Origin of the sequence: Alteraquisediminimonas sediminicola (genome assembly GCF_019740335.1) — a bacterium.
Classification (GTDB): domain Bacteria; phylum Pseudomonadota; class Alphaproteobacteria; order Sphingomonadales; family Sphingomonadaceae; genus Alteraquisediminimonas; species Alteraquisediminimonas sediminicola.
The window spans coordinates 113,953-169,129 of sequence record NZ_JAHXZS010000006.1 but is presented as its reverse complement, the minus strand read 5'-3'; the positions used below and the strand labels follow the sequence as shown (position 1 = coordinate 169,129).

The 55,177-nt window shown below is 58.0% G+C and carries 62 protein-coding genes and 2 tRNA genes (2 of these 64 running past the window's edge); 34 read left to right on the top strand and 30 right to left on the bottom strand.

The window, feature by feature from the left end:
- A protein-coding gene (gene nudC, locus K6117_RS12290; RefSeq protein ID WP_221795484.1) for an NAD(+) diphosphatase crosses the window boundary here: on the bottom strand, positions 1–364 show its start. The gene continues 509 nt to the left of window position 1, outside the view; the window shows 364 of its 873 coding nt (coding positions 1–364); the start codon lies at positions 362–364; its stop codon lies off the left edge, out of view.
- Positions 361–1,395: an A/G-specific adenine glycosylase gene (locus K6117_RS12285; protein WP_221795481.1), complete on the bottom strand. Its 1,035-nt coding sequence runs from the start codon at positions 1,393–1,395 to the stop codon at positions 361–363. Before K6117_RS12285 ends, nudC begins: the two co-directional genes overlap by 4 nt.
- A 26-nt stretch (positions 1,396–1,421) precedes the next feature.
- Between K6117_RS12285 and K6117_RS12280 the strand changes: the two genes are divergently transcribed.
- Genes K6117_RS12280 through smc form a run of 3 tightly spaced genes read left to right on the top strand, consistent with a single transcriptional unit; the run spans position 1,422 to position 6,263 of the window.
- On the top strand, positions 1,422–2,000 hold the full coding sequence (locus K6117_RS12280) for a DUF721 domain-containing protein (RefSeq protein WP_246605073.1): 579 nt from the start codon (positions 1,422–1,424) through the stop codon (positions 1,998–2,000).
- A 42-nt stretch (positions 2,001–2,042) separates the two neighbouring features.
- On the top strand, positions 2,043–2,783 hold the full coding sequence (locus tag K6117_RS12275; RefSeq protein WP_221795475.1) for a thioredoxin domain-containing protein: 741 nt from the start codon (positions 2,043–2,045) through the stop codon (positions 2,781–2,783).
- A gap of 33 nt (positions 2,784–2,816) precedes the next feature.
- Positions 2,817–6,263, top strand: a complete 3,447-nt coding sequence (smc, locus tag K6117_RS12270; RefSeq protein WP_221795471.1) for a chromosome segregation protein SMC — start codon at positions 2,817–2,819, stop codon at positions 6,261–6,263.
- A gap of 2 nt (positions 6,264–6,265) precedes the next feature.
- On the opposite strand, the gene K6117_RS12265 is transcribed toward smc, so the two are convergent.
- Genes K6117_RS12265 through K6117_RS12255 form a run of 3 tightly spaced genes read right to left on the bottom strand, consistent with a single transcriptional unit; the run spans position 6,266 to position 10,435 of the window.
- A complete protein-coding gene (locus K6117_RS12265; RefSeq protein ID WP_246605072.1) occupies positions 6,266–7,114 on the bottom strand; it encodes a 4-(cytidine 5'-diphospho)-2-C-methyl-D-erythritol kinase in 849 nt (282 codons plus the stop codon).
- Entirely contained in the window at positions 7,114–8,754 is a 1,641-nt protein-coding gene (locus K6117_RS12260) for a tetratricopeptide repeat protein (protein WP_221795467.1), read from the bottom strand. The genes K6117_RS12265 and K6117_RS12260 overlap by 1 nt, the downstream gene beginning before the upstream one ends.
- 34 nt (positions 8,755–8,788) lie before the next feature.
- Positions 8,789–10,435, bottom strand: coding sequence for an electron transfer flavoprotein-ubiquinone oxidoreductase (locus K6117_RS12255; RefSeq protein WP_221795464.1), 1,647 nt, complete (start codon positions 10,433–10,435; stop codon positions 8,789–8,791).
- Between the two features lie 207 nt (positions 10,436–10,642).
- Here K6117_RS12255 and K6117_RS12250 point away from each other — a divergent pair, with 207 nt between their 5' ends.
- From K6117_RS12250 to moaB, 3 genes are read left to right on the top strand one after another with little or no spacing between them, the layout of a single operon-like run.
- On the top strand, positions 10,643–11,440 hold the full coding sequence (locus K6117_RS12250) for a uracil-DNA glycosylase family protein (protein WP_221795462.1): 798 nt from the start codon (positions 10,643–10,645) through the stop codon (positions 11,438–11,440).
- A gap of 2 nt (positions 11,441–11,442) precedes the next feature.
- Entirely contained in the window at positions 11,443–13,257 is a 1,815-nt protein-coding gene (locus tag K6117_RS12245) for a lytic transglycosylase domain-containing protein (RefSeq protein ID WP_221795459.1), read from the top strand.
- Positions 13,247–13,774, top strand: coding sequence for a molybdenum cofactor biosynthesis protein B (gene moaB, locus K6117_RS12240; RefSeq protein WP_221795456.1), 528 nt, complete (start codon positions 13,247–13,249; stop codon positions 13,772–13,774). Before K6117_RS12245 ends, moaB begins: the two co-directional genes overlap by 11 nt.
- Positions 13,775–13,788: 14 nt before the next feature.
- Here the strand turns inward: moaB and K6117_RS12235 are convergent, their stop codons facing one another.
- The 5 genes from K6117_RS12235 to bufA2 form a co-directional block, all read right to left on the bottom strand.
- Positions 13,789–14,688, bottom strand: a complete 900-nt coding sequence (locus K6117_RS12235) for a LysR substrate-binding domain-containing protein (RefSeq protein ID WP_221795453.1) — start codon at positions 14,686–14,688, stop codon at positions 13,789–13,791.
- A 636-nt stretch (positions 14,689–15,324) separates the two neighbouring features.
- Positions 15,325–15,759: a helix-turn-helix domain-containing protein gene (locus K6117_RS12230; RefSeq protein ID WP_221795449.1), complete on the bottom strand. Its 435-nt coding sequence runs from the start codon at positions 15,757–15,759 to the stop codon at positions 15,325–15,327.
- Between the two features lie 215 nt (positions 15,760–15,974).
- A complete protein-coding gene (locus K6117_RS12225; protein WP_221795446.1) occupies positions 15,975–16,739 on the bottom strand; it encodes an HvfC/BufC N-terminal domain-containing protein in 765 nt (254 codons plus the stop codon).
- Positions 16,736–17,569: an MNIO family bufferin maturase gene (bufB, locus tag K6117_RS12220; protein ID WP_221795444.1), complete on the bottom strand. Its 834-nt coding sequence runs from the start codon at positions 17,567–17,569 to the stop codon at positions 16,736–16,738. Before bufB ends, K6117_RS12225 begins: the two co-directional genes overlap by 4 nt.
- A gap of 85 nt (positions 17,570–17,654) precedes the next feature.
- Positions 17,655–17,945 carry a BufA2 family periplasmic bufferin-type metallophore gene (gene bufA2, locus K6117_RS12215; RefSeq protein ID WP_221795441.1) on the bottom strand — a complete coding sequence of 97 codons (291 nt, stop codon included), beginning with the start codon at positions 17,943–17,945 and terminating at the stop codon, positions 17,655–17,657.
- A 226-nt stretch (positions 17,946–18,171) separates the two neighbouring features.
- Between bufA2 and K6117_RS12210 the strand changes: the two genes are divergently transcribed.
- The 4 genes from K6117_RS12210 to K6117_RS12195 are packed head-to-tail and all read left to right on the top strand — an operon-like array spanning position 18,172 to position 20,098.
- Positions 18,172–18,459 (top strand): BufA1 family periplasmic bufferin-type metallophore, encoded by a 288-nt coding sequence (locus K6117_RS12210; protein ID WP_221795438.1) that lies wholly within the window; start codon positions 18,172–18,174, stop codon positions 18,457–18,459.
- A 3-nt stretch (positions 18,460–18,462) separates the two neighbouring features.
- A complete protein-coding gene (locus K6117_RS12205; RefSeq protein ID WP_343211786.1) occupies positions 18,463–18,921 on the top strand; it encodes a DoxX family protein in 459 nt (152 codons plus the stop codon).
- Positions 18,918–19,451, top strand: a complete 534-nt coding sequence (locus K6117_RS12200; protein ID WP_221795435.1) for a sigma-70 family RNA polymerase sigma factor — start codon at positions 18,918–18,920, stop codon at positions 19,449–19,451. The genes K6117_RS12205 and K6117_RS12200 overlap by 4 nt, the downstream gene beginning before the upstream one ends.
- Before the next feature lie 2 nt (positions 19,452–19,453).
- Positions 19,454–20,098 (top strand): NrsF family protein, encoded by a 645-nt coding sequence (locus K6117_RS12195; protein WP_221795431.1) that lies wholly within the window; start codon positions 19,454–19,456, stop codon positions 20,096–20,098.
- Between the two features lie 96 nt (positions 20,099–20,194).
- On the opposite strand, the gene K6117_RS12190 is transcribed toward K6117_RS12195, so the two are convergent.
- A tRNA-Ala gene (locus K6117_RS12190) sits at positions 20,195–20,270 on the bottom strand.
- An 80-nt stretch (positions 20,271–20,350) separates the two neighbouring features.
- A complete protein-coding gene (locus K6117_RS12185; protein ID WP_221795428.1) occupies positions 20,351–20,671 on the bottom strand; it encodes a TIGR02300 family protein in 321 nt (106 codons plus the stop codon).
- 137 nt (positions 20,672–20,808) lie between these two features.
- Between K6117_RS12185 and aroA the strand changes: the two genes are divergently transcribed.
- Genes aroA through rpsA form a run of 4 tightly spaced genes read left to right on the top strand, consistent with a single transcriptional unit; the run spans position 20,809 to position 24,700 of the window.
- The gene (gene aroA, locus K6117_RS12180) at positions 20,809–22,170 is read left to right on the top strand and encodes a 3-phosphoshikimate 1-carboxyvinyltransferase (RefSeq protein WP_221795425.1); all 1,362 of its coding nucleotides are present in this window, start codon (positions 20,809–20,811) and stop codon (positions 22,168–22,170) included.
- A complete protein-coding gene (locus K6117_RS12175; protein ID WP_221795422.1) occupies positions 22,167–22,784 on the top strand; it encodes a (d)CMP kinase in 618 nt (205 codons plus the stop codon). Before aroA ends, K6117_RS12175 begins: the two co-directional genes overlap by 4 nt.
- Before the next feature lie 47 nt (positions 22,785–22,831).
- Positions 22,832–22,963: a hypothetical protein gene (locus K6117_RS14565; RefSeq protein WP_281422142.1), complete on the top strand. Its 132-nt coding sequence runs from the start codon at positions 22,832–22,834 to the stop codon at positions 22,961–22,963.
- A 21-nt stretch (positions 22,964–22,984) separates the two neighbouring features.
- Positions 22,985–24,700: a 30S ribosomal protein S1 gene (gene rpsA / locus K6117_RS12170; protein ID WP_221795419.1), complete on the top strand. Its 1,716-nt coding sequence runs from the start codon at positions 22,985–22,987 to the stop codon at positions 24,698–24,700.
- 119 nt (positions 24,701–24,819) lie between these two features.
- Here the strand turns inward: rpsA and K6117_RS12165 are convergent, their stop codons facing one another.
- The gene (locus K6117_RS12165; RefSeq protein ID WP_221795416.1) at positions 24,820–25,191 is read right to left on the bottom strand and encodes a c-type cytochrome; all 372 of its coding nucleotides are present in this window, start codon (positions 25,189–25,191) and stop codon (positions 24,820–24,822) included.
- 315 nt (positions 25,192–25,506) lie between these two features.
- Here K6117_RS12165 and K6117_RS12160 point away from each other — a divergent pair, with 315 nt between their 5' ends.
- The 4 genes from K6117_RS12160 to K6117_RS12145 all read left to right on the top strand — a co-directional run bounded on the left by K6117_RS12160 (position 25,507) and on the right by K6117_RS12145 (position 30,344).
- On the top strand, positions 25,507–25,785 hold the full coding sequence (locus K6117_RS12160) for an integration host factor subunit beta (RefSeq protein ID WP_221795412.1): 279 nt from the start codon (positions 25,507–25,509) through the stop codon (positions 25,783–25,785).
- Positions 25,786–26,119: 334 nt separating this feature from the next.
- Positions 26,120–26,620 carry a DUF4402 domain-containing protein gene (locus K6117_RS12155; protein WP_221795409.1) on the top strand — a complete coding sequence of 167 codons (501 nt, stop codon included), beginning with the start codon at positions 26,120–26,122 and terminating at the stop codon, positions 26,618–26,620.
- A 172-nt stretch (positions 26,621–26,792) separates the two neighbouring features.
- Complete coding sequence (locus K6117_RS12150) at positions 26,793–27,626, top strand: fimbrial biogenesis chaperone (RefSeq protein WP_246605070.1); 834 nt, start codon at positions 26,793–26,795, stop codon at positions 27,624–27,626.
- Between the two features lie 27 nt (positions 27,627–27,653).
- Entirely contained in the window at positions 27,654–30,344 is a 2,691-nt protein-coding gene (locus tag K6117_RS12145) for an MSCRAMM family protein (protein WP_221795405.1), read from the top strand.
- Positions 30,345–30,394: 50 nt separating this feature from the next.
- On the opposite strand, the gene K6117_RS12140 is transcribed toward K6117_RS12145, so the two are convergent.
- The 6 genes from K6117_RS12140 to K6117_RS12115 form a co-directional block, all read right to left on the bottom strand.
- Positions 30,395–31,312 (bottom strand): ParB/RepB/Spo0J family partition protein, encoded by a 918-nt coding sequence (locus K6117_RS12140; protein ID WP_221795401.1) that lies wholly within the window; start codon positions 31,310–31,312, stop codon positions 30,395–30,397.
- On the bottom strand, positions 31,309–32,088 hold the full coding sequence (locus K6117_RS12135) for a ParA family protein (protein ID WP_221795398.1): 780 nt from the start codon (positions 32,086–32,088) through the stop codon (positions 31,309–31,311). Before K6117_RS12135 ends, K6117_RS12140 begins: the two co-directional genes overlap by 4 nt.
- Positions 32,085–32,756: a 16S rRNA (guanine(527)-N(7))-methyltransferase RsmG gene (gene rsmG / locus K6117_RS12130; RefSeq protein ID WP_246605069.1), complete on the bottom strand. Its 672-nt coding sequence runs from the start codon at positions 32,754–32,756 to the stop codon at positions 32,085–32,087. Before rsmG ends, K6117_RS12135 begins: the two co-directional genes overlap by 4 nt.
- Positions 32,753–34,636, bottom strand: coding sequence for a tRNA uridine-5-carboxymethylaminomethyl(34) synthesis enzyme MnmG (gene mnmG / locus K6117_RS12125; RefSeq protein WP_221795395.1), 1,884 nt, complete (start codon positions 34,634–34,636; stop codon positions 32,753–32,755). Before mnmG ends, rsmG begins: the two co-directional genes overlap by 4 nt.
- 66 nt (positions 34,637–34,702) lie before the next feature.
- The gene (mnmE, locus tag K6117_RS12120) at positions 34,703–36,010 is read right to left on the bottom strand and encodes a tRNA uridine-5-carboxymethylaminomethyl(34) synthesis GTPase MnmE (protein ID WP_221795392.1); all 1,308 of its coding nucleotides are present in this window, start codon (positions 36,008–36,010) and stop codon (positions 34,703–34,705) included.
- Between the two features lie 2 nt (positions 36,011–36,012).
- Positions 36,013–36,246 (bottom strand): DUF6489 family protein, encoded by a 234-nt coding sequence (locus K6117_RS12115; protein ID WP_221795388.1) that lies wholly within the window; start codon positions 36,244–36,246, stop codon positions 36,013–36,015.
- A gap of 63 nt (positions 36,247–36,309) precedes the next feature.
- Here K6117_RS12115 and K6117_RS12110 point away from each other — a divergent pair, with 63 nt between their 5' ends.
- Together K6117_RS12110 and K6117_RS12105 are read left to right on the top strand one after the other, a co-directional pair.
- The gene (locus tag K6117_RS12110) at positions 36,310–36,816 is read left to right on the top strand and encodes a methylated-DNA--[protein]-cysteine S-methyltransferase (RefSeq protein WP_221795385.1); all 507 of its coding nucleotides are present in this window, start codon (positions 36,310–36,312) and stop codon (positions 36,814–36,816) included.
- The gene (locus K6117_RS12105; protein ID WP_221795382.1) at positions 36,813–37,514 is read left to right on the top strand and encodes a dienelactone hydrolase family protein; all 702 of its coding nucleotides are present in this window, start codon (positions 36,813–36,815) and stop codon (positions 37,512–37,514) included. Before K6117_RS12110 ends, K6117_RS12105 begins: the two co-directional genes overlap by 4 nt.
- An 84-nt stretch (positions 37,515–37,598) precedes the next feature.
- Here K6117_RS12105 and K6117_RS12100 read toward each other — a convergent pair whose 3' ends face one another.
- The 4 genes from K6117_RS12100 to hemE all read right to left on the bottom strand — a co-directional run bounded on the left by K6117_RS12100 (position 37,599) and on the right by hemE (position 41,284).
- Entirely contained in the window at positions 37,599–38,321 is a 723-nt protein-coding gene (locus K6117_RS12100; protein WP_221795378.1) for a YjbE family putative metal transport protein, read from the bottom strand.
- A gap of 9 nt (positions 38,322–38,330) precedes the next feature.
- Positions 38,331–39,587, bottom strand: a complete 1,257-nt coding sequence (rho, locus tag K6117_RS12095) for a transcription termination factor Rho (protein ID WP_221795374.1) — start codon at positions 39,585–39,587, stop codon at positions 38,331–38,333.
- 219 nt (positions 39,588–39,806) lie between these two features.
- Positions 39,807–40,256 (bottom strand): CopD family protein, encoded by a 450-nt coding sequence (locus K6117_RS12090; protein ID WP_221795369.1) that lies wholly within the window; start codon positions 40,254–40,256, stop codon positions 39,807–39,809.
- Positions 40,256–41,284, bottom strand: a complete 1,029-nt coding sequence (gene hemE, locus K6117_RS12085) for a uroporphyrinogen decarboxylase (protein WP_221795365.1) — start codon at positions 41,282–41,284, stop codon at positions 40,256–40,258. The genes K6117_RS12090 and hemE overlap by 1 nt, the downstream gene beginning before the upstream one ends.
- A gap of 290 nt (positions 41,285–41,574) precedes the next feature.
- On the opposite strand from hemE, the gene K6117_RS12080 reads away from it, so the two are divergent.
- The 9 genes from K6117_RS12080 (at position 41,575) to K6117_RS12040 (ending at position 47,611) form a co-directional block, all read left to right on the top strand.
- The gene (locus tag K6117_RS12080; RefSeq protein ID WP_221795361.1) at positions 41,575–42,399 is read left to right on the top strand and encodes a pyruvate, water dikinase regulatory protein; all 825 of its coding nucleotides are present in this window, start codon (positions 41,575–41,577) and stop codon (positions 42,397–42,399) included.
- On the top strand, positions 42,396–42,992 hold the full coding sequence (locus K6117_RS12075) for a Maf family protein (protein ID WP_221795357.1): 597 nt from the start codon (positions 42,396–42,398) through the stop codon (positions 42,990–42,992). Before K6117_RS12080 ends, K6117_RS12075 begins: the two co-directional genes overlap by 4 nt.
- Positions 42,989–43,828 (top strand): shikimate dehydrogenase, encoded by an 840-nt coding sequence (aroE, locus tag K6117_RS12070; RefSeq protein ID WP_221795355.1) that lies wholly within the window; start codon positions 42,989–42,991, stop codon positions 43,826–43,828. The genes K6117_RS12075 and aroE overlap by 4 nt, the downstream gene beginning before the upstream one ends.
- Positions 43,825–44,421 (top strand): dephospho-CoA kinase, encoded by a 597-nt coding sequence (coaE, locus tag K6117_RS12065; protein ID WP_221795352.1) that lies wholly within the window; start codon positions 43,825–43,827, stop codon positions 44,419–44,421. Before aroE ends, coaE begins: the two co-directional genes overlap by 4 nt.
- A 10-nt stretch (positions 44,422–44,431) precedes the next feature.
- Positions 44,432–45,193 (top strand): DNA polymerase III subunit epsilon, encoded by a 762-nt coding sequence (gene dnaQ / locus K6117_RS12060; protein WP_221795349.1) that lies wholly within the window; start codon positions 44,432–44,434, stop codon positions 45,191–45,193.
- 40 nt (positions 45,194–45,233) lie between these two features.
- Positions 45,234–45,824: a ribosome hibernation-promoting factor, HPF/YfiA family gene (hpf, locus tag K6117_RS12055; protein WP_221795346.1), complete on the top strand. Its 591-nt coding sequence runs from the start codon at positions 45,234–45,236 to the stop codon at positions 45,822–45,824.
- A 121-nt stretch (positions 45,825–45,945) separates the two neighbouring features.
- Positions 45,946–46,413, top strand: a complete 468-nt coding sequence (locus K6117_RS12050; protein WP_221795344.1) for a PTS sugar transporter subunit IIA — start codon at positions 45,946–45,948, stop codon at positions 46,411–46,413.
- Positions 46,414–46,449: 36 nt separating this feature from the next.
- Entirely contained in the window at positions 46,450–46,791 is a 342-nt protein-coding gene (locus K6117_RS12045; protein ID WP_221795342.1) for a DUF1491 family protein, read from the top strand.
- Positions 46,792–46,978: 187 nt separating this feature from the next.
- Entirely contained in the window at positions 46,979–47,611 is a 633-nt protein-coding gene (locus K6117_RS12040; RefSeq protein ID WP_343211784.1) for a cell wall hydrolase, read from the top strand.
- An 87-nt stretch (positions 47,612–47,698) separates the two neighbouring features.
- On the opposite strand, the gene K6117_RS12035 is transcribed toward K6117_RS12040, so the two are convergent.
- Positions 47,699–48,850, bottom strand: a complete 1,152-nt coding sequence (locus K6117_RS12035; protein ID WP_221795340.1) for an N-acetyltransferase — start codon at positions 48,848–48,850, stop codon at positions 47,699–47,701.
- 6 nt (positions 48,851–48,856) lie between these two features.
- Positions 48,857–49,618, bottom strand: a complete 762-nt coding sequence (locus K6117_RS12030) for a sterol desaturase family protein (RefSeq protein WP_221795338.1) — start codon at positions 49,616–49,618, stop codon at positions 48,857–48,859.
- Positions 49,619–49,793: 175 nt separating this feature from the next.
- On the opposite strand from K6117_RS12030, the gene folK reads away from it, so the two are divergent.
- The 4 genes from folK (at position 49,794) to K6117_RS12010 (ending at position 51,637) form a co-directional block, all read left to right on the top strand.
- Positions 49,794–50,336, top strand: coding sequence for a 2-amino-4-hydroxy-6-hydroxymethyldihydropteridine diphosphokinase (gene folK, locus K6117_RS12025; RefSeq protein WP_246605066.1), 543 nt, complete (start codon positions 49,794–49,796; stop codon positions 50,334–50,336).
- 67 nt (positions 50,337–50,403) lie between these two features.
- Positions 50,404–50,479 (top strand) — tRNA-Lys (locus K6117_RS12020).
- 149 nt (positions 50,480–50,628) lie between these two features.
- Positions 50,629–50,811 carry a hypothetical protein gene (locus K6117_RS12015; protein WP_246605065.1) on the top strand — a complete coding sequence of 61 codons (183 nt, stop codon included), beginning with the start codon at positions 50,629–50,631 and terminating at the stop codon, positions 50,809–50,811.
- A 148-nt stretch (positions 50,812–50,959) separates the two neighbouring features.
- On the top strand, positions 50,960–51,637 hold the full coding sequence (locus K6117_RS12010) for a MarR family winged helix-turn-helix transcriptional regulator (RefSeq protein ID WP_221795333.1): 678 nt from the start codon (positions 50,960–50,962) through the stop codon (positions 51,635–51,637).
- Between the two features lie 32 nt (positions 51,638–51,669).
- Here K6117_RS12010 and K6117_RS12005 read toward each other — a convergent pair whose 3' ends face one another.
- A complete protein-coding gene (locus K6117_RS12005; protein ID WP_221795329.1) occupies positions 51,670–52,083 on the bottom strand; it encodes a hypothetical protein in 414 nt (137 codons plus the stop codon).
- A gap of 155 nt (positions 52,084–52,238) precedes the next feature.
- Positions 52,239–52,733, bottom strand: a complete 495-nt coding sequence (locus K6117_RS12000) for a ferritin-like domain-containing protein (protein WP_221795327.1) — start codon at positions 52,731–52,733, stop codon at positions 52,239–52,241.
- Between the two features lie 146 nt (positions 52,734–52,879).
- Here K6117_RS12000 and K6117_RS11995 point away from each other — a divergent pair, with 146 nt between their 5' ends.
- Entirely contained in the window at positions 52,880–53,128 is a 249-nt protein-coding gene (locus tag K6117_RS11995) for a hypothetical protein (protein WP_221795325.1), read from the top strand.
- A gap of 34 nt (positions 53,129–53,162) precedes the next feature.
- Here K6117_RS11995 and K6117_RS11990 read toward each other — a convergent pair whose 3' ends face one another.
- From K6117_RS11990 to rnc, 3 genes are all read right to left on the bottom strand, one after another.
- Positions 53,163–53,792 carry a hypothetical protein gene (locus K6117_RS11990; RefSeq protein ID WP_221795323.1) on the bottom strand — a complete coding sequence of 210 codons (630 nt, stop codon included), beginning with the start codon at positions 53,790–53,792 and terminating at the stop codon, positions 53,163–53,165.
- Positions 53,793–54,172: 380 nt separating this feature from the next.
- On the bottom strand, positions 54,173–55,081 hold the full coding sequence (era, locus tag K6117_RS11985; protein WP_221795620.1) for a GTPase Era: 909 nt from the start codon (positions 55,079–55,081) through the stop codon (positions 54,173–54,175).
- Positions 55,082–55,089: 8 nt separating this feature from the next.
- Positions 55,090–55,177 carry the end of a ribonuclease III gene (rnc, locus tag K6117_RS11980; protein WP_221795321.1) on the bottom strand. 626 nt of this gene lie beyond the right edge of the window, so 88 of the gene's 714 nt are visible here — the last part of the coding sequence; the start codon falls outside the window, past its right edge; its stop codon occupies positions 55,090–55,092.

The window sequence follows — 55,177 nt, the reverse complement described above, 5'->3', positions numbered from 1 at the left end:
CATGCCGCCAATGCCAATCGATCACGCTCTTCGCCGCGCCCCAAATCGCCGCCTGATCGTCGGGCAGGGTACTTAACAAATGCCAGCCGGGCCGCGACACGGTTGGATTGGCGGGGCGCGGCGGCAATGCGGCAAAGCAGGGCGCATCATCATACAGGCCGAGAAAGATATAATCCGCATGCTGCGCGTCCGCAGGCACATCATCCCAGATCAGTGCCCAATCTTCGGATAAGGCCGGTTCCAGCCCCTCCATCCGCAACAGCCGTGCCAAGGGGCTGCGCAATGCCGCGGCAATCGCCACCACATCGTTGCGCATCGCATCATTCCGGTCGAGCGGCGCTCCCGTAAACCCAATGCCCGTCATGATAAACCTACTCCCATCTTATCTGCGACTTTCGTGTATAGGGTCGGCAGACCGGCCTCGTCCAATTGTTCGATGGGCCAATATTCGCCGGTCAGTTGATGGGCGCTGGCCTCATCCGCCGTCATCGTCATGATTCGCAGCCGCAATTCAAAATGGGTGAAGACATGGACGACATCGGCCCCGATCTTACCCGGCATATCCCCCGGCCCGTCGCGCCAGTCGCTACCCGGCAAACCCCGCATCCCGCCGAGCAAGCCCTTGTCAGGGCGGCGGACCAGCAGCACCTCATCCCCGCGCGTCACCCACCAGACCTCGCCATGGCGCACCGGGCGTAATTTGCGCGCCGCCTTGACCGGAAAGCGCAATGGGTCCGCCGCGCCCCGCCCCGCGCAATCGTCATGCAACGGGCAAATCAGGCAATCGGCGCGCTTGGGCTGGCAAATGGCGGTGGCGAGATCCATCATCGCCTGTGCGAAATCTCCCGCCCGCGCATCGGGCGTAATGCTATCCATCTTGCGATAGATTTCCGGACGCGATGCCGGGAGCGGCGTATCGATCGCGAACAACCGGCTGACGATCCGCTCCACATTGCCATCGACCACCACCGCCCGCTGACCAAAAGCAAAAGCGGCGATCGCGGCGGCCGTATAAGGCCCGATGCCGGGCAGGCCGCGCAGCGCCTCCTCGCTCGATGGAAAAGTCCCGCCATGCGCCTGTGCGACCGTGCGCGCGCAGGCGATCAGATTGCGCGCCCGCGCATAATAGCCAAGCCCCGCCCATGCCGCGAGAACATCCGAATCATCCGCCGCCGCCAGCTCAGCGACCGCGGGCCAGCGCGTCAGAAACAGATCGAAGCGTTCGCGCACTGTGGCGACGGTCGTTTGTTGCAGCATGACTTCGGACAGCCAGACGCGATACGGATCGGGCGCGACATTGCTGCCGGGCCGGACCCGCCAAGGCAAGTCCCGCGCATATTGATCATACCAGCGCAATAAACTGCGGGCGATCCGGGATGTGCTGTCGACAGCCATGCCAGCGCTATGGCATGGAAGCGCGCATGACAAAAGGGCGCAAACCAACCAGCGGCGAACCCGCCGACCGCCGCAAGCGCAGCCGTCGCGTGGGCGAATTGCTGCCCGATGTCGGGCGCATGTCGTTTCGCCGATTCGGTTTCGTCCAATCGTCGATCATCAGCCGCTGGCCGGAAATCGCCGGGGCGCGTTATGCACAAGTCTCCGCGCCGGAATCGATCCGTTTCCCCAAAGGACAACGCGGCAATGGCGTCATGACTTTGGTGGTGGAACCGGCCCATGCACCGATGATGCAGCATGTTATTCCCGACATCATTGAACGCACCAACCGCTTTTTCGGCTATGGCGCGGTGGCGCGGATCGTGTTGCGTCAGGATCGCATCGCCACCGTCCGCCCGGAACGCAAAAGCCCGCCCAGCCTTCGTTCCGTGCCTTTACCCTTGGGTCCGGGCCTGCGCCCGATCGCCGATCCGGAACTGCGCGCCTGCCTTGAATCACTCGCGGGCGCGATGGCCGATAGCCTCGGCGCACCAGTCTTTGACGAGACGCCCCTAATCGGGCAGAAAGCCGACAAAGCGAAGCCCGAACCGGGCAAGCCGTCCTGAAACAACAAGTAACCGTAAACCCATCCAAGGAGCTTCACCCAGATGCGCCCCCGCCATTTCAAGACCTTTACAATCGGACTCCTCCTGCTGGCAGGATGCAATCAGAACCCGACTGCCAGCAATGAGGCGGAGGCCAAGCCAGCGGCCAATGCGGGCGCGGGTGCCATCAGCGGCGGCTGGGTCGAAAATGTGACGGCCACCGCAGATGGCGGCTTTCGCATCGGTAATCCCAATGCCAAGGTGAAGCTGGTTGAATATGCCTCGCTCACCTGCTCGCATTGCGCCGATTTCGCCGCAAAGGGCGTGCCTGCATTGAAGGCGCAATATATCGCCAGCGGCAAGGTTTCGCTCGAGATCCGCAACTTTGTGCGCGATCCGATCGATGTCGTCGGCGCGTTGCTCAGCCGCTGCGGCGGGGCCAAGCCTTATGCCAAGCTGACTGAACAGATGTTCGCCAATCAGGCCGCGATGTTCGAAAAAGCGCAAGGCATGACACAGGCTGATCAGCAGCGTCTCAGCACGATGACCCCGGCGCAGCAATTCCAGTTTCTCGGTCAGGCGACCGGCCTCACCGCCTTTGTCGCGCAGCGCGGCATTCCTGCGGCCAAGGCCAATGCCTGCCTTACCGATCAAAAGTCGCTGGATCAGCTCGTCGCCATGCGCAACCGCGCGGTCAACGAATATCAGCTGACCGGCACGCCGATGTTCCTGATCAATGGCAAGCGCGTCGACGATGTCGCCGAATGGACGGCGCTGGAACCGAAGATCAAGGCCGCGCTTTGAACGGTTCAGTGATCGCTTTCTGGCGCTGACTGCATGAAAATCCGGCGGCTCAAGCTCAGCGGATTCAAAAGTTTCGTCGATGCGGCGGAACTGCGAATCGAGCCGGGGCTGACCGGGGTCGTCGGCCCGAATGGTTGCGGCAAATCCAATTTGCTGGAGGCCATTCGCTGGGTCATGGGCGAAGCCAGCGCCAAATCCATGCGCGGCGGCGGGATGGAAGACGTGATCTTCGCGGGCACCACCAGCCGCCCTGCCCGCGATTTTGCCGAAGTGTCTTTGTTGATCGAACAAGGCGGCGCGCATACCCCCGGCCTGCCCGGCAGCGGCGTACCGCATGATGGCGAAGTCGAGGTCGTCCGCCGGATCGAACGCGGCGCGGGGTCGGCCTATCGCCTGAATGGCCGCGATGTCCGCGCCAAGGATGTATCGTTATTGTTCGCCGATGCCGCGACCGGGGCGCATAGCCCGGCGCTGGTAAGCCAAGGTAAGATTGCCGCCGTTATTGCCGCCAAGCCCGCCGAACGCCGCCAGATGCTGGAAGAGGCGGCGGGGATTTCCGGCCTTCATGTCCGCCGCAAGGATGCCGAGCAAAAGCTGCGGGCGACCGAGGGCAATCTCACCCGGCTGGATGAAGTGCTGGCTGAGATGGAGCAACGCGCCAATGCACTGAAGCGTCAGGCCCGCACCGCCGAGCGTTACCGCGTGCTGACCGAGGAAGTGCGGCTGTTCGAGGCGCGGTTGATCTTCGCCAAATGGCGCGATGCCGTTGCCGCCGCCGAGGCCGCCCGCAAGGAAGCCAGCGCGGCAGAGGCCGCCGTCACAGCCGCCCAGACAAAGCAGGACGAGGCCCGCGCCGCGCAGGAACAGGCCGTCGCCACCCTCGCACAGGCCCGCGCCGCCGCGCAAAAGGCCCGAGATGCCGCCAATGACATTGCCCAACAGCTTGCCAGCAACCGGCAGGAACTGGGGATGACCGAACGCCGCCTGCGCGAATTGCAGGAACGTCGTGAGGCCTTGCTGCAAGATCAGGGCCGCGAGGATGCGCTTGGCCATGATGCGGCAGAGGCGCTTTCCCGTCTGGAGGAAGAGGATAAATCGCTGGCCACGACCTTGGCCCAGTCCGACAAGGAACAGGCCAATCGCGAAGCGCTGGTCGCGCATCTGTCCGAAACCACCCATGCGGCGGAACTGGCCTTGGCCCGCGCCCAGACCGAACAGGCATCCGCCCTTGCCGATGCCCGCGTGGCCGAGGCCGCCTTGCAAACCGCCAAACAGGCAGTCGCCCGCACTGAACAGGATTGCGCGGCGGTTGCAGCCGAACAACAACGCCTGCCGGATGAGGCCCCGCTCAAGACCGCGCTGGCCGAGGCCGAGGCGCGGGCAGGCGCGACCGGCCAGATCATCATGACGGCGAGCGACGCCATCGCCACCGCCGAACAGGCCCGCGATGCCGCCGCCAAGGCGCGCGAGGTGGCGCAGGCACAGGTCGGGGAGCGTCGCGCACAATTGGCGACGCTGGAATCCGAGGCCCGCGCATTGAGCAAGGCGTTGAAAAACGGCGACACCGCCGACCGCGCCATCGGCCATGTCCGCGCCGATCCGGGCTTTGAACAGGCGTTGGCCGCCGCCCTTGGCGATGAACTGGATGCAGGTCTGAAGCCCGGCAATGCTCGTTATTGGGGCGGGGCCGAACTGAACACAAGCGATCCGGCCTTGCCCAAAGGCGCGATTTGTCTCGCCGATAAAGTGCAGGCCCCGGATGTGTTGCGGCGCAGATTACAACAGGTCGGGGTGGTCGATCAAGACGATGGCACACGCATCTTGCAGGTCGGGCAACGGCTGGTGACACAAGATGGCCGGTTGCGGCGCTGGGACGGCTATATCGCGACCGGGGTCGGTGCCGATGCCGCGGCGCGGCTGATGCGGATCAACCGGCTCGCCGCGCTCGAACAACAAATGCCCGATGCCCGCGCAATATTGGCAGCGGCAGAACAGGCCGAACAGTCTGCGCAACAACAGGTCAATCGCGCCCGCGAGGATGAACGTTCCGCCCGCGATGCGCTGGCCAAGGCAGAAGCCGAGCAACGCCAAGCGCTGCGCGATGGCGATCAGGCCCGCGCCGCGATTGACCGGCTGGCCGACCAGCGCCGCGCCCTTGATGAACGCGCGACCCGCGCCGCCGCTGGCCGCGATGCCGCCAAGCAGCAATGCGCCGAAGCCGAAGCCGCCAAAGCCGCCTTGCCGGACCAACAGCAGATCAACGCGCAAGTGGCGGACCTGCGCGCCCAACATGACCGTGCCCGTGATCAATTCGGACAGGCCCGCAGCGAATTGGCCGGGCTGCAAGGCCGGATCGGGCGCGATCACGCACGTCGGGAGGCCATTCGCGCTGAAATACGCGGCTGGAAATCACGCGCCGGGGACGCGGCCAAACGCCTGCGCGAGATGCAGCAGCGTTTTGAAGACATCACCCGTGAACAGGCCGAACAGCAAGACCGCCCGGCACGGCTGGCACTATTGATTACCGGGCTTGAAGCAGAAAACGACCGCGCCGCCGCTTTGTCGATAGAACGTGCTGCATCGGAACAAGAGGCCGAGGCCGCGCTGCGATATGCGGAACAGGGCGCAGGCACTACAGGCGAAGCATTGGCGGCCGCGCGTGAGACACGGGCGGGTGCGGCGGCACGGCTTGAAAATCAGGAATTGCGCCGGGTCGAAATGGGCCGGGTGGCGGGTGAGCGGTTTGAATGCCCTGCCCCGGTATTACCGGAGAAAATCGGCTTTGCCGCAACGGATGTCGGCGATGTCGGCGGGGAATCGGCCAAGCTTGAACGCGCGACCCTCGACCGCGAACGGCTTGGCCCGGTCAATCTTGTCGCCGAACAGGAATTGAGCGAATTGGAACAGGTCCGCGAGGTCAGCACGCGGGAGCGCGATGAACTGCATCTGGCGATCAACCGCCTGCGCGGCTCCATCGGCAGCCTCAACCGCGAAGGCCGCGCACGATTGTTGGCCGCATTCGAGGCGGTGGACGGCCATTTCCGGCGCCTGTTCACGACCTTGTTCGGTGGCGGCGAAGCGCATCTCGAATTGGTCGATAGCGACGATCCGCTAGAGGCCGGGCTGGAAATTCTTGCCCAGCCGCCGGGTAAGAGGCTCGCGTCGCTGACCCTGCTGTCGGGTGGCGAACAGGCGTTGACGGCGGTCGCATTGATCTTTGGCCTGTTCCTCACCAACCCCGCGCCGATTTGCGTATTGGACGAGGTCGATGCCCCGCTCGACGATGCGAATATCGAGCGATTCTGCGATTTGCTTGATCAGATGAAGCAGGAAACCGAGACCCGTTATCTGATTGTCACCCATAATGCCGTGACGATGAGCCGGATGGACCGGCTGTTCGGCGTGACGATGGTGGAGCGCGGCGTCAGTCGACTGGTGTCGGTCGATCTGGAACGGGCAGAGCAATTGCTGGCGCAATAATATTAGCGAAGTGCGGTCGCTAAGGTCCAGAAATCGGGGTGGCGCGCGGCGACCATCGCCGCCGCCGTATCGCGGGCCGCGAGACTTTCATAGAGTGCAAAACATGTCGCCCCGGACCCGGACATGCGCGATAAGCGCGGTGCGGTATCCGCCAATAAGGCCAGCAATTCACCGATCACGGGCGCAAGCGATATGGCCGGTGGTTGCAAATCGTTCCGCCCGGCACATGCTGCCTCGATGCTGGCGTCCGCCGCCAATGGCCCGCGATCGACCCCATCCCATGCGCGAAACACCGGGCCGGTCGCGACCGCCACGCCCGGATTGACGAGCAGCAACGGCGTGTCCGACAAGCCCTGCGCCTCGACCGGTTGTACCGGAAAACCCCGTCCATCGGCCCAGCCGGTCACCGACCCCAGACAGGCTGGCACATCAGACCCCAAGAGTTCGGCAATCGTCATCAGGCGTGGGTCGCTGGGATCAAGCCCCCATAGACGCGCCAGCAAGCGCAGCGCCGCCGCCGCATCCGCCGAACCGCCGCCAATGCCGGAGGCAACCGGCAGGCGCTTATCCAGCGTCAGATGCGCCCCGGCCTTGATGCCGAATGATTGCTGCACCGCGCGGGCGGCCCTTAAAACGAGATTATCCGCCTCATCCACCGCCAACACCGCGCCAAAAGGCCCGGTCAGCGTGAGACACACCTCATCTGCCAATTCGGCCGATAATGCATCACCTGCCTGCGCAAAGGCGAAGACGGTTTCAATGTCATGATAGCCATCGTCGCGCCGCCGACGCACGTGCAGCGCGAGGTTGATCTTCGCAAAAGCCGTTTCGAACAACATCGTCGTGGCCATCAAGGAGAGGTCGTTTCCGGTGTCAGCCCCCGGTCGATCTTGGTCCGCAAGCGTTCGGCCTCCGCTGGCTCGGCATGCACAAGCGCCGCATTCCATGCATAACGCGCATCGATCTTGCGACCGACCTGCCAATAGGCATCGCCCAGATGTTCATTGATCGTCGGCTCTGCCGGTTCGGCGATCACCGCGCGTTCCAGCGTGTCGATGGCCTTTTGATGCTGGCCGCGCACGAAATAGGTCCAGCCGAGCGAATCGGTAATGGCGGGATCATCGGGTCGCAGCGTCGCCGCGCGTTCGATCAATTTCTCCGCCTCTTCCAGATTTTCGCGCCGGGCAAGCTGGGCATAGCCGAGATAATTGAGTGCCACCGGCTGATCCGGGCCAAGTCGCACTGCCTCGGTCAATTCCGCCTTCGCTGCGTGCCAATCGCCGGATTTCTCCAGCGCGCCACCAAAAAGCAGGCGATAGGACCAAGGCACGGCGTCCTTGCCGCTTTTGGCCTCGACCAATGCGATAGCCCGTTGAAAGGCATCCGATGCATCCTGATAACGCCCGACATCGCTATACAGATCGGCCAATCGCGTCCAATCCTCGTCTGATGCATCCGGGGCACGGGCAAGCCGTTCGGCCACGACCACTGCCTGCACCGTGTCACCTGCCTTTTCCAGCAACTGAATACGCAGGATTGCTATCGTCGCACCATATACATCATGCGCCTCGTCCGGCAGCAGGGTGAGGCCGAGACGCGGTTGATCCGATGCAGCGAGCAGCCCGCTCGTGAACATCCGGCTTTCGGTCAGGGTCGGATTGGCCAACAGCGCTGCGCGCGCGATGGTCAGCGCCATCGGCGTTACCCGTTCGCGATTCACATCCGATGCCAATCGCAACAATAAATCGGCAATGCCTTGGGTCGCGGTGGTGACCGGGCGCACGAACGACTGCCCAGTGTTCAGCCGCTGCCGCGCTGCAACCAGTGTTGGGTCATCGCCCGCCAGTATCTCCAGCGCCTCATTGCGCTTGCCCGCCTGCGCCAACGCGGTCGCCGCCAGCATCTGTAAACGGATCGCGCGACCCTCGCCGGACGAGCCGATCAGGTTGCGCGCCATGGCCACGCCCTCATTCGCCTTGCCGCTGGCGAGCAGCAGCAAGCAGCGATGCTCGTCATAATAGCTGGCAAAGGAGGGATCGACGGCGGGTCCGTTCAATTGCGCGAAGGGGTCGGCTTCATGCGCGCCAAAGGCCAGCCACGCCCGCAGAATCGGGCCGGTAAAACCAAAGACCGATTCTTGCTCCAGTCGCGCCGCATGGGATTTGGCGAGGCTATCATCATGATGGTTGATCGCATCGACGATCAGCAGGAAACGGGCATCCGCAGGCAAGCGGTTTTGCGCATCGAGCTTGCGGGCAGTTTCCAGCGTGCGCGGCATGTCGCCTTGCATAATGGCCTGACGAAACAGCCGACTGGCCAATACGGCGTCATTGGGAAAAGACTTTGACGCGGCGTGATATCCCGCCAGCGCCGTGGCGGAATCGCCATCGCTATCCGCCACCCGCGCACGGACATAATCGGCCAAGGCTGATCGAACGGGTGCGCGTGCGACAGCCGGGGCAGATGGTACAAGCGCGAGGAAGACCGCCATCAAGACAATATATGGCGATCTTCCCGCAAGCATTTTACATATTGGGGTAATTCGGACCTCCACCGCCCTCCGGCGTCACCCAAGTAATATTCTGTGTCGGGTCCTTGATATCGCAGGTTTTGCAATGCACGCAATTCTGCGCATTGATCTGAAGGCGTGGCGTACCTTCATCCTGACCGACGATTTCATACACGCCTGCCGGGCAATAACGCGTTTCCGGCGCATCATAGAGCGCCAGATTGACCTCGATCGGAATGTTCGGATCGGCCAATTGCAGATGGCAGGGCTGATCCTCTTCATGATTGGTGTTCGACAGGAACACCGACGACAGACGATCGAAGCTGATCACGCCATCCGGCTTGGGATAATTGATCTTCGGATAAAGATCCTTACGGCCCAGCGTGGTGCAGTCCGGGTGATGCTTCATCGTGATCGGCAGACCGATCTTGAGGGTCCGCATCCACATATCGATCCCGGCCAGCAACGTGCCATAATCGCCGCCGAACTTCGCAATCGCGGGCTGGGCATTTTTGACCAGCTTCAATTCGGTCGCAATCCAGCTATCGTTAAGATTGACCTGATAATCGGCCAGCTCGTCATGTGCGCGGCCCCCGGCAATCGCCAGCGCAATGCTTTCTGCGGCGAGCATGCCCGATTTCATCGCGGTGTGGCTGCCCTTGATGCGCGGCACGTTCACGAAACCGGCCGAACAGCCGATCAACGCGCCGCCCGGGAACGCGAGCTTTGGCACCGACTGCCAGCCACCTTCATTGATCGCGCGCGCGCCATAAGAGATGCGCTTGCCGCCTTCCAGAATCTTGCGGATTTCCGGGTGCTGCTTCCAGCGCTGGAATTCTTCGAACGGGAAGAGATGCGGGTTCTGATAATCAAGCGCGACGACAAAGCCGAGCGCCACCTGACCATTGGCCTGATGATACAAGAAGCCGCCGCCCCAGCTATCGGTCTCCGACAGCGGCCAGCCTTGGGTATGGATCACCCGGCCCGGTTCATGCTTGGCAGGATCGATGTCCCACAATTCCTTCATGCCGATGCCATAGACCTGCGGCTGGCAATCGGCTTCAAGGTCGTATTTCGCCTTCAACTGCTTGGTCAGATGACCGCGCGCGCCTTCGGCGAACAGCGTGTATTTGGCATGCAATTCCATGCCCGGCTGATAATCGCCCTTATGACTGCCATCGCGGGCGACGCCCATGTCGCCGGTCGCCACGCCCTTGACCGAGCCATCGTCATTGTACAGAATTTCGGCTGCCGGGAAGCCCGGGAAAATTTCCACGCCGAGATTTTCGGCCTGACTGCCCAACCAACGGCACAGATTGCCAAGCGAACCGGTATAGGTCCCCTTATTGTGCATCCAGCCCGGGGTCAGAATATGCGGGACAGACATATGGCCCTTGGCCGTCATCACCCAATGATGGTTTTCGGTGACCGGCACCTCGGCCATGGCGCAGCCCTGTTCCTTCCAATCAGGCAGCAGTTCATCGATCGCCTTGGGATCGAACACCGCGCCAGACAGAATATGCGCGCCGATTTCCGAGCCCTTTTCCAGCACGCAGACCGAAAGATCCGCGTTGATCTGCTTGAGGCGGATCGCCGCAGAAAGGCCCGCCGGGCCTCCGCCAACGATCACCACATCATAGGGCATTGATTCACGAGTCGTCATTAGCTTCCCCTAAAACCGCTCTTCACTCCGGGCCGCGCCCGTCTCCTTAAATATACTGCCGCCGCACATCGCGATCATCCGCCGCAATTGGCGCATATCGCTGATGCGCAAACACGCGTCGATTCACAAGTCCCGTGCCTTCGAAATGACCCTCTCGTCAACAGCAGACTTTCGCGCTACCTCGTGCGCTGTGAGCAAAACAGCGTCATGAATAGCACATCGCAACCGATGATCGGCCAAATGTTGGACTGGTGGGCGCTGGCCGGGCTGGATAGTCTGGTGAGCGACGATGCCCATTCATGGCTGGCCGCGCCGAAGCCGGACCCGGTGCAAATACGGCACGCGGGCGGCGAAGAAAATGGCGCGCCCGCACCAACAACCCATGTAATTCAAATGGTTGAACCATCTTTACCGCTGCCGGACATCCTGTCAGCCTTTGCCGAATGGATCAAGGACCCCTCCGCCACGCCGATGCTCGACCCCGGCCTTGCCCGCTTTGCCCCGCGTGGATCGGCGACGCCCCGGCTGTTGATATTGGTCGATCGGCCTGAAGAAGGCGACAGACCCGAAGAAAGCATCAGGCCGGACGATAGCGATTCGCCAGCGGGCCAATTGCTCCATGGCCCCGCCGGTCGCTTACTTTCCGCGATGCTCGCCGCGATTGGGGTGGCTGAATCAGAGGTGATGGTCGCAAGCCTGCTGCCCGTGTACCATGCGGGCGGACGGATCGAAGCCGCGTGGCTGCCGCGTTTGGCGGCGATTGCCACGCGCTTGGCCCAATTGGCGGCCCCGCAGGCGGTGTTATTGCTCGGCGATGCGACCAGCCGTGCGCTGATCGGGTCGGGTGCGATTGATGCGCGCCAGCATATGCAGGAAATTAACCATGATGCGGGTAAGGTCGGCGCTATCGTCACACTTCACCCGCGCTTCCTGCTGCAAAAGCCTGCCGCCAAGGCATTGGCGTGGCAGGATCTGCAATTGCTTCGGAGACTATTCGCCCAATGATCATGCAATTGTTGCGTCGATATCGCGGGCTGGCAGGATCATCTGCACTGCTGGCGATGCTCATCGCCGCCCCGATGCTGTCCGCATCAACCGCTTATGCGGAAAGCGCGACCGCGCCGGTCACCCTGTCCATCGCGCAACTCGATTCGGACGATGCCGCCTTGCGCGTGCTGACCCCCGCGCAGGCGCAACAATATCGCACGGTCTTTGCGGCGCTGCGTGAACAACGCTGGGCCGATGCGGCCAATCTGATCAACGCCGATCAAAACGGCCCGTTGCATGATATTGCCCAGGCGGAACTCTTTCTCGCCAAGAACAGCCCCAAGGCTGAATTGCAGCCATTATTGGAGCTCATTGCCCGTGCGCCGCATTTGGTGGAGGCTGATCCGCTGACCAGACTCGCCCGCACCCGTGGGGCATCAACCCTGCCCGCCCTGCCCCAGCCACAGAAACTGAGCTGGGTCGGCGGCGCGCCCAAGCGAGAAAAGCTCGATAGCGGCCTTGCGCTTGATCCGATTGCCGCGAAATTGCAGCCGCAGGTCATGCAATTCGTCAAATCCGATCTGCCCGGCGAGGCGGAGGCCTTGGTCGAGGCAGAGGCCGCAAACATCTCACCCAATGCGCTGGCGGAATTGCGCTATATCATCGCATGGTCATGGTATGGCCGGGGCAATGATGACACGGCCCGCGCCGTGGCCAGCCGCGCCACATCCGGCAGCGGCAATTGGGCGGTGCAGGCCAATTGGATTGTCGGGCTGATTGCTTGGCGTCAGCAAGATTGCAACGCCGCCGCCAATGCCTTTGCCAATGTCGCCGAAGGGGTCACGGATCGTGATCTACGTGCCGCAGGCCAATTCTGGGCGGCGCGATCCGAAATGGCCTGTGGCCGCCCGCAAACGGTGCAAGCGCGAATGCGCCGCGCCGCCGCAGAGCGCGAAAGCTTTTACGGCATGCTCGCCGCGCAATATCTCGGGATGGAACGGCGGGAAGAGAGCGCAATGCCAGCGGGCAGCAGGATCGAACGCGAGATAATAACTCTGCCCAATATCCGCGTGGCGATGGCGCTTGCGGATGTGGGCGAATTGGAATTGGCCGATAAATTGATCCGGCATCAGGCGCGGATTGGCGATCCATCCCAGCACCTTGCCCTGATCAACCTCGCCGTCCGGCTGAACCTGCCTAACACCCAATTATGGCTGGCGCAAAATGCCCCGGCGGGCGTGCGGACAGGCCTTGCCGCGCGTTATCCCCTGCCCGATTGGAATCCGGCCAATGGCTGGCGCGTGGATCGGGCATTGCTGATGGCGCATAGCTTGCAAGAATCGAACTTTCGGCCACAGGTCGTCAGCCCGGCAGGCGCACAGGGATTGATGCAGGTCATGCCCGGCACGGCGGCATTGATCGCACGCGGTCGCGGCGAAACCATCGATATTCAGACGCTGCGTCGGCCATCGATTAATCTCGAATATGGCCAGCTTTATCTCGAAAAACTACGCGATCAAGACACGGCGGGCGGGCTGCTGCCCAAGGTCATTGCCGCTTATAATGCCGGGCCAGGCGCAGTCGCGCGGTGGAATGAACAGGTCGCCCATGACGGCGATCCGCTGTTGTATATCGAATCCATCCCTTATTGGGAGACCCGCAATTATGTCATGATCGTGCTGCGGAATTACTGGATGTACCAGCGGCTTGAAAATAAACCGACGACCAGCCTTGCCGCTATATCGCAGGGCATGTGGCCGCGCTTTCCCGGTATGACGGGCAAAACCGCGATGCGGATGAGCGCGGGCAATAGGAGAATCTTGAATGCCGATTGACGAAAGCCGCAACTTCCTGCCGGTGCGGATTGCGGTGCTGACCGTGTCCGACAGTCGTTCGCTGGCCGAGGATCGGTCTGGCGATACTTTGGTCGAGCGGTTGACCAATGCGGGCCATATCCTCGCCGATCGGACTATCCTGCGCGACGATCAAGATGAAATTGTGGCGCAATTCCATCGCTGGATTGAGGATGAAACGGTCGATTGCATCATCACGACTGGCGGCACCGGCGTGACGGGCCGTGATGTCACCCCGGAAGCGGTCGAACGCGTGTGCGACAAGTTGATTCCCGGCTTTGGCGAGTTGTTCCGCTGGCTCAGCTTTGCGAGCATCGGCACCTCCACCATCCAGTCCCGCGCCTGTGCGGGCGTCGCGCGCGGCACCTATATATTTGCCCTACCGGGATCGACCGGCGCCGTGAAAGACGGCTGGGATCAGATCCTCCTCTCCCAACTCGATAGTCGCCACCGCCCCTGCAATTTCGTGGAACTGATGCCCCGCTTGCAAGAGCGGTAAGTCAGAGCCACGATCTACGCCACGGGCGGATGCGATCCTGTGAGCATCGCGGGCAATTCATGCCGCAGGCGATCGACCAGCATCGACAGCTTGGGCAATTGGTGCCGTTGTTCGGGATACACCGCCCAGATCTGCTCATCATTGGCGCGAAATGGCTCCAGCAGCGCAACCAGACTGCCATTGGCCAGATGCGGCAAGGCGTAAAAACCCGGCACTTGGCAAATACCCATGCCCGCCAGCGCCGCATCAATCACGGTAATCCCACTATTGCAGCGCCACCGCCCCTTTGGCCGAAAGAGTTCATTTTGCTGGCCCACAACGAATTGCCATGTCGATGAGGTGCCGACCACGCATTCGTGATGTGCCAGATCATTGATGGAATGCAGCGTACCCGCCCGCGCCAGATAAGCAGGCGCGGCGCAAGTATATAGCGAGCGCATCGCAATCCGGGTGCTGACCAGACTCGAATCCGGTAATTTTCCGCTGCGAATCGCCAGATCATAGCCTTCAGCAATAATATCCACCACCTGATTGGTGAGGTCGAGCGTGACCGACACCTTGGGATATTCTTCGATATAACGCCGCAGAATCGGGGCGATAAAACGCTCCCCCATCGCCACCGAACAAGTCACCCGCAATTCGCCCTGCGGTTCACCGCGTTCACCGATCTGGGCAATCGCCTCATCCCGATCATGCAACAATCGCTGGCATTGCTCGTAAAACATCCTGCCGGTATCGGTCAGGCGGACCATCCGGGTCGTGCGATGGAACAGCTGCACCTGCAATCGGTTTTCCAATAAGGCGACCGATCTGCTCATATGGGTGGTGCTTGCGCCGAATTTTCGGGCAGCAGCCGCAAATGTTCCCGCCGCCGCAACCGCAACGAATTCATCGATACCACGCCACGCATCCATACATTGTTACCATACTGGGATGAAGAATTTCCAATTTGGGTTATTATCATAACTACTTAGTAGTGCTAGCAAAATCGCAGTTGGCGTCGGCACGCGGCGGTGGGACAGACTACCGCGCCGACAGGCCGGGTTTCGCTCTTTGTAGCGTTGCGTAACCCAATGCTCGCTTTGTTTTGGCGAGGATTGGTGGCAATTTGGAAACAGATTGCCGTATTTGTCCCGCGAAACCCGGCGGATTGCCCATAGCGCTTTGAAGCGCGCAACTTTTCAAATAGCCTTTAACGGACTGATCATGTCATTTGGAGGCGCGCCCCTTACTGGCGCACACCCATTTCCGGTTCACGCCTCTTCAGGGCTATGCACCAATTTGAGGGACAGCCCAGACACAAGAGACTCCACCGGTGCAATGTCACGGCATTCAGCCACGGCTAAAGCAGCTTGCGTAAATATAGTGTCAGGATTTCAAAAAACCATTTTATTGCAATATTTTGTAATGTTGGCGTCAGACTTAATGCAGCACATACCGATCGCCTATAGGCAATGATGTGCTGAGCTTTCATTACACATATATGCTGACCCTGAGGGACATCCTTTGAATTGGATACGCCCTCAGGGCAGAGAAACAGACCCGGCGGCTTAATTAGCGACGGCGTGCAAGGATTCCGGTGCCGATGCCTGCGCCGAGGTGATGAAGGCCCGCATGACCTCCACATCCGCGGCGCTGACATAATAGCCCGATTTGTAGATGGCATGAACGAAATGGCGCATGCTAAATTGTTCCAGCGCCGACCGCAAATGGGACATATAGACGACCACGCTGCGTGAAGAGAATCCGAAACGGGCCGACAGGCTTTCCTGACTATGGACCATATCCGGATGATTGAGCAGGCACGCCAATATGCGCGCCGCCGAGATTTGTTTGATACCCAGCAAAGTGCCCAGCATCAGCGGATTGAAATCCGTTGTTTCCTGTTCCCGAACACCGGGCTCCAGCAATGCAGGGAGTCGTTCGATTTCGACAGCGACATTCAGGCATTCCCGAAAGTCGATGACCCCGTCCCTGACATTCACAGCTGATTTGAGGCGGGTTGCCAGTTCCCTGACATATTCGTGCACAGACCGCGGGGCGGCCATAACGTTCATCATATTCATATTACGCATACTCGATACATTGAACAATGTTATGAGTTTAAGCGTTTTTAGTTCACTTGCAAGCGATTCATTATTGCACCTGAATTAAACATGCAAAATGCGGCAAAGACGCATAAACCTATCGAATGAACCGATCACTGGATTTCCGCGATCAATCCCTCGGCGATCCAACGGCCCAAGATGCTGCCAGCGGTCGCAATGGCCCCTTGCGGATCGGCATCGCCAGCCAGCATCTCACATAATGCACCAAAGCTCTCTCCACATTGCATCATCGTAAGCGCCAGCGATTCATCATGCGCCAGTACCCGAAAACATGGCGTCATGCCTTCGCGCCAGACGATCAGCGATGCCGGTTGTTCCAACATCAAGGCCGGCACCGGTTGTTCATGAGTCATGGCATTCCATAACTCCCCACATGCCGTGCGTATGGGCCGCACAAACAGGCTCGGCACGAATGCAAGCCGCATCGCCGTCCAATCGCCTTCATCATAATCGGCGGTCAGGACCGGAAAATCACTCGCTGAGATGGCCGGGACATCCGTCGCACAAAACGCCCGCTGCATCGTCCATTCCAGCCATGCCAATTCTTCCACCTCTGGATCATTCGGAAACAGGCTGGCCAATGTATCGCTGAATCCCTCGCCAATATCGTCAAGGGTCCAACTGTGCGGCGGATTCAGAATCAGGTGATGGCAGGCGGCGGCATCGAAACTCTCATCGCCAATCCATGACCAGCTCTTGTCGAACATTTCACGCAGACACGCGACCAAACGCGCACGATAGGCGTTGCGATAGACCGCAAGACCTTTGTCCAATCGCGCATCCCATTCGGGCCGCAACGGTACATCATCCGACAGCAATTGCGCCAGCAGATCACGCTGAAGGGTCAGCAGGCTCATGCCGCCACCTTCCCGGCATGCGCGGCCCAATTGCGGGCCAGCGCCAGTTCCGCCAGCAAATCGTCAAGCGGTGGAATATCGTCATCGCGCTCGATCATGGTGGCGACCTGCGTAAAGCGCGCGCAGCCTTGCGCATAAAGATCCCAGACCGCATCGCACACCGGCTGGTCATGCGTGTCGATCAGGATCTCGCCCTGCGTATGGCCCGCCAGATGCACCTGCCGCACATATTCGACCGGGATGCCCGCCAAATATTCGGCGGCAGAAAAGCCGTGATTGGTCGCGCTGACAAACACATTATTGATATCAAGCAACAGATAACAGCCGGTCCGCCGACACATCGCGGCCATGAATTCCCATTCCGTCATGACGTCATCAGGGAAAGTGAGATAGCTCGACGGGTTCTCGAACAGCATCGGCCTACCCAATATCTCCTGCGCCTGCATGATATTGGCGCAGACCATGTCGAGCGACTCTTGGGTATAAGGCACTGGCAACAGATCATGGCTGTTATGGCCATCTACCCCGGTCCAACATAAATGATCGGACACCCACAACGGGGACACGCGGTCCACCAATTGCTTCAATCGCAGCAAATAGGCGCGGTCCAATCCTTGCGCCGATCCGATTGACATCGATACGCCATGCATGACCACTGGATATTTCGCCCGGATCGCATCCAGCGTCGCCAATGGCCGCCCACCATCGACCATATAATTTTCGGAAATGATCTCAATGAAATCTACCGGCACGTCGCGGTTCAGGAAATCGGCATAATGTTGCTTGCGCAGGCCGAGACCGAAACCGACAAAATTCGGGATAGACGACATCCGCCACGCTCCTGAAAATGAGTCTTTTTACATGATGGCCCGGCTGCGGGGGAGCGCAGCCGGGCCAAGATCAAGCCGAAATCAATCAGCCAAGATCGCCAATGGTGCCACCCTTGGCGAGGCACTGGCCAGCGGTCAGCGCCTTGAAGCCATGACCCTTGCACGCATTCATGCCCTTGCATTCATGCGTGGTGGTCTTGCAATCTGCGCTACCCTTGCAGCTATTGACGCCATAGCAATGCGCGGCGTCGTCAGCAGACAGGAACTTGCCCGTGCTGCCTTCCGGTGCATGCGCAGGATTCGCCGCAGCAATAGCGGACATGGCGAACAGGGCTGCAGCCGAGGCAAGGCCCATGCTTTTCGCGAGAGTGGACATGAGTGGGTCTCCGAATGAAATGATATGTGCCGAAAGTGGCATTGCCTCATTCGCGGCATCCGCACCGCCGGTTACAACGCCGATAAAAAATTTATCTGATCGCAACCTATCTGTTGGAAATTTACTGATAGCGACCTGTAACCAGTCCGTTATGGTGACCGAATTATAGCAGAATCCCTGCAAGGGGGTTCCTTTGTATCAGTAGCTTGGCGTTGGAGTTTGTTTGATGTTTAGCCCTTCCGTAAAATCTCTATGTGCTGCGGCACTGGTTGCGTCGATTTCCGCTGGCGTGGCACAGGCTGCCGATGCCGGTCCAGCCAAAAAGGCGACCGAAAAATGCTATGGCATTGCCAAGGCCGGCAAGAATGACTGCGCCGCAGGTCCGGGCACCAGCTGTGCCGGTACCTCCACCACCGACTATCAGGGCAATGCGTGGAAGCTCGTCAAGGCAGGGTCTTGCCTCAAGACCAAGACGCCCAAGGGCAATGGATCTCTGACACCCAAAAAGGCCTGACCGGTGCGTGCCTTGACGCACCTGTGGCGACAGGTCTTGTGCGTGCTGTCTGGCAAGATGGTCGAGGGCGGCGTCATGCTGCTCGTCCGCTTGGCGCTGGCGGGGGTATTCTGGCGCTCTGGCCGCGCCAAGATCGAAGAGGGAAGCTGGCTGACGATCAGCGAAAACACCCGCTTCCTTTTTGCCGAAGAATATAGCGGCATCCCCCTGCCCACAGCATTCGCCACCTTGGCGGCGACAACGGCGGAACATCTGTTCCCGATCCTGTTGGTGCTGGGATTGGCAACGCGCCTGTCGGCACTCGGCCTGTTGGGCATGACACTGATGATCCAGATCTTCGTCTATCCCGATGCGTGGTGGCCGGTGCATTCGCTGTGGGCTGCGCTCGCGCTGACCTTGGTTGTCCGGGGTGGCGGGCTATTTTCAGCAGACGCGCTCATCGCAAGAAAGTGGCTTGCATGATCGCCGATGAGGCCAGCCTGTCCCGCCTGATGGCCAACGCCCAAGGGGGTGACAGGCTGGCCTATCGGACATTGCTGAAGGAATGCGCCCATTGGTTGCGCCGATATTTCGGCCGCCGCGTGCTGGCGAATCAACTTGACGATCTGGTGCAGGATACATTGCTGTCACTCCATCGCAAATTGGCGAGCTATGATCCTGACCGCCCTTTTTTGCCATGGCTGGCGGCCATCGCGCGTTATCGCTGGATCGACCATCTCCGCCATGTCTATCGCCGCGAAGAACAGGCGCTGGCGGATGACGTCCCCGATCATGGGGAGGGGGATGAGGATGAAATCGTCGCGCGGATCAGTCTGGAACGGCTGTTCGCCCATTTGTCCCCGGCACAAGCGCGCGCGATAGAGATGGTGAAGATCGAAGGCCGCAGCATCGCCGAAGCCGCACAATCCTGCGGCCAGAGCGAGCCGCTGATCAAGGTCAACATCCATCGAGGATTAAAGAAATTGGCCTCAATGGTCGAGAAAGCACAGTGAATATGGTTCGGGAAATTGACCATCTGATTTATGATTTGGTCGAACGGTTGCGCCCTGTCCGCGCGCTCCGCATCCGTGGCGGGATGATCCAGATGATGCTGGCGGCGCTGGCGAGCTTTGCGCTCTCTGCCTTGTGGCTGGACATTCGGGAAGATCTATTGGCAGGCGCGTTTCCACCGATGTTCCTGATCGCCAATGGGCTATTTTTGATTCTCTCGCTGGCAGCAGGTAGCAGCGTCGTGATGATGTCTGGCCCGCAGGTCGGAAATCGGCATGACGGCTGGAAATGGGCGACCGCCATGGCGGGCCTGTTGCCATTTTCGGCCATGATCATGGCCACCATTCATCGCCGAGACGATCCCCCGATCCTTGCTCCTGAACATGATTTTTATTGCGTTGCTTATGGGACGGGTTTTGGCCTGTTGATGGCCACCGCCCTGACCAACCGCTTGCGCCGTGGCGCCCCGGTATCACCCGAACGCGCAAGCCTGCTTGTCGGCATTGCGGCGGGCGCCATCGGGGTATGCGCTTATGGCATCAGTTGCCCGCTCGATAATATCTTTCATATCGGCATCTGGCACAGCGTCCCGATCCTGATTTCAGGGCTGATCGGTCGCTTCATCATCCCCGCGCTTATCCGCTGGTAAAGCCCTGCATCATAAGCACCTGCCCATAAACGAAAAAAGGCCCGGCCACTTTTCTGCAAAAGTGAAGCCAAGCCCCAAAAACCTGCGGTAATGAAATGGTGGAGCCTAGCGGGATCGAACCGCTGACCTCTACACTGCCAGTGTAGCGCTCTCCCAGCTGAGCTAAGGCCCCGTCACCATTCAGCCAGCGATGCGTGACACCGCAATGGCTTGGCGCGGCCTATAAGTAAGGCCGCGCCGAATCGCAAGGGATTAATTTTCGTCGTCGTTATCCGTCGTCGCAACGCCGAGATCGTCATCGCCACCGAGGTCGACTTCGTCGTCCGGGCTCTGTTCCTGATCGTCGATGTTGAGCACTTCTTCCTCGACGAGGTCCGTATCATGCTTGACCAGATCGACGTCATCAGCCTTCACCGCTTCGAACGGCAGCGGCTGCTTGGACTTCAGCACAGGCTCCGGCATCCATGAGCCACCGCAGCTAATGCAGGTGACAGGATCATCCTTGCCGAGGTCGTAGAAGCGCGTGCTGCATTTCGGGCAAGTACGCTTGGTGCCCCATTCTGCCTTGATCACGATGTTGTGAACCTTTCGCTTCGCAAATTTGCGGTATGAAGTTGCCAAGGAGCACCGCCACGCAAATGCGGCTCGTGCGCTCCCGAATTGCGCTGCGCCTTGCCATAGCTTTACGGCGCTGTCAAAGACCCGGTGCTATGCATGAAAAACCAGCCTCTGCCAGCTTTCACAGCCACGGCCCCCTTACCGGCACCGAACGCGTGCCCGGCGACAAGTCAATTTCCCACCGATCCTTGATGCTATCGGCGCTTGCCGTCGGCGAAAGCCGGGTCGAGGGGCTGTTGGAAGGCGAGGACGTATTGGCGACGGCGGCGGCAATGCGGGCAATGGGCGCGTCGATCAATCGCGATTCGCACGGCATCTGGCACATCAACGGCGTGGGCGTGGGTGGCTTGCTACAACCCGACACCGCGCTCGACATGGGCAATAGCGGCACATCGACCCGCCTGTTGATGGGCCTGATCGCAAGCCATAATATCACCGCGACTTTTACCGGCGATGCGTCGCTGTCCAAACGGCCCATGGGTCGGGTGATCGAGCCGCTAGCGCAAATGGGGGCAGAATTTACCGCGTCGCCGGGAGGACGCCTACCGCTGACGATGCGCGGGGCCTGTCCGGCGGTGCCGATTCGCTATCGCCTGCCGGTCGCATCGGCACAGGTGAAATCGGCGATTTTGCTGGCCGGTCTCAACACGCCCGGCATCACGACTGTCATCGAACCGATCCCGACCCGCGATCATAGCGAAAAGATGCTGGCCGGATTCGGGGCCGAGCTGACGGTCGATACCGATGCCGATGGGGTGCGCACGATCACGATTCGCGGCGAGGCTGAACTGAAGCCCCAGCAGATCGTCGTGCCGGGAGATCCATCCTCTGCCGCCTTCCCGGTCGTGGCCGCGTTGCTGGTGCCGGGATCGGATGTGACGGTCGAAAATGTCGGCATCAACCCGACTCGCGCCGGACTGTTCACCTTGTTGCAGGCGATGGGCGGCGATGTGCAGCTCATCAACCAGCGCATTGTGGGGGGGGAGCCGGTGGCCGATATCCGCGTGCGCCACAGCGTCCTCCACGGCATCGAATCACCACATGACATCGTGCCGAGCATGGTCGACGAATTCCCGATCCTGTTCATCGCCGCTGCCATGGCCAAAGGCCGGTCGGTGCTGCGCGGGCTGGAAGAATTGCGCGTCAAGGAATCGGATCGCATCGCCGTGATGGCCGAAGGACTGCGCGCGATTGGTGCGACGGTGGAAGAAGTCGAGGACGGGCTGATCATCGACGGCCGCAATGGCGATCCATTCCCCGGCAGCGCGACCATCGCCACCCGACTCGATCACCGCATCGCGATGAGCTTCGCGGTTGCCGGTCTGGTCTCGCAACAGCCGGTACAGATTGACGACATGGCCCCGATTGCGACGAGCTTTCCCGATTTCGTGCCGTTGATGACGCGACTCGGTGCTGAGGCCCGCCCCATCGCTACGACCGACACCGCCGCATGATTATCGCCGTTGATGGCCCCGCAGCATCCGGCAAAGGGACGATCGCCAAGGCGCTCGCCCGGCATTATGGGCTGCCCCATCTCGATACCGGCCTGTTGTATCGCGCTGTCGGCATCGCGACCGCACAGCAGGGCGGCAATCCGGACGACCCGGCGGACGCGTTGAAAGGGGCAGCGTTCCCGGAAACGCTGCTCGACGACCCCGCAATACGCAGCGAAACCGCAGGCGGCCTTGCCTCCCGCGTCTCGATCCACCCGGCGGTGCGCGCAGCCCTGCTTGCCCGCCAGCGCGACTTTGCGGCGCAGACCGCGGGCGCGATCATCGATGGCCGCGATATTGGCAGCGTGATCGTGCCGCAGGCCGATGCCAAGCTGTTCGTCACCGCAAGGACGGAAATTCGTGCCGAACGCCGCCATCGCGAAGACCCGACCGATGACTATGATGCGATCCTTGCCGACATCCGGCAACGGGATGAACGCGATTCCGCACGCTCTGTCGCACCGCTGGTCCGCGCCGCCGATGCCGACTTGCTAGATACCAGCGATTTGACTATAGACGCGGCCGTCCAGCGTGCGATTGCGCTTGTGGACGCCCGGATTCGGGACAGGCGCTAACGCCGTCCCCGCTTCGGCGTATAGACCCCGCCAATTTCTGGTCGGATGTGTCTGTACGCCTTTTCGTATTTTCGGACGTCCATGATCTCGAACGTCCAATGGATGCCGTACCGGCATGGGGCCGTTGCGGCACTTCGGCCAAAAGACCTTCGGAACCAACCGAATGGCCGGAAAACTGACAGACAGGAACATTTGATCCTATGGCAAGCTCGGTCCAACCGACCCGCGATGATTTCGCGGCACTTCTTGAAGCATCCCTTGGCGGCAATGACGGCTTTGAAGGCCGCGTCGTCACCGGCACCGTTACAGCAATCGAAAACGACATGGCGATCATCGACGTCGGGCTGAAGTCCGAAGGTCGCGTGGCGCTGCGCGAATTCGCGGCACCGGGCCAGAAGGCTGAAATCGCCGTTGGCGACAAGGTCGACGTCTATGTCGATCGCGTTGAAAACGTTCATGGCGAAGCCATGCTGAGCCGCGACCGTGCGCGTCGCGAAGAAGCTTGGGACAAGCTCGAAGCAGAATTCACCCAGTCTTCGCGCGTCGAAGGCGTCATCTTTGGCCGCGTCAAGGGTGGCTTCACCGTCGATCTGAACGGTGCCGTGGCCTTCTTGCCGGGCAGCCAGGTCGACATCCGTCCGGTGCGCGACGTTACCCCGCTGATGGATATTCCGCAGCCGTTCCAGATCCTGAAGATGGACCGCAAGCGCGGCAACATCGTCGTTTCGCGTCGTGCGATCCTCGAAGAAACCCGCGCTGAACAGCGTTCGGGCCTGATGCTGAACCTGCAGGAAGGCCAGATCATCGAAGGCGTCGTCAAGAACATCACCGATTATGGTGCGTTCGTTGATCTCGGCGGCATCGACGGCCTGCTGCATGTCACCGACCTCAGCTACAAGCGCATCCAGCACCCGAACGAAGTGATCAACATCGGCGATACCGTCCGCGTGCAGATCATCCGCATCAACCGCGACACGCAGCGCATCTCGCTCGGCATGAAGCAGCTTGAAAGCGATCCGTGGGAAGGCGCAGCCGCCAAATATCCGGTCGGCGGCAAGTTCACCGGTCGCGTGACGAACATCACCGAATATGGTGCCTTCGTCGAACTGGAAGCTGGCATCGAAGGTCTTGTCCACGTCTCGGAAATGAGCTGGACCAAGAAGAACGTGCATCCGGGCAAGATCGTTTCGACGAGCCAGGAAGTCGATGTCATCATCCTCGAAGTCGACAGCGAAAAGCGTCGTATCTCGCTTGGCCTCAAGCAAGCCCAGACCAACCCGTGGGAAGGCTTTGCCGCTGCCCATCCGGTCGGCTCGGAAGTCGAAGGCGAAGTCAAGAACGCGACCGAATTCGGTCTGTTCATCGGTCTCGATGGCGATGTGGACGGCATGGTTCACATGTCGGACATCGCATGGGGCGTGTCGGGCGAAGAAGCGCTCAACCTTCATCACAAGGGCGAAATGGTCAAGGCCATCGTCCTCGACATCGACGTCGAGAAGGAACGCATCTCGCTGGGCATCAAGCAGCTCGAACGCGCTGGCGCTTCGACGGCAGTTGCTACCTCGGGTGCAGGCGGCGTCAACAAGAACGAAGTCGTGACCGTGACCGTGCTTGAAGTACGTGACGGCGGCCTTGAAGTGCAGGTCGGCGACGATGGCGTGACCGGCTTCATCAAGCGTTCGGATCTGGGTCGCGATCGCGACGAACAGCGTCCGGAACGCTATCAGGTCGGCCAGAAGTTCGATGCGATGGTGATCGGTTTCGACCGTTCGAAGAAGCCGAACTTCTCGATCAAGGCGATGCAGATCGCCGAAGAAAAGCAGGCTGTGGCCCAGTACGGTTCGTCCGACTCGGGTGCATCGCTCGGCGACATCTTGGGCGAAGCGCTCAAGGCACGCGGCGGCGACAAGAAGTAAGATATGGTGCGGGAGGGCCAACGCCCTCCCGCCCTATCCACAAAAAGGGGCCGTCCGGCAGATGCTGGACGGCCCCTTTTTCATGCCGGCAGGATGCTCCCCCTACCCTGCGCCACCCCTTATTTCAGGGACAGCAGATAATTGGCAACCTCGGTCGCCCGTGCCGGATCGGAGATGCCGACAAATGCCATGCGCGTCCCCGGCACCACAGCCTTGGGATTCTTCAGAAACGCCACAAGCTTGGCCTGGTCCCATTTGAACGGCACGGCCTTCATCGCGGGGGAATAGGCAAAGCCCGGCAAGCTGCCTGCCTTACGCCCACCTACGCCCCACAGATTCGGCCCAACAGTCGAACGCGCGCCCGCCGTTACCTGATGGCAAGCGCTGCAAATGGCGAAAGCAGAGGGCTTGGCCAGCGGTGCAGCCACAGCAATCGACGGTAAGCTGGCCGTCAGCGCCAATAGCCATGACAGGTGGACAGGCTTCATCATTTCACTCCTTTTGGTTATCAAATGCACATCTGGGTCGTGCTGGATCGGTAAACAGATAGGACCTATTCGTCGATTGGACGGATTTGGACAAGATTCTTATCCCTATGTCGCCCAATATAAAGACTTTTCACAGTTAACTGCGTCACTTTCCTATTGAAACTCATACGCAACTTCCGGCATGTAGCGTGATTGTGACGGCAGAGGACTGTATCCTCTCCCATTGGTTCGCGTAATCACTCCGGGGCTGCAACTGTCGTCAGGGATGACGATAGAGATGGCCCGGGTTTCGTTCATCTCGGACTACGGGAGATATTGATGATCCGTTCAGAGCTTGTCGAATTGCTGGTGCGCCAGAATCCTCACCTCCGGGTACAGGAAGCGGACAGAATCGTCGCCACGATCCTCGACTCCATCGTCGACCAATTGGCCAGTGGTGGCCGTGTGGAACTGCGCGGTTTTGGCGCTTTTTCAACGCGTGACCGCGAAGCCCGCGAAGGCCGCAATCCGCGCACGGGTGAAACCGTTGCCGTGGCAGCAAAGCGCGTCCCCCATTTCAAGCCGGGCAAAGAATTGCGCCTGCGCCTGAACGCCTGATACACTTCGACTGGCCGCGCCCGATCTGCACAAGGATCGGGTGTGGCGAGTGATAACTTGCAAAAGCGTCTATTTGATGACTGATGCAACTACTCACATTGCGCCAGAATAGGCCCATGATGGCCATATCGGACTGCGGCTCATGCCCACCGCGACTCGGCGATTTCTATGGCGATTCGCATTTTTTTCGCATCCTTATCACACAGATACGCGTGCCATAATGCCGCGTTAACCATCAGCATTGATGGTTTCGACAATCATTTACATCCATTTTGGCGATACCGGTGATGGTGCTCAGGACCGATTCCCCGGCTTCAAACACAAGGGACATGTGATGATTAACAAGAACTTTTTGAATCTGGTGATGGCAGGTGCCGTCATGGCCACTGCAATCCTTGGTACATCCTCGGCTGCTCAGGCTGCATCTGCCGATGCAACCGCCCGGGCCACAATTCTTCAACCCGTTGCGATTACCAATAATGCGGCACTCGATTTCGGCACGATCGTTCCCAATGGAACGTCCGCGACCGTTTCTGTATCAACGGCAGGGACCCGCAATTGCGGCACGCTTGTCTGCGTTGGCAGCGCTGCCGCTGCAAGTTTCGGCATCGCCGGCACGACCGGCCAGACTGTCGGCATTACAGTTGCGCCAACGGTGACGCTGTCCGATGGCAATGGCAACAATATGGTCGCCACATTGACCGGTAGCGCAACCACCCTCTCGCTTGTATCCGGCGCGAATGCAGTGACCGTAGGTGGCGCACTTGCTGTCAGCGGTTCACAGCTCGCGGGCAATTACTCAGGTACGTTCACTGTTGCTGTGGAATATCAATAATCTTCCCGTCATCACCCGCCGGTGCCATTCGTACGGGCGGGTGATAATATGTCCAAGCCATCTACCCCCTACACGCTGCGACCCCATGGTTAAGGCATTTTAAACCATATCGGATGTATTCCACGCCATAACGGTTTGAGAAAATCGAGTGCAGTATGTGTGGGAGTACATCATGGGAAAGACTTTGTGGCGTACGCAGTCACGCCTCGGCGCCACGCTGATGATCGGCGTTGCGGTATTATCATGCACGTCAGCGCATGCATCGGGCGATCTGCTCGTGGCCCCCACCAGACTGGTGCTGGACAGCAATCGCAGCTCGGAAATAGTCCTCAATAATATCGGCAATGAAACGGCGACCTATCGCGTGTCGCTCGAACTTCGGCGCATGTCCCCGGATGGGCAGCTTGAAGAAGTCACAACACCGAATGATTCAGAACAGGCCGTGCTCGGCATGATTGCCTATGCCCCGCGCCGCGTGACTCTCGCCCCCAATCAACCCCAAGCCATTCGTGTGGGCGTACAGCCGCCCGCAGGTTTGCCAGATGGCGAATATCGCGCACATATGCTGTTCCGCGCGATTCCGTTGGCCCAGGCTGCAACACCAAATTCCGGGCAGAGCAACGGTCTGAGCATCGCGCTCACGCCGATTTATGGCGTATCGATCCCGATCATCGTCCGACGCGGGCAATTGGTCGCCGGGGCCTCAATCGCGAACGTGGCCTTTGGCAAGGACGAAGAGAACAAGCCCGCGATCAATCTTACATTGAATCGCGATGGAAATCGATCAGTCTATGGTGAGCTTCGTGTCACGCCGCACGGGCAGGACAAGCCGATAGCGCAGATTCGTGGCGTCGCCATTTATCCAGAAATCACGTCGCGTCAGGTGACGTTGCCGCTCGCCAATGATGCAGCCGCGACATTTCGTGGGCCAGCGAAAGTGCAATATATCGCTGATGAAGCGAGCGGTGGCGGCGTCATTGCCGAAACAGATGTCGTCCTGAAATAAACCTCAGGTCGCAAACACCAGCAATAAATGGGCCGTCCTCGCACCCTCAAAACGGGCTGGCGCACCCTCTGCCTCGCCATCGCCGCCTTCATGACGTCACCTGCCTCTATGGCCGGTGCAAGCGAGGCCGCATGGCAAGCAAATGATGACGATGCATTATTGTTCGATCTACGGCTGGGGAAATACCGGCTGGGCGATGGCGTACGCGGCTATCAAAAACCGAACGCCGTCTGCGTCAATTTCGACGATATCGTCAGGTCGTTCGATCTCGCCATCAAATTAAGCCCCGACAAGACCAAGGCGCAAGGCTGGGTCTTTGATGAGATGCGTACCCTTGCCATCGAACGCACGGCCCATAACGTCACCTTACAAGGCCGACGACAAGCATTGCCAGGGGATGCGATCATCGACACCCGTGAAGGCTGGTGCGTGGAGACCGTTGAATTGTCGCGCTGGCTCGGCATTCAACTTAATCTGGATCAGGCCAATGCGTTGATACTCGTGCATGCGGATCACATGTTGCCAGTTGAACGCATGTTGGAACGACGCGCCAGAGCGGCCAGCTTCCGTCCCCATATCCAACTGGATGAAAAAAAGCTGCCTCAGGCTGTGCTGCCATACAGGATGTGGCGGACCCCGGCGCTTGATGCGGTCGTCACGCTGAATGGCACGCAAGATCGCAAGCGCGGCGCGCAAGGCAATCGTAGCGTCGAACTTTATGCCTCGGGGGAGATCGCGCGCGCCAGTGTCGATGCGCGTCTATCGACCGATAACCATGCCAAACCCTCATCCCTCCGCCTGCGTGGCTATCGCATGTCCCCGGGCAGCAAATTACTTGGCCCGCTTGGCGCGACCTATCTCGCGGTCGGCGACATCTCATCTTATGGGTCGCCACTCGTCGCACAAGCCATGCCGGGGCGCGGTATCGCCATCACGAATCGCCTACTCGATCAACCTGACATCTTTGATCGTACCTCTTTGCATGGCGAACTGCCGCAAGGTTGGGATGCCGAACTGTATCGCAACGATCAGCTCCTGCAATTCGCCCAACCGCGTAGCGATGGACGATATGAGTTTCTCGACGTTCCACTACTCTATGGGCTGAATAGTCTGGAAGTCGTCAGCTACGGGCCGCAGGGCCAGATCAAACGCGACCGCAAACTCATCAATGTCGGCATGGACAATCCACCACCCGGCAAGCTGCGCTATGCCCTTAGTTTTTCACAAGACAATCATGATCTGGTGACAGTGAAACATCAGGCATTTTATAGCGATCAAGGCTGGCGCGGGTCAGCTGGGCTGGAAATCGGCCTTGGCCTCAGAACCAGCCTCGCCGTACAAGTCCACAGCCTGTTGGTCGAAGACCAGCGGGTCAGCTTTGTCGAAGGCTCAATCCGGCGGGCGCTTGGCCCTGCACTGCTTGAATTATCGGCGGCTGCGCAACGCAATGGCGGCTATGCCGGTCGCGCTCAGTTGGTGGGCGCGTTCGGGCGCAGCTTTGTCGCTGCGGAATCGATCATTTCACATGACATAAAAACCGACCGAATCGAACGCAGCACGACCGGGACGCATAGCATCGCATTGGATCATGCCCTTGCCCTTGGCAGTCAGATCGTGCCGCTGCATCTTGATGCCCGCTACACGACGCGAACAACCGGCATTAATTCACTCGACCTCAGCTCCCGCATCTCCACAAAGTTCAGAGGGTTGATGACAACAGGCGAACTCGGATGGCATGTTGAACGCACCCGATCCGGGCCAAGTCCACCGGAAAGACTGGATGCCGGCTTGCTGCTCTCCGGCAGATATGGGAAAATACGACTGCGCGGCGAGATTCGCTGGCAATTGTCGCCCGGGCCTCGCTTTGAATCCGCCAATATCGCGGCCGATTGGCAAAGCAATGAACGTCAGGGCTGGCGCGTCGGCCTCGGCTATGATCACGGGCTATCGCGCGCGCGCGCTGCCATGGGTTATACGCACCGCTTCAATCGTCTAGCATTGTCGGCAACTGGTGAATTGAGCACGGATCGATCCGTCGCAGCGGGTATCAACCTTGCCTTCAGCCTTGGCCGTAACCCTATAGGACGCGGCCTGCGAATGACCTCGGATAAACAGGCCTCGCTTGGCAGCGTGATCACGCGCGTGTTTCGCGACACCAATAATGATGGTAACTATCAACCCGGCGAGCCATTAGAACCGGGAGCCAAGATTGCGCTCGGGAAGATACCGACCAGCCGGTCGACCGGCACAAATGGCTTGGCAACCATTCATAGCCTCACCCCATTCCAACCGATTTTGATCGGCGTCGAAGGCGCATCCCTCGCAGACCCACATGTACAGCCCAAAGGTCCGGGACTGATAGTGACACCACGCCCCGGCATTGATGCATTGGTCGACATCGCATTGGTCAGCACCGGCGAGGTCGATGGGACGCTGATCCGCGCAGGCGGTGGTCCGCTTGAGGGGGTAGATATTGAACTGGTCACGGCACAAGGACATGTGCAGGCAATTACCCGTAGTGAATATGACGGGTTTTTCCTGTTCGAATCCGTTCCCTATGGCAAATACAGCCTGCGCGTCGCCCCGCTCGCCGCCAGCGCAGCCCGACTTGATCCAGGAAATGTACAGGATGTCGCCGTATCGAATGCGGCCGTATCACTGCATCTGGGCATGGTCGCCATCCAATCGCAGCAGATGACGGCACACACCGCACCTTAATTTGTTTCACGTGAAAAAGTCGCGCGAGACGACTTCCCGCCAAATCGGGGTTAAATGCGCTCCCCGCTCAGGCGCTGACAAATCATGTCGAGTTGATCCAGCGTCGAATAGCTCAGTGTCACGCTACCGCCCTGCCCCTTATGCTCGATCGAGACCTTCAACCCGATAAGATCGCCCAATTGACGCTCAAGCAGGGCAATGTCCGCATCTGCACCCATCACATTGGCAGAAGGCGCTTTGACAACGCGATTATTACCGGGCCGGGACTTGCGCGCCAATTCTTCGGTATCGCGCACAGATAGGCCGCGCGCGATCACCGCCTCGGCCAATGTCACCGGGTCTGGCGTATTGATCAAAGCGCGGGCATGACCCATGGACAGCCGACCCTCGACCAGATGGCCCTGCACAGGGGCTGGCAAATCGAGCAGACGCACAAGATTGGCAATATGGCTGCGGGATTTATGGACCAAACGGCCCAACGCATCCTGACTATGGCCAAAATCACGCATCAGCCGGAGATAGGCCTCCGCTTCTTCAATCACGTTCAGATCTTCGCGCTGGATATTTTCGACCAACGCGATTTCCAGCGTTTCCGCATCGTCGAAATCACGAACGATGACCGGCACCTCATGCAGATGCGCCCGTTGCGCAGCACGCCAACGGCGCTCGCCAGCGACGATCTGATATTTGCCCTTCCATGGCCGCACCACGATCGGCTGAATAACCCCACGCGCCTCAATCGAGAGCGCAAGCTCCCCCAGCGCCGCTTCGTCGAAGTGGCGACGCGGCTGATCCGGATGTGGTGCAAGATCCGCCACCGAAACAAACCGGATACCGGGACTGGGCAAGCCATCAACCGTCGCCGACACCAACGGCTCTTCGCGTTGCGCCTCGCCCATCAACGCGGACAGGCCACGGCCAAGGCCAATCGGACGCTTGCGCGCTGGCTGTGTCAGATCACCGCTCATGCTGCGACCTCCAAGCGTTGAAGACGGGGCATGATTTCTCGCGCAAGATTCATATAAGCCTCTGATCCGCTGCAACGAATATCATAGATCAGCGCCGGCAGACCATGGCTCGGCGCTTCCGAAAGACGGACATTTCGCGGAATGACTGTCTCAAACACCAGATCGCCAAGACAGGCGCGGACATCTTGCGCCACCTGCTCCGACAGGCGATTGCGACGGTCGAACATCGTCAGAGCCACCCCGATAATACCAAGACCGGGATTAAAACGGGCGCGCACCCGCTCAACCGTTTGCAGTAACTGACTCAACCCCTCCAGCGCGAAAAACTCGCATTGCAGCGGCACCAATAAGGATTCCGCTGCAATCAATGCGTTCATTGTCAAAAGCCCGAGCGAGGGTGGACAGTCGATGAGACAGACATCCCAGCGATCTGCTTGTGCTTCCAAGGCCGCCGAGAGCCGATGGACGCGGTTTTCAGCATCCACCAATTCAATCTCGGCACCCGAAAGATCGACGGTGGCAGGCACCAGATCAAGCCGGGGCACGCGGGTCGCCATCACACTTTCTTCAAGCGTGCATTGACCCGTGAGCAATTCATAGCTGCTGTTGTTACGTTCATTGGGCGATATGCCGAGACCGGTCGAGGCATTGCCCTGCGGATCGAGATCGATCAGCAACACCCGCCGCCCGATGGCCGCAAGCGCCGTTGCCAGATTGATGGCCGTCGTCGTCTTGCCGACACCGCCCTTCTGATTTGCTACTGCTATCTTCATCATGGCCGCGTGTTTCCCCTATTTCTGGGACGTACATGCCGGGCCACGATGATCCGGGCGTCGGCACTTGTTACACTGGGAATAATCGTGAAATCACCCTGCCATGAACGCCGCGCCAGTTCCAGTTCATTTATCGCATTCTTCCCCTTTGGAAGGGTCCAAATTGTATCATCCTTGACCACATGCCCCGCCATGCGCCAAAGATCATTCAATGGCGCCACCGCACGCGCGGTAATCACGTCAAAATAGCTATCCTTGGGCAGGTTCTCCACCTTCCCACATAAGGCTGTCGCATGGTCGAGTTGCAGTTGGTCGATCACCCGCAGCAGAAAATCCACCCGCAACCGGCGCGGCTCAATCATCGTCACCGGACAACCGAAAATAGCGAGGACAATCCCCGGCAACCCGGCGCCGCTACCAATATCAAGCCAATGCACCCCCGGTTTCGGATGGCCAACCGCCGCGATCAATTGCGCGGAATCAAGGATATGGCGCGTCCAGAAATCGGGGATGGTGGATGCTGAGATGAGATTTTGCTGCGCTGTCTCCTCAATCAACATCTTGCCATAGATACGCAATTTGTCGATTGTTTCACGTGAAACGGCCCCCAAGGCCTCCAACTGAACCCGCACCTCATCTGGCAGCAGAGGCAGCGCCGGCACCATATTCATACTGATATACCCTTACGAACGACGGCGAGAATGGCCGCTAATGCAGCCGGGGTAATGCCCCGCATCTGCCCCGCATCCGCCAATGTCGCCGGACGCGCCGCCTCCAATTTCTCTACCATTTCATTGCTCAACCCGGCAATTTGGCGATAGTTCACCCAATCCGGAATAAGCCGCTGCCGGTCCGCCGCCAATTGGGCAAGCTCGACATCCTGCCGCTCGACATAAGGGGCATAACGACCGTCCTCAATCAGCTCATCCAGCAGGTCTGGTCCAGCACGCGTATACGCATCGGTATCGAGCGTGCCTTCCAAGCCGCGAATGACATGCGCATCGATGCCAGGAAAGCGGAGCCATTCCCAAAGGCTGCGTTTGACCCCATCATTTGGACCACTGCTCTGCCAACCCGCCGCAACCAAGTGGCGATCTGGAAGCACGGCATCCATGGCCTTTCGGGCAATATCCCGAAGTTCAGCACGTGCAGCGAAGAACGCATGCGCGTCAGTATCTAATAGCCCCGCGGCAGCCGCCATTGGTCCAAGTCGCGTCCAGGCATTATCCGATCGAAGCCGCAGCCGATATTCTGCACGCGCAGTCAGCATCCGATAAGGCTCTGTCACCCCATGCAGGGTCAGGTCATCAATCATCACCCCGATATAGCTATCGGCGCGATCAAATTCGACCGCCGCCCGACCCAATGCATGGGCCGCTGCATTTGCACCTGCGACGAGTCCTTGCGCCGCCGCTTCCTCATAGCCGGTCGTGCCATTAATCTGACCGGCGAGGAAAAGCCCATTGAGTCCGCGATAGCCAAGCCTGCGATTCAGTTGGCGCGGATCGATATAATCATATTCAACAGCATAGCCGGGCTGATCGATCCGGACATTGGACAGCCCTGGCAAGGTCCGGATAAACTGGTCCTGCACCGCGACCGGTAATGATGTGCTGATCCCATTGGGATAGATCCGCCAATCATCGAGACCTTCCGGCTCAAGGAAGATCTGATGGCCGTCCCGATCGCCAAAGCGGAAAATCTTGTCTTCAATCGACGGGCAATAACGCGGACCACGCCCCTCGATCGCCCCTGAAAACAGCGGCGACTTATCAAGATTGTCGCGAATGATCTGATGGGTCTCTGCCGTCGTGCGCGTCACCGCGCAGAATAATTGCGGCAATATCCGTTGTGGCGTGCGCGCCGACATCGTCCAAGGGTCGACATCCGATTCCTGACGCGGCAGCATCGCCCAATCAATCGTCCGCCCATCCAGCCTTGGCGGCGTCCCCGTCTTCAATCGGCCCAGTGGCATGGCCAATGCTTCAAGTTGCAGCCCCAGTTGATTCGCCGCGCGCTCATGAATGCGTCCACCGACCACCACATCCAAACCAAAATGCAGCCGCGCGCGCAGGAAAGTCCCCGCCGCCAGCACCACAGACTGCGACCGCAACGCCACACCATCGGACAGCTTCAAGCCAAGCACTGTGCCACAATCCGGAGACAGGATGAGATTGGCCCCTTCACCCTCAATGATAGTCAGACCTTCAGTGCCATTGACGATGGCCTGGACCGCCGCGCGAAACAGGCGTCGGTCGGCCTGCACCCGCGGCCCCTGCACCGCCCGGCCCTTGGACCGATTCAGCATCCGGTAATGAATGGCACCAGCATCCGCCGCGCGCGCGATCACGCCACCACAGGCATCGACCTCGCGCACAAGATGGCCCTTGCCTAATCCACCAATGGCTGGGTTGCACGACATGGCACCAATGCCATTTTTATCCATGGTGACAAGTGCTGTGCGCGCACCCATGCGGGCGGCGGCTGTCGCGGCCTCCACGCCGGCATGGCCGCCGCCGACGACGATCACATCAAACTGGCTCTCTTGCATGGCTTTGGGCCTATCCGGTCCTGCCTCACCTGTCAAAATGTTCCACGTGAAACGGACCGAAGGCGATTATTTGCCGATGCAGAATTGTCCGAATAGCGCGCCCAACATATCCTCCACCCCACTGCGCCCGGTCAATGAATCGAATGCCTGACGGGCAATCCGACATTGCTCGGCCAACAGCAACAGGTCTTGATGGTGATGATCCTCCAGCGCCTCGGCAATCAGCACCAACCAATGGCGCTGGCGGCGATTCACTGCGAGTTGATCTTCCGCTGGCACCACTTGGCGCACCCGTTCCAGCAGAAGCGCGCGGAACACATCCATGCCCTCACCCGTACGCGGCGATATGGCAACATCGGCGACCTCTGGCTTGATCGCCCGACCCGGCGTATCCGCCCGTGAATGCACGATCATGCATTGCGGATGATCCGGCCTGTCTTCCGGGTCACCCAACCACAACACAATATCGGCGGCTGCAATCTGATCCTGTGCGCGGGCGATGCCCTGCTGCTCGACCCGTCCTGCCGCCTCACGCAGTCCGGCGGTGTCGGTCAGGATCAATGCATAGCCGCCCAGATCAACCGGCACTTCAATCACATCCCGCGTCGTGCCTGCCTCATCATCGACAATTGCAGCCTCGCGGCCAATCAAGGCATTGAGCAATGTCGACTTGCCCGCATTCGGCGGCCCCCCCAGTACGACCCTCACCCCATCGGCCAAGGGTTCTGCGGGTGGCGCGGAGAGCAGATCGCGAATGGAGGTGGAAATTCCCATCATCCCGGCGCGCACCGCGACATGCAGATCCCGATCCGCATCACCGACATCGTCTTCATCCGAGAAATCGAGCGCGGCTTCAATCCGGGCTGAGAGACGCAACAATTCTCCTTCCCATTCGCGCACCTTGCGGCCAAGCCCACCCTCGGCCCGGAGCAACGCACTCTTGCGCTGTCGTTCGGTGCGAGCGCGGAGCAAGTCGCCCAAGCCCTCCGCCGCATCCAAATCCATCCGGCCATTTTCTAACGCCCGTCGCGTGAACTCCCCCGGTTCGGCCAAGCGCAGTCCGGGACGGCGACCGAGCATCGCCAGCACAGCCTCCACCACGGCAACAGAGCCATGCAGATGCAATTCCGCCAGATCCTCACCCGTCGCATTATGCGGTCCGGGGAACCACAGGCTCAACCCATGGTCGAGCAACATCTGATTATCCGGATCGTGAAAACGGCCATAATGCGCCATGCGCGGCACATGATGATAATCGGTAACGGCGGTCAGGACGTCCGCCGCCTGTGGCCCGCTGATACGAATAATGGCAATCCCCGCCGGGGGATTGCCAGAAGAGAGTGCAAATATAGTCGAATAAGCAGATGTCGGCATCGTCACTTGTCGGATTTGCCCTTGCCGCTCATCAAATTGGTCCAGCCCGACATCATCTGGTCGCCCATCGGACCCCAGCTCTTCACCATATTCATCAAACCCTCGGTCGTGCCCATTTCATCAATGGAGCGCTTCATCTTGTCGAGATAGATATCGTGCAGCGGTTGAAGATCAGGCAGCCCCATGAAACGACGCGCCTCTTCCGGCGTGCATTCGACATTGATCGTAATATTCATGGCTGCTGTTCTCCTCGCCATTAACTGATAGACTGATGTTATCGACTTTGATGAGGCAGGTCTATGGATAGGCGATTAGAGCAAAGGTCATCATCCGGGCATTGGCAATCGCCGATCGGGATGATTCATATCTCGGCGAATGACGATTGGCTGGTATCGCTCTCGATTATCAGCAATGCATCTGCGCGCACGTCCGATCAGCACACCAGCAATAGGCTTGTCGATGAAACGATAAGACAATTTGACCAATATTTTACGGGTCAAAGACAGGTTTTCAAGCTCCCGGTTGCACCTGTGAAAACGCTGCGTGGGCAGGTGATGCGAGATGCAATCGCCAGCATTTCTTACGGTGACACCGCCAGCTATGGCCAATTGGCCCGCCAATTCGATTCCGGTCCAAGAGCTATTGGTTCGGCCTGTCGCCGTAACCCCTTTCCCATCATCATTCCTTGTCATCGGGTGATTGCCGCCAATGGCGTGATCGGGCATTATTCCGCAGGGGAAGGTGCCAACACCAAGAAATGGCTTCTTCATTTCGAATCAACACAACGAGAACGGACAATGCGATGACCAAGATTGCCACCTTCGATCATAGCGCCAGCTTCAACGCCTATGTCGCCAAGCCTGCCGGGACACCCAAGGCTGCGATTATCGTGATTCAGGAAATCTTTGGCGTAAACGCGGGCATCCGTCAGAAATGCGACAATTGGGCCAAGCTCGGCTATCTCGCGGTTGCCCCGGACCTGTTCTGGCGGATCAAGCCCGGCATCGAATTGGATGCAGATATAGAGGCGGAACTGCAGGAAGCCTTCGGCTATTTCGGTGTCTATGATGCCAATGACGGCGTGCAGGATATCGAAGCGACCATTCGCGCAATTCGAGCCGGGATTGATGGCCTTGCCCCGGTCGCCAAGGTCGGATGCGTGGGCTATTGCCTCGGCGGAAAGCTCGCATACATGACCGCCGCCCGGACGGATATCGATGCCTCTGTCGGCTATTATGGCGTGATGATCGATCAGATGCTGAACGAGTCCCACGCTATTGCCCATCCGCTAATGCTGCACATCCCCACCGCCGATGGCTTTGTCCCGGTTGAAGCACAGGCCACCATGCATGCCGGGCTGGATGATCATCCAAAAGTCGTCTTGCACGACTATGCCGGGCTGGATCACGGTTTTGCGGCAGAAATGGGCAATCGTCGCCATGAAGAAGGCGCCCAATTGGCGGATGCCCGCACCCGAGACTTTTTTGCGCAGCATCTGGCCTGATTCAATTAGGTCTTAGACGCGCACTCGACACAAAAGAAAAGGGGCCCCGATTGGGACCCCTTTTTTATGTAAGAATAAGGTGGTTCAGATCAACAGCATCACATGCGGCTGCACTTCGTGAAACCCTTCCCAGATCATCTTGCCAGCGACATAGACGATCACGGCAAGGCCAACCCACGCAATCCAGCGATAACGCTCGATACATTGGGCGATCATATTTGCGGCCAAGCCCATTAGCGCAACGGAAAGCACAAGGCCGATCATCAAAATACCGGGATGTTCGCGGGCTGCACCCGCAACCGCCAGCACATTATCAAGGCTCATGGATACGTCGGCCACTGCCACCGCCCAAGCCGCCGCAGCAAAGCTCTTCGCCGCAGAGATACCGCTATGCTCATCCCCCTGAATTTCAGGCGAACCGGGCGATTCCGAGCTATGATGCAGGTCGCGATACATTTTCCATGCGACCCACAACAACAAGATGCCGCCTGCCAGCACCAGACCGACAATGCCCAGCAGCCAGCTCACCATCAAGGCAAACACAATACGCAGCACCAGCGCGGCCATGATGCCGATCAGAATGACTTTCTTGCGCTGTGCAACAGGCAGACCCGCCGCAAGCGCGCCGACAACAATCGCATTATCGCCTGCAAGGGTAATGTCGATCAGCAATACCTGCATGAATGCAGAAAACGCGGTAGGGCTACTAATATTGGAGAAATCGGTGACGATATGACTCCAGATTTCCGCTGGTGAACCAAGGCCCGGTACGGCCTGACCCGCCACTGCAAAAAGTTCGAATATCATCGATCTATCCTATTGATTCATCGAGTCGAAGAAATCTTCGTTGGTCTTCGAATCCTTCATCTTGTCGAGCAGGAATTCCATCGCATCGATCGTGCCCATCTGCATCAGAATACGACGCAAGACCCACATTTTCGACAGCTTGGCCTTGTCGACCAGCAGTTCTTCCTTACGGGTGCCGGACTTGCCGACATCCAGCGCCGGGAAGATGCGCTTGTCTGCAACCTTGCGATCAAGCACGATTTCCGAGTTGCCGGTGCCCTTGAATTCTTCAAAGATCACTTCATCCATGCGGCTGCCGGTATCGATCAGCGCAGTGGCGATGATGGAGAGTGAACCACCCTCTTCAATATTGCGCGCTGCACCGAAGAAGCGCTTTGGCCGCTGTAGTGCATTGGCATCAACACCGCCGGTCAACACCTTGCCCGATGATGGCACCACGGTGTTGTACGCACGGCCCAGACGGGTGATGGAATCGAGCAGGATCACCACATCCTTTTTATGCTCGACCAGACGCTTAGCCTTTTCAATCACCATTTCAGCGACCTGCACGTGGCGCGATGCCGGTTCGTCGAAGGTCGAGGAAATCACCTCGCCCTTGACCGAACGCTGCATGTCGGTGACTTCTTCCGGACGTTCATCGATCAACAACACGATCAAGAACACTTCCGGGTGATTGTCGGTGATCGCCTTGGCGATATTCTGCAACAAGACCGTCTTACCAACGCGCGGCGGCGCCACGATCAGGGCACGCTGGCCCTTGCCCTGCGGGCTGACCAGATCGATCACCCGGGCTGATTTATCTTTAACCGTTGGATCAAGCGTATCGAGATTAAGCTTCTCGTCCGGATAGAGCGGCGTCAGATTGTCGAAATTGACGCGATGGCGCACAACGTCCGGATCATCGAAATTGACGCTGGTGAGGCGCGTAAGGGCAAAATAGCGCTCGCCATCCTTCGGACCCCGAATTTCGCCTTCAACCGTATCGCCGGTGCGCAGACCATATTTGCGAACCTGATTGGGCGAGACATAAATATCATCCGGTCCGGCAAGATAATTGGCTTCGGGCGAACGCAGAAAGCCAAAGCCATCCTGCAACACTTCAATCGTCCCGATCCCCATGATCTGCGTACCATTTTCGGCCTCAACCTTGAGAATGGCGAACATCAGATCCTGCTTACGCATGGTCGATGCGCCTTCGACGCCCAGTTCCTCGGCCATGGAAACCAGTTCGGCGGGAGTCTTTTTCTTCAAGTCTTGCAGATGCATGGGGTTACCCGGAATATAAATTGATTGTTCGGAAATGAGGTTATTGAAGCAAACGCCAAAACAGCTTTGATGATGTGCTATCCCTTACGGGATCGTCTTCAAAGGAGTGGCTTCAACAGACAGGAGCGGCAGGACGCCGCTCTGAACTTGGCTCGTCCTATGACGCTACCAGAATCAAGTCAAGAGTATCGCGCTGATAGAATCCGCCAAGGCAGATATCTAGAACGGACGGACAATCACCAGAATGACCGCCAACGCAATGACAATACCGGGAATTTCATTGAGCAAGCGCAACCGCCGTTCCGTCACCGGACGTTGCCCGGCGATGAATTGCTTACGTAATTTCGATAACCAGCCATGAAAGCCACTGAAGGCCAGAATGAGAATGACTTTGGCATAGAGCCAGCCCCCTTCCCATCCCAGATTAAACGCCAGCATCAGCCCGAAAATCCAGGCAATAATCATCGCCGGATTGACGATGATGCACAACAACCGGCGTTCGCGCTCAATCCAGAGCTTATCTTCGGGCGATCCCGGTATTACCGCATGATGATAGACAAAATAACGCGGCAGCATGAACATGCCGGCCATCCAGAAAATGACGAAAATGACATGGGCAGATTTCACCCACAGATAGGCATTTCCCAAATATCCGGCATAATCAGCCATTAGCGACCCGTCCTGACCAGTTTCACCAGCTCTTCGACATGGGCAATCGGCGTATCTTGTTGGATGCCGTGACCGAGATTGAAAATATGCGGTCGATCGGCAAAGGCCAAGCGGATATTTTCAACGGCCCCGCGCAATGCCTCGCCACCGGCAATCAGCGCGAGCGGGTCGAGATTACCCTGCACCGGCAAACCCGGCGGCAAAATCTTGTCCGCCCATTTGGGATCAACGGTTTCATCCAGCCCCAATGCATCGACATTCGTACCCGCCGCATAAGCCGCGAGCTTGCCGCCTGCACCCTTTGGAAAGCCAATAATCGGCGTTCTCGGATGGCGCGCGCGCAATTGATCGACAATCGCCCGGTTCGGCGCAATCACCCATTGTTCGAACTGCGCAGGTGAAAGACTTCCCGCCCAGCTATCGAACAACTGGATCGCATCGACGCCTGCCACAATCTGCCCATCGAGATAATCGACGGTCATTGCCACAATCGCATCGATCAAATGCTGGAATGCTTGCGGGTCACGATAGGCCAAGCGTCGTGCCGGGGCTTGTTCCTTGCTGCCCTGACCCGCAACCATATAGGTCGCAATCGTCCAGGGACTGCCCGCAAAGCCAAGAAACGTCTTTTCGGGGGCCAATGCGGCCTTGACCAACCGGATCGTCTCATAGACCGGGTCCAGCCGCCCTGGCACCGGCACAAGGCTATCCAGCGTCGCATCGATCATCGTCGGGGCAAGACGAGGACCTTCGCCCTCTTCAAACCACAAACGCTGGCCCATGGCATAAGGGATCACCAGAATGTCGGAAAACAGGATCGCGCCATCGAAATCAAAGCGCTTGATCGGCTGCAACGTTACTTCGGCGGCCGATGGGCTGTCTTCCACCAATTCGAGGAACCCGCCTTTTTCCGCGCGCAACGCACGATATTCCGGCAAATAGCGTCCAGCCTGTCGCATCAGCCACATCGGCGGGATATCTTGCTTTTTTCCACGCAAGACGGCGAGCAACGGTTTTTCGACTGACATCTATGAATCCAAGTAAGAGAATTTAAGATTGTAGACTGTAGTAGGTGGCGCTGACAGCGGGGATTAGGCGATCCAGTCGAAAATGCCAACAGTTTGACAGATCGGACTCTCACGCGAGTCCACAGAGTCGTTGCTTTCGTCCCAATGATTCACAGTCTGTGGATAAGATCATCCCCCTGTGGACAACCCTTGATATTCCAGTCGAACCGATGTCCGGATTATACAGCAGCCCATATCCGTGATGGTTTTGCCTTGCGTTCTCCCGGCTTTATCCACAGACTTTTCCGATCATGACCATATTGCACGTCCATCTTGTGTCGGATTCTACCGGCGAAACCCTGGAAAACATCGCCAAGGCGGCCCTTGCCCAATTTGATGGCGTCGAAGCGATCAAACATTTCTGGCCGATGGTGCGCAGCGAAGGTCATCTTGACCGCATCATGACTGAAATTGCGGCACAACCGGGCCTGATCATCTATACCTTGGTCAATCTCGATGTCAGGCAAAAGTTGGAGGCCCATGGCGAACGGATGAGTCTGCCCTTGGTGCCCGCGCTCGATCCGGTGCTGGACGCATTATCGCGGATGTTGGGTCAACAGGCCAAGGCGCGACCGGGGCAGCAGCATATGCTCGATGCGGCCTATTTCGCACGGGTCGAGGCGATCAGCTACACTATCGCCCATGATGATGGCGTCGCCCCTGAAAATTGGGAACAAGCCGATATCATCCTTGCCGGGGTGTCGCGATCGAGCAAAACGCCCACCGCCATTTATCTCGCGAATAAGGGATATAAGGTCGCCAATATCCCGATTGTTGTGGAATCGCCGCCTCCCCCCGCCCTGTTCCATCTCAAACATCCATTGGTCGTTGGTCTGACGACCGGTGCGGACCGATTATTGCAGGTGCGGCGTAATCGCCTGCTGTCGCTCAATCAATCACCGGAAACCGCTTATGTCGATCAAGAGGCGATCAATCGCGAACTGACCTATGCGCGTCGATTATTCGCGGATAATGACTGGCCGGTAATTGATGTGACGCGGCGTTCGATTGAAGAAACGGCGGCCGCCATCATCAATGTCCATAATTTGCGACGGATGGAATCGACGACGACATGACTCTGATTCTCGCTTCACGCAGCGCATCGCGGCAGGCCATTCTGCGCGCGGCGGCGGTCCCTTATGAGGTCATCTTGCCCGATGCGGATGAAGACGCTGCCAAGGCATTGTTCCGCACCGCCAATCAGGACCCGGCGGCGCTGGCTTTGCATCTGGCTGAATTCAAGGCGCTCGCCCTCACTGAATCCCATCCCGGTGCGTTGATTCTCGGCAGCGACCAGACGTTAGCGCTGGATGACGGGACGATGCTCGACAAGGCAAAGGACAAGGATGATCTGGCTGGGCAATTGGCGCACATGGCGGGCCGAACCCATGAATTGATCAGCGCCGCCGTATTGGTGCGTTCAGGGCAAGTTATTTGGCAGCATGTCGAACGGGTCCGCATGTCTGTCCGTCCGTTAAGTGCTGCATTTATAGCGGATTATATCGAACGGGAATGGGACGAAGTGCGCTGGTGCGTCGGCGGCTATCAGATCGAAGGGCGCGGCGCGCAATTATTTGAACGGATCGAAGGCAATCATTTTGCCATCATGGGTCTTCCGTTGCTGCCCTTGTTACAGGCCCTGCGGGCAGAGGGAATTTTGACGTCATGACAACAGTCTCAACCACTGCCCAAAACTATGCAAATGTCATCGGCGATCCGATTGCCCAATCCAAATCTCCGAAAATACATCTGTTTTGGGCCAAATGTCTGGGGCTGGATGTCGATTATCGGGCTGAGCTTGTGCATAGTCCGGATGTGCAGACCTATCTCGCGACGCATCAAGCCGACCCGTTATGGCGCGGATGCAATGTCACCGTACCCCATAAACAGGCGGTCATGGCCTATTGCAACCAATTATCGCCGCTGGCGGCGCGGGTCGGCGCGGTAAATTGCGTCGTCCGGCAGGATGACAGCAGCTTATTCGGCGATAATAGCGATGTCATCGGCTTCGCCTTGCCCTTGGTTGCCAAGGGCTATCGCGGTGGCAGGGCGGTGGTACTGGGCGCGGGCGGCGCATCGCGTGCGATTGTGGCGGCGTTGTGCGATCTTGGCTGCAACGACATCGTGATGATCAATCGCAACCAATCGCGCATTGCCGAAATTGCGGTGGATATGGGGATAAATCTCACCGCGTGTGATTGGGAAAACGCCGATATGGCGCTCGAAAATGCGGCGGTGTTGGTCAATGCCACCTCGCTTGGCATGCAGGGCCAGCCCGCCTTGCCGATCCGACTCGATCATTTACCGGTGGCGGCCATCGTCAACGACATTGTCTATGCCCCGCTGGAAACAGCGTTGCTGGCCGAGGCGCGCGCGCGCGGCAATGCGGTGATCGACGGGCTGGAAATGCTGATCGGTCAGGCAGCCCGCGCGTTCGAATTGTTCTTCGGCATGTCGCCGCCGCGCGAACGCGATGCCGAGTTGCGCGACATACTGACGTCATGACGACCATCATCGGCCTTACCGGCTCCATCGGCATGGGAAAATCGGCTGCCAGCGCGTTTTTCCGCATATGTGGCGTGCCGGTCTTCGATGCCGATGCGGCGGTGCATCAACTGCAAGGACCGGGCGGCAGTCTATTGCCGGTGATCGAGCGGGCATTTCCGGGGTCCACCGGCCCACAGGGCGTTGATCGGCAAATCTTGGGCAAGATGGTGCTGGGTCATCCCGAACGCTTGCGGCAATTGGAACATATCGTCCATCCGGCGGTGGCAAAGCTGCGCCGCGATTTCCTGCGTCGCCATCGTGCCAAGCCGATGGTGGTGCTCGATATCCCGCTTTTATTTGAAAAGGGACACCAGCGGGAGATCGATCTGGTGGCCGTTGTCTCGGCACCCGTGTGGAAACAACGGCGCAGGGTGCTGGCCCGGCCCGGTATGTCGCTCGCCAAATTCGCGCATATCCGCCATTTACAGGTGCCGGATGCAGAGAAACGCCGTCGTGCCGATATCATCATCGATACGGGCGGGACCCTGAACCATACACGGGCGCAAATTCGTCGCGTGGTGGCTTGCATCCGAGCGAAGAGAGTCCGATAACAAGACTGTAATGCGCGAGATTGTATTCGATACTGAAACAACAGGCCTAAGTCCGAAGGACGGGCATAAGCTCGTCGAAATCGGATGCATTGAACTGGTCAACCGGGTCGAAACGGGCCGCCACTTCCATTGTTACATCAACCCCGAACGCGCGATGCCCGCCGAGGCACAGGCCGTTCATGGTTTGAGCGACGTCTTCCTGTCGGATAAGCCGGTGTTCGGGATGATCGTCACGGACTTCCTCGAATTTATCGGTGATGCCCCGATGGTTGCGCATAATGCGCGATTCGATTTCGGCTTCATCAATCATGAGTTGGCCCAGCTCGGGCTTGAGCCAGTGGCGCTCTCTCGCATGGTCGATACGCTTGAAATTGCCCGTGGCCGCCATCCCGGTGCAAAGCATTCGCTCGACGCCTTGTGCTCGCGTTATGGCATCGACCGTTCGCAGCGCACGCTTCATGGCGCATTGATTGACGCGCAGCTGCTGGCGCAGCTCTATGTCGAATTGCTGGGCGGGCGTCAGATCGGGTTGGAGCTTGTGGCCGAATCACTGGTGGATGCGGCGGCCATCACCGAACCGGATAGCTGGCAATCACGCCCGACGGCACCGGTCACCCGGGTGCATCGGGAGGCGCGGCTATTTCCACCATCGGTCGATGAACTCGCCCGTCATGCCACTTTCATCGCAAAGCTGAACGACCCTTTGTGGCCGTTGGTGGAGCATATTGATTTAACAGATTCGGCCCAAGGGTCGTCTAACCACGGGGTGTAGCCACAGGGGCCGCACCCAAAGAAGGAAGGAGCTGTCTGACATGGACATTCGAATTTCGGGCCACCAGGTCGATACCGGCATGGCACTGAAAGAACATGTTAAGGAGCGCCTTCAGGCGATCGCGGACAAATATTTCGCCCGCGCGCTGTCGGCGCATGCCACATTTCATAAGGGACCGCATGATCATGGGTTCCGCTGCGACATTGTCGCGCATGTGATGCAAGGCGTGATTCTGAAAGGCTCGGCGGATGCGCCTGATGCGCATTTCTCCTTTGATGGGGCGTCGAACAAGATTGAAAAGCAGCTGCGCCGTTACATGCGTCGCCTGAAGGACAAGCATGGCAACAATGTCCCGGCTGCCCCGCCGTCGCTCGATGAAGGCTTTGATGCCGGCTATACGGTGTTCGAATCGCATGAAGATGAAGATGATGGCATCCCCGACAATCCCTTGATTATCGCCGAGACCAAGGTCGATATTCCCCAGTCCAGCGTGTCGGATGCGGTGATGATGCTCGATCTGCGCAATACCAATGCGCTGATGTTCATAAATGACGCGACAGGGACCTATAATATGGTCTATCGGCGCCAGGACGGTAGTATTGGGTGGGTCGAGCCAAAGCGCGCCGCCTGATGAAGTTGCATTGTTGAAGTTACAATATTGAAGTTATAGGAGCCGAAGCGGTCGTAAAGACCGCCTCGGCTCTCCATATTCGGCCTTGGCCTTTCATATTCAGGAAGCCTGAATCGGCGACATGACAGAATTTCGCGAATTTCTTGCTGCGGATGCGGTGCTTGACCGTGTGACCGCGACCACCAAGAAAAACCTGTTTCAATTGATCGCGCGGGAACTGGCGCGGCGTTGCAACGTGTCGGCGGCAGAAATCGCCGATGCGCTGAACCAGCGGGAAAAATTGGGCAGCACCGGCTTTGGCAGCGGCGTCGCTATACCCCATGGGCGGATCGAAGGGCTTTCCCATGTCACCGGCCTGTTCGTGCGCCTTGCCCAGCCGCTCGCTTATGATGCGGTAGATAATTTGCCGGTCGATCTGGTCTTTGTCCTGTTGTCGCCGAAACAAGCGAGTGTGTCGCATCTCAAGGCACTGGCGCAGGTCAGTCGCGCTTTTCGCAACCGGCAATTTGTCGATAATTTGCGCGGTGCGATGTCGGTCGACGCCCTTTATGCGCTGTTTGCCACGCTTGAAACCCGCTCCGCCGCCTGAGATTTTTCGCCCCCTGCCACATGATTGGCGGGTGCGATGAGCGGCAGAGTGGCCAGCGCTGTGCTGGTTTCCGCCCTGATCCGCCTTGTCCAACAGGCGGGCGGCCATGCCATGCTCTTGCACAAAGGGGAGGCAGAAGCGGGTGCCATTTGCATCGAAATGCGAGAAAATGGCAAATTTTCAGGGTTTTATGACCGTATTTGGTCGGTTGACGGCAGTTATCGCTGGCAAGTCTTGCCGCTACAGCCTGACATCGCCGAGATAGACCTCGCCACATATCGCGAACGCCGCCTGCGGCATGACCCGGATCTATGGTTATTGGAACTGGACATCGCGAATGTGCAACGGTTCATCGCGCAGATGCCAGTCGGTGCTTGACCTCGCTGCGTTGCACAATCAAAGAGCATCCAAGCCTAATGGTTGCGCAGGGCCGATCCATGTCCATGGGGGACGGAACGGTCACGCAGACGGGGGTGCCGATGGGGACGAAAAGTTTTACGTCCCTTGAATAGCGTCTAATCGGACCACCGCATAGTTTTGGAATATAATGTTTAAGTTCAAGTCTGTGGCAAAATACACATGCGCCACGATCTTCTTTGCCGCAGCCAGCATCATGGCCGCGCCTAGCCTTGCCGAAGCAGGGCGCCCGATGGCGGATGACGCATCGGTTGAGTCTGCAAATGCCGATATTCATGTCCTGACTCTCGATTCAACCGGGAATGCACAGGATCAGGCGTCTTCGAGCGCCGATATTTTCTCCGATTCTACGAACAATAATGATGCGGCGACCAGCCTCAGCGATCTTGTTCGTCAGCTCTCGACCACCGAAACCGCCGATGCGGAGCAGGAATGCCTCGCCGGTGCCGTCTATTTCGAGTCGAAGGGCGAACCGCTTGAAGGCCAGCACGCCGTCGCGGAAGTTGTCATCAATCGCGCCAAATCAGGCCGTTTCCCAACCTCGCTTTGCTCGGTCATTTACCAGCGCGGTCAGTTCTCCTTCGTCCGTGGCAATGCGATGCCGTCGATCCCGCGCAGCTCGACTGCCTGGCGTCAGGCAGTGACCATTGCCCGTATCGCGATGGAAAACCGCTGGAAGAGCGTGGTGCCGAATGCGCTGTTCTTCCATGCGCGTCGTCTGGCGCCGGGCTGGCGTCACGACAAGATCGCGGCAGTGGGCAATCACGTCTTCTATCGTTGATCTATCGATGCACCACATCATGAAAAAGGGCCGGTGCAATCATTGCACCGGCCCTTTTTCTTTATCCATTCGATTGGTAGTCCGGCTTTAGCTTAGCGACCTTGCATAGATACGATAGACCTTGTTGATCTTGCTCTCGATCATCTCGGCAATCGCCCGCATCCCCTGATTATCTTCCAGCACCCAGCCAATTTCACCACGAGATGAACCGTAATCCTTTACCGCGTCACGGCGAATATATTCGATCATCATAAACGCCAGCTGGCTGGCAAGGCGGGTAGCCTGCATCTTCTTTGCCACGCCCATCAGCGGCACACGCATTGTCCGTGCCTTGGGGGCGCGCAGCCACCACAACAGCTTTGCCCAGTTGAATGGTAGCAGCGATCCGCCATAGCCCGCGATCTTTTCGTTGACGTCCGGCAAGGTGATCATGAATGCGACCGGTTCGCCATCGACCTCGGCGACCCGGATCAGGTCTTCATAGACAATGGATTTCAGCTTTTTCCCGACATAAGCGATTTCGTCGCTCGTCAGCGGGATAAAGCCCCAATTATCTGACCACGCATCGTTCAACAGGCTGAGGACAAGCGAGGCCTCTTCATTGAAGCGACTCTTGTCGACCTTACGGATGTTGATGCGCGCATTGCGCTCACCGCTGGTGATGATGCGCGACACAAGGCCGGGGAAGGGCTGGCTGATATCGACTTCATAGGTATAGAGATCCTTGACCCCTAAATAGCCGACCGCTTCGATCCATGCCTGATATTCGGGGCGATGATGCCCCATCATCACCGTCGGCGGATGATCATGGCCTTGAATCAACAAGCCCGGTTCATCCCAGATGCTCAGGCTCATCGGACCAATCGCCCGGTGCATGCCTTGCGTCTTAAGCCAGTCTTCTGCTGCACGGATCAGGGCATGCGCGACCTCTTCGGTCGCAGCCTCCATCAGCCCCCAGAAACCGGTGCCGGGACCGAATCCCTGCTCTACCGGCTGCGCCAGCGCCAGATCGTCGATATGAGCAGAAATGCGGCCCTCGACCTTGCCCTGATCATCAAGCGCCAGAAACAATTGCAAATGACCATGGCCAAACCAAGGGTTCTTGCCCGGCGTGATGAGGCTATTAACCTCATCGCGCAATGGCGGCACCCACTGCGGATCATCGCGATACAGGCTGTAGGGCAGTTCAATAAAGGCGCGTTTATGGGCGCGCGATGTAACCGGGACGATCCTCGTCATCTGCGATCAGGCTTTGTCACGCTGGCGCGGGTGGCCGACAACAACGCCGCCGGAAAGCTGCGCCACCTTCGGGTAACGCTGGGCCATTTCGGGGGTATAGCCGAGGCAGAATACGTTCGGGCTTTTGTTCGGGCGGTCCTGACGTTCGTAGAATGTGCCAAACAATCGATCCCAAAAGAAGTTGGTGATCCCGAAATTGCCGTCTTCATCATGAAAATGATGGGCCATATGCCGCGCCTTGATATCCGCGAGGAAGCGGTTCTTCGGTTTGTACGACAGATGCTGGATGCAATGGCAGAATTCATAAAATGCCGTGCACAACAGGCCGGTGGCAAACGCCAATAATGCGCCGCTTTCACCCGCGATCAACCAGCCCAATGGCGCGGTAGCAATAGCAATGGTCGGGAGCGTGCTGGGCAGGGCGCCGAACAATACTTCAAGATGGTTCGGGTCCTGATGATGGTCATAATGGATGCGCTTCCAGGTCGAGGCGAGCACCGGCACCTTGAACATCCAGCGGCTGTGCAGGATCCAGCGATGGATTGCATACCAGGCCAGCGGATAAATGAGCACTGCCGACAATACCGCCGCTGCCGCATGTACCACAGGCACCGGGCGTGTCAGCGCATAGCCAATGCTGATGGCGGCGAGTCCCAAATAGGCGATGATCGCCGGATATTGAAAATACGCCACGACCAGTTCCCGCAATGTCATGCGGTCAAGATGGTGACGACGATTCCAAAAACCTTGACCCGCTTTGGCGACCATAAATGAAGTTCCCGTTCATGAGTGGACCAGTGATGCGCCGTGAGACAGCGCATTCCCCAATCTCGTTCGTCCCTGCCAAGCCATTGCGGCAGGAATAGGGCCAAAGCGGCACAAAGGGCTGTACTTTGCTGCATTGGCGTCGATCCGGATGCCCTGCCACGGATAGGCTGACGGAATGCTGAACATCGACTATGCACGGCACATGATCGTTGATGACCTCACGCCTATGGCGCATCGCTATATTATTGCGCTCGGTTCCAATCGTGCAGGGCGCTTCGGGTCCAATCCGCGCGCGATGGTAGAGGCGGCCTTGTCCCAACTTGCGGCGGATCCTCGGCTGCGCGTGATCGCGCGCGCTCCGATTATCGCGACCCGACCGATCGGCCCGGCGCGACGTGGTTTCGCCAATAGCGCGGCGCGGGTCGACTCGATGTTGTCGCCGCCGGCATTGTTGGCGCTGTTACAGACGTTCGAACGCAAATTTGGCCGTCGCAAGGGACGGCGCTGGGGTGATCGTCCACTCGATCTCGATATTATTTTATGGTCGGGCGGTCGTTATCGCACCCGTGATCTGCGCATTCCACACCCATGCTATCATCAACGCGCCTTTGTTCTCGACCCGATTTGCGCCATTGCCCGTGATTGGCGCGACCCGCGATATGGTCATAATATGGCCCATCTACGCGCGCGATTGGCCTATTGTGGGAACAATGGTTGACCTTGGCGACGCATGGGCTTAGTTGGCCACCTTCCTCGCGGTGATCTTTCATGATTGTCGTGTCTGGGGGCCCTTAGCTCAGTCGGTAGAGCAACTGACTTTTAATCAGTAGGTCGCTGGTTCGAATCCAGCAGGGCTCACCATCTTCTTCATTGAAAATCAGATGGTTGTGAAGATGATGCGTGGCGTAGATCGCGCGACGGAACAGTAATATATATTTTGACGATCACGTAGCTCGGTGGCGATGCTATGCGCTGGTGGTGGTTTCGGTGGGGCAGAAAGGCTGATGATAATGCGCGTTATTGTAGTGCTGGTCACAGGCCTAGCGCTGTCTGGATGTGTGACACAGGTCGTCTCCACTATCGTGACAGCACCGGTGAAGGTGGTGAGCAAGACGGTCGATGTGATGACCACAAGTCAGGACGAGGCCGATCGCAATCGCGGACGCCAAGCGCGTAAGGCTGAGGATGATTGAGGTGTTGTTTCAGGCTGCGCTGCCATTTGCATGACATGGCTATATCTCGCCTGCACAATGCCAGATATAACAAAAGCAGATTTGCGCTTGCGCGACTTTATGCCCGAGTTATCATATTTCAAAATATGTAAATATTAGGGGATTTGATGTGTCTCAAGATATCGGATCCGTGCTTGCTGAAAGGCTTAAAATACGCGTTGTGACAGTCGAATATGCGATTGTCCTGTATTTATATGATCAGTCGAATGTATCGGCGGGCGATCTCTGCGCTATATCGGAAGCATCGGTGACCACCTTTTACGCTAAGTTGAAGCGGATGGTCGAGGCGGGTGTGGTCCAGTTCAAGGTGTCGGCGACAGATCATCGGGTGCGCCTATATTCTTTAACAGAACGAGCAAAGAATATCCTTGATGAGGAATATGCATTTCTGCCGGACTGGATAGATAAAAAAGTACGCGGAAATAATTTTAAAATGGGGGAGCTTATAGAATTTATAAATCGAACAGGGGATAGATTGGGCGTTGATTTTTTCAGAATTGATTATGCAATTATTATTCAGTTGTATGATTTAATAAATCTATCCAGTGCAGATATCATTGCCTTAAGCAAGGCATCTCAGGCATCGTCTTATGATGCACTGATGAAATTAATTGATATAGGTGTAGTCACCGTAGAAGTTGATGCGAATGATAAGCGAAAGAAAATACATAGGCTGAATGATCAGGTTCGGGATTTCCTGAACAACCAGCACATAGAACTTTCACATTGGATATCCTCGCATCAGACGAGGGCAAATCCCGATTGCAAATGCGCAAATGGGCGGTGATACCAAGCCATATATACGGCAAAAAAATATGTTTACATCAAGGCGATCGCAAGCTGTCCTAGATCGTCCTTGCCCACGGCATAGACTAGATTTCTGCTGATCCTGGCATCGCCTAGATGGGTGACAGTCAATCGTGCGGAACACAATTTGGCGCCGGCAGAAGACAAATTCTGCCGGGTTTGAATATGATCGATATGGTACCAAATGTCGTTTTCGGTGTTTGGATCAAAAGATGTGGCATGTGGCACGCGCGCTTGGCGGATCAAGCCATGAGCGTTGGCAATTTGCACCACGATTTGCTTGGTATCCTGACCTTGGCAGTTTGGATGATCCATAAATTGGAACTTACTGGCATGGCCTGTTGCCAACACGGCCAATAAACCCATTGCCGCCAGCAAGACTAATCTGGCGTTAAAAACATTCATATTGCTTGCATTATATAACATCGAGTGCGGACCTAAAATTAGGGTGGCATGCTCCTCGAATATCGTAGTTAAATTATTTTTAATAAATAGGCGTGATCTTTAAATAAATCAATATGAAAATATAAGGCGCCATTATGGTATGGTGTCACATAATGGCGCCTGTTCAATTGCCATTCTCAATTACCCAGCAAAGCTGCGGCTTCCTGTAGGCGTGCCCCATGCTGGCTTTCTTCCTGGCCATTCAGTCGCAGCAACTCGACCACTTCGGGATGGTCAAAGCTGGAGGCAATATTGGCATAAAGCTCTTCACCGCCAAATTCGCCAAGCGCAAGTTTTTCAAGCGATTCCCGCGTCACTGGCGTGAATGGCAAAGGGGTGTAGATCGGGTTGTCCGCGATCTCCGGGATCGGGAATGGCTGGCCGGTTAACAATTCGACGGCCTTGCTGAGCCGGTGCGCATGCACCAATTCTTCACGTCCGTTAGCCTGTAGGATCTGCTTGACCTCCACTTGGGGGGTGGCAGCGGCGAGGTCATCATAAAGCTGTTTGCCAATGGCCTCGACCAAGGCAAGAATCTTGAGATCGCCGACATTGGCGCCTTTGCCAAGAGTCGAGATAAACGCAAAGCCATCTGCGGTTGTTTTGGGGGTGTTGGCGGGCAAGTCCATCATCTATTATCTCCTCACAGTTCGCCCATGAAAAAATACGCGGCCATCATGCTGGCCCGATTTCGGACCTACCGCGATCTGCGCTATGGGCGAGGTTCAGTATCGCGTTGATGTTGTGTTTGTTACTCAATATGCCGCAGGAGGCAATCATGAAAACCAACCGGGCCATTGCAGTCGCGAAAGCGCGGGAAGATCGTCAGCGATGCCGGGATTGGCTTGTACCGCATATGAGCGACGGCAAGCCGAAATTATGTTCCAAGGACAAATATCGCGATCTGGCCCGGCAAGAATTCGCCTTCTCAACCGCAGCTTTCAATGATGCCTGGATCTGGGCGATTGAGGACACGGGGCGGCATGATTGGTTCGAGGCCAAAGGCCGCGATTCGGGTGAGGAATGACGCGTATTCGCGGTTAAAATATCGACCCTGAATATCAGTGTGCGACGGGATGACGCGCGAAATACATGGAGATGGCGAATTCCCGTTTGGAAATTGTCAGCAAGGCGCTCACCCGAGATAGATGCGCGCGTAAAGCATCTTCGGATAAAATCAGTTCGAATTGTTCATCCGTCAATTCCATGATGTCGATTTTGGCGAGGGCAAGGTCTTGTTCGACAAAATCAATCAGTTGGATCGGTAATTTGCCGCCAATCCCTTTTTGAAAATGGGTAAGGAGTAGCAGGGCCTGTTCCAGTTCACGCCGTTCATGATCCTGTGTGCTTTTACTCAGGCAGTCGATCAGAATAAATTCGATGAATGGTTTTTTATAAGGCAGCAGGCTGTCATCATAGAAAAAGTCGGTCACATTACCACGGCGGATGATGTCGAAAAATTCGCGGACAACATGTTCCTCTTCGACCGATTCATAAACACCTAAATCCTCGTAGAATTTTGGTGATGAATCTTCCGGGCTTACGCGCTTGCGCGCTAATGCTTCAGCCGCTTTGCCGCTGTGAAAGCATCTGGACGCCCGTCCATCTGCATCATCCGCAATGGGAGCGGATAAATGATTCCGACCAGGCGGCTCAGCCATATCGGATAAGGGGATTGCACCTTTGCCCATGGTCGTTCTCCTCGACTCACTTCAGCATGCATCTCTCTACTTATTTTGATGAGCATCGTGCGAATTCACGGTTAAGGCAAATAGAATCTGGGCCCCATATTCAGACCAATCATGGCTAATGCATTCTATTAAAGCAGTGTGGCACTAACCACACATCTTAATATATTGATCGTCAAGGAAATCGCATAGGCCTTCGCCATTTGGGTGGCGCCATCGATGTCGATCTATTTCATCCTCACTGGTCGCGGCCTAGTCATTTTTGCAAGCGGACCCAATAAACCATATCAGGAGACGGTATATATTTTTAGTAAGATCAACAAGTTGATCTAAATTTGATCGTGGAAATGATTGAGGCACACAAGTACCTCAAATCCATCACATTAGTCGACCCAATCAAGACCGATGTCGCGATACAGGCTGCGATCATCTTCCCAATCCGGTTTGACCTTCACATGGAGGTAAAGATGGACCTTTTGCCCCAATAGATTGGCGAGTTCGGCGCGCGCGCGCGATCCGATTTCCTTTAGCCGCACCCCGCCCTTGCCAAGGATGATGGCGCGCTGGGTAGGGCGCTGGACGAGGATTTGCTGGTGGATTTCCACCGACCCGTCTTCGCGCTCCTTATAGCGTTCGGTTTCGACCGCGCTCGCATAGGGCAGTTCGGCGTGGAGCTGGAGATAGAGCTGTTCGCGCGTGATTTCCGCCGCCATCATGCGGTCGGTCGCGTCCGACACCTGATCTTCCGGGAAATGCCATGGTTCATGCGGCATTCTTTTGGCCAGTTCGGCCTTGAGTTCGGCCACGCCATCGCCGGTTGATGCGCTGATGAACCAGGTTTCATCAAAGGTCATGCGCTCATTGAGCTTTTGGGCATGGACCAGCAGCCGTTCCTTGGCGGACACATCGACCTTGTTCAGCACGAGCATCTTCGGCTCGGGCCGTTCGGCCAGCGCTTCGATGATCATTTCAACCTTGGGACCAAGCCCAGCCTTACCATCGACCACCAGCAGAATCACATCCGCGCCGGATGCGCCGCCCCATGCGGCCTGCACCATCGCGCGGTCGAGCCGACGCTTCGGTTCGAAAATGCCGGGTGTATCGACCAGCAGCAACTGGGCATTGCCTTCAATCGCCACGCCAAGCAGCTTGGTCCGCGTTGTCTGCGCCTTGGGGCTGACGATGGCGATCTTTTGACCGACGAGCGCGTTGACCAAGGTCGACTTGCCCGCATTGGGTGCGCCGACCAGCGCCACGACGCCGCATTGTTGCCCGGATTGTTCTGCAGTCATATCCATCATCACTTTAATTGGGCCAGTAAGGCCTTGGCTGCGGCGGTTTCCGCTTCCTGTTTCGAACTGCCGGTGCCGGTGGCGGACCCTGCGCCA

What these genes read in the sequence shown, in the direction of transcription:
- K6117_RS12285 (WP_221795481.1), bottom strand. Translation starts at nt 1,395, where the DNA reads ATGGCTGTCGACAGCACATCCCGGATCGCCCGCAGTTTATTGCGCTGG.
- K6117_RS12280 (WP_246605073.1), top strand. Translation starts at nt 1,422, where the DNA reads ATGACAAAAGGGCGCAAACCAACCAGCGGCGAACCCGCCGACCGCCGC.
- K6117_RS12275 (WP_221795475.1), top strand. Translation starts at nt 2,043, where the DNA reads ATGCGCCCCCGCCATTTCAAGACCTTTACAATCGGACTCCTCCTGCTG.
- smc (WP_221795471.1), top strand. Translation starts at nt 2,817, where the DNA reads ATGAAAATCCGGCGGCTCAAGCTCAGCGGATTCAAAAGTTTCGTCGAT.
- K6117_RS12265 (WP_246605072.1), bottom strand. Translation starts at nt 7,114, where the DNA reads ATGGCCACGACGATGTTGTTCGAAACGGCTTTTGCGAAGATCAACCTC.
- K6117_RS12260 (WP_221795467.1), bottom strand. Translation starts at nt 8,754, where the DNA reads ATGGCGGTCTTCCTCGCGCTTGTACCATCTGCCCCGGCTGTCGCACGC.
- K6117_RS12255 (WP_221795464.1), bottom strand. Translation starts at nt 10,435, where the DNA reads ATGACGACTCGTGAATCAATGCCCTATGATGTGGTGATCGTTGGCGGA.
- K6117_RS12250 (WP_221795462.1), top strand. Translation starts at nt 10,643, where the DNA reads ATGAATAGCACATCGCAACCGATGATCGGCCAAATGTTGGACTGGTGG.
- K6117_RS12245 (WP_221795459.1), top strand. Translation starts at nt 11,443, where the DNA reads ATGCAATTGTTGCGTCGATATCGCGGGCTGGCAGGATCATCTGCACTG.
- moaB (WP_221795456.1), top strand. Translation starts at nt 13,247, where the DNA reads ATGCCGATTGACGAAAGCCGCAACTTCCTGCCGGTGCGGATTGCGGTG.
- K6117_RS12235 (WP_221795453.1), bottom strand. Translation starts at nt 14,688, where the DNA reads ATGGATGCGTGGCGTGGTATCGATGAATTCGTTGCGGTTGCGGCGGCG.
- K6117_RS12225 (WP_221795446.1), bottom strand. Translation starts at nt 16,739, where the DNA reads ATGAGCCTGCTGACCCTTCAGCGTGATCTGCTGGCGCAATTGCTGTCG.
- bufB (WP_221795444.1), bottom strand. Translation starts at nt 17,569, where the DNA reads ATGTCGTCTATCCCGAATTTTGTCGGTTTCGGTCTCGGCCTGCGCAAG.
- bufA2 (WP_221795441.1), bottom strand. Translation starts at nt 17,945, where the DNA reads ATGTCCACTCTCGCGAAAAGCATGGGCCTTGCCTCGGCTGCAGCCCTG.
- K6117_RS12210 (WP_221795438.1), top strand. Translation starts at nt 18,172, where the DNA reads ATGTTTAGCCCTTCCGTAAAATCTCTATGTGCTGCGGCACTGGTTGCG.
- K6117_RS12200 (WP_221795435.1), top strand. Translation starts at nt 18,918, where the DNA reads ATGATCGCCGATGAGGCCAGCCTGTCCCGCCTGATGGCCAACGCCCAA.
- K6117_RS12195 (WP_221795431.1), top strand. Translation starts at nt 19,454, where the DNA reads ATGGTTCGGGAAATTGACCATCTGATTTATGATTTGGTCGAACGGTTG.
- aroA (WP_221795425.1), top strand. Translation starts at nt 20,809, where the DNA reads ATGCATGAAAAACCAGCCTCTGCCAGCTTTCACAGCCACGGCCCCCTT.
- K6117_RS12175 (WP_221795422.1), top strand. Translation starts at nt 22,167, where the DNA reads ATGATTATCGCCGTTGATGGCCCCGCAGCATCCGGCAAAGGGACGATC.
- rpsA (WP_221795419.1), top strand. Translation starts at nt 22,985, where the DNA reads ATGGCAAGCTCGGTCCAACCGACCCGCGATGATTTCGCGGCACTTCTT.
- K6117_RS12165 (WP_221795416.1), bottom strand. Translation starts at nt 25,191, where the DNA reads ATGATGAAGCCTGTCCACCTGTCATGGCTATTGGCGCTGACGGCCAGC.
- K6117_RS12160 (WP_221795412.1), top strand. Translation starts at nt 25,507, where the DNA reads ATGATCCGTTCAGAGCTTGTCGAATTGCTGGTGCGCCAGAATCCTCAC.
- K6117_RS12155 (WP_221795409.1), top strand. Translation starts at nt 26,120, where the DNA reads ATGATTAACAAGAACTTTTTGAATCTGGTGATGGCAGGTGCCGTCATG.
- K6117_RS12150 (WP_246605070.1), top strand. Translation starts at nt 26,793, where the DNA reads ATGGGAAAGACTTTGTGGCGTACGCAGTCACGCCTCGGCGCCACGCTG.
- K6117_RS12145 (WP_221795405.1), top strand. Translation starts at nt 27,654, where the DNA reads ATGGGCCGTCCTCGCACCCTCAAAACGGGCTGGCGCACCCTCTGCCTC.
- K6117_RS12140 (WP_221795401.1), bottom strand. Translation starts at nt 31,312, where the DNA reads ATGAGCGGTGATCTGACACAGCCAGCGCGCAAGCGTCCGATTGGCCTT.
- K6117_RS12135 (WP_221795398.1), bottom strand. Translation starts at nt 32,088, where the DNA reads ATGATGAAGATAGCAGTAGCAAATCAGAAGGGCGGTGTCGGCAAGACG.
- rsmG (WP_246605069.1), bottom strand. Translation starts at nt 32,756, where the DNA reads ATGAATATGGTGCCGGCGCTGCCTCTGCTGCCAGATGAGGTGCGGGTT.
- mnmG (WP_221795395.1), bottom strand. Translation starts at nt 34,636, where the DNA reads ATGCAAGAGAGCCAGTTTGATGTGATCGTCGTCGGCGGCGGCCATGCC.
- mnmE (WP_221795392.1), bottom strand. Translation starts at nt 36,010, where the DNA reads ATGCCGACATCTGCTTATTCGACTATATTTGCACTCTCTTCTGGCAAT.
- K6117_RS12115 (WP_221795388.1), bottom strand. Translation starts at nt 36,246, where the DNA reads ATGAATATTACGATCAATGTCGAATGCACGCCGGAAGAGGCGCGTCGT.
- K6117_RS12110 (WP_221795385.1), top strand. Translation starts at nt 36,310, where the DNA reads ATGGATAGGCGATTAGAGCAAAGGTCATCATCCGGGCATTGGCAATCG.
- K6117_RS12105 (WP_221795382.1), top strand. Translation starts at nt 36,813, where the DNA reads ATGACCAAGATTGCCACCTTCGATCATAGCGCCAGCTTCAACGCCTAT.
- K6117_RS12100 (WP_221795378.1), bottom strand. Translation starts at nt 38,321, where the DNA reads ATGATATTCGAACTTTTTGCAGTGGCGGGTCAGGCCGTACCGGGCCTT.
- rho (WP_221795374.1), bottom strand. Translation starts at nt 39,587, where the DNA reads ATGCATCTGCAAGACTTGAAGAAAAAGACTCCCGCCGAACTGGTTTCC.
- K6117_RS12090 (WP_221795369.1), bottom strand. Translation starts at nt 40,256, where the DNA reads ATGGCTGATTATGCCGGATATTTGGGAAATGCCTATCTGTGGGTGAAA.
- hemE (WP_221795365.1), bottom strand. Translation starts at nt 41,284, where the DNA reads ATGTCAGTCGAAAAACCGTTGCTCGCCGTCTTGCGTGGAAAAAAGCAA.
- K6117_RS12080 (WP_221795361.1), top strand. Translation starts at nt 41,575, where the DNA reads ATGACCATATTGCACGTCCATCTTGTGTCGGATTCTACCGGCGAAACC.
- K6117_RS12075 (WP_221795357.1), top strand. Translation starts at nt 42,396, where the DNA reads ATGACTCTGATTCTCGCTTCACGCAGCGCATCGCGGCAGGCCATTCTG.
- aroE (WP_221795355.1), top strand. Translation starts at nt 42,989, where the DNA reads ATGACAACAGTCTCAACCACTGCCCAAAACTATGCAAATGTCATCGGC.
- coaE (WP_221795352.1), top strand. Translation starts at nt 43,825, where the DNA reads ATGACGACCATCATCGGCCTTACCGGCTCCATCGGCATGGGAAAATCG.
- dnaQ (WP_221795349.1), top strand. Translation starts at nt 44,432, where the DNA reads ATGCGCGAGATTGTATTCGATACTGAAACAACAGGCCTAAGTCCGAAG.
- hpf (WP_221795346.1), top strand. Translation starts at nt 45,234, where the DNA reads ATGGACATTCGAATTTCGGGCCACCAGGTCGATACCGGCATGGCACTG.
- K6117_RS12050 (WP_221795344.1), top strand. Translation starts at nt 45,946, where the DNA reads ATGACAGAATTTCGCGAATTTCTTGCTGCGGATGCGGTGCTTGACCGT.
- K6117_RS12045 (WP_221795342.1), top strand. Translation starts at nt 46,450, where the DNA reads ATGAGCGGCAGAGTGGCCAGCGCTGTGCTGGTTTCCGCCCTGATCCGC.
- K6117_RS12035 (WP_221795340.1), bottom strand. Translation starts at nt 48,850, where the DNA reads ATGACGAGGATCGTCCCGGTTACATCGCGCGCCCATAAACGCGCCTTT.
- K6117_RS12030 (WP_221795338.1), bottom strand. Translation starts at nt 49,618, where the DNA reads ATGGTCGCCAAAGCGGGTCAAGGTTTTTGGAATCGTCGTCACCATCTT.
- folK (WP_246605066.1), top strand. Translation starts at nt 49,794, where the DNA reads ATGCTGAACATCGACTATGCACGGCACATGATCGTTGATGACCTCACG.
- K6117_RS12015 (WP_246605065.1), top strand. Translation starts at nt 50,629, where the DNA reads ATGCGCGTTATTGTAGTGCTGGTCACAGGCCTAGCGCTGTCTGGATGT.
- K6117_RS12005 (WP_221795329.1), bottom strand. Translation starts at nt 52,083, where the DNA reads ATGTTATATAATGCAAGCAATATGAATGTTTTTAACGCCAGATTAGTC.
- K6117_RS12000 (WP_221795327.1), bottom strand. Translation starts at nt 52,733, where the DNA reads ATGATGGACTTGCCCGCCAACACCCCCAAAACAACCGCAGATGGCTTT.
- K6117_RS11995 (WP_221795325.1), top strand. Translation starts at nt 52,880, where the DNA reads ATGAAAACCAACCGGGCCATTGCAGTCGCGAAAGCGCGGGAAGATCGT.
- K6117_RS11990 (WP_221795323.1), bottom strand. Translation starts at nt 53,792, where the DNA reads ATGGGCAAAGGTGCAATCCCCTTATCCGATATGGCTGAGCCGCCTGGT.
- era (WP_221795620.1), bottom strand. Translation starts at nt 55,081, where the DNA reads ATGACTGCAGAACAATCCGGGCAACAATGCGGCGTCGTGGCGCTGGTC.